The organism is Kribbella pratensis, from assembly GCF_004366075.1.
Classification (GTDB): domain Bacteria; phylum Actinomycetota; class Actinomycetes; order Propionibacteriales; family Kribbellaceae; genus Kribbella; species Kribbella pratensis.
In genome coordinates, this window is record NZ_SODU01000003.1 from 1,521,890 (window position 1) to 1,579,560 (window position 57,671).

General features: G+C 69.1%; 48 protein-coding genes (2 of these 48 running past the window's edge). 28 read left to right on the plus strand and 20 right to left on the minus strand.

Annotation, left to right across the window (positions count from 1 at the left end; genetic code table 11):
* The 4 genes from EV137_RS31585 to EV137_RS31600 all read right to left on the minus strand — a co-directional run.
* A protein-coding gene (locus tag EV137_RS31585; RefSeq protein WP_134131783.1) for an ABC transporter permease crosses the window boundary here: on the minus strand, window positions 1-166 show its beginning. It extends 1,670 nt beyond the left edge of the window; only the first 166 of its 1,836 coding nucleotides appear in the window; its start codon is at window positions 164-166; the stop codon falls past the left edge of the window.
* 69 nt (window positions 167-235) lie between these two features.
* Window positions 236-631 carry a hypothetical protein gene (locus EV137_RS31590; RefSeq protein ID WP_134131784.1) on the minus strand — a complete coding sequence of 132 codons (396 nt, stop codon included), beginning with the start codon at window positions 629-631 and terminating at the stop codon, window positions 236-238.
* Complete coding sequence (locus tag EV137_RS31595; protein ID WP_134131785.1) at window positions 631-2,937, minus strand: CehA/McbA family metallohydrolase; 2,307 nt, start codon at window positions 2,935-2,937, stop codon at window positions 631-633. The genes EV137_RS31590 and EV137_RS31595 overlap by 1 nt, the downstream gene beginning before the upstream one ends.
* A gap of 49 nt (window positions 2,938-2,986) precedes the next feature.
* Entirely contained in the window at window positions 2,987-3,541 is a 555-nt protein-coding gene (locus EV137_RS31600) for a TetR/AcrR family transcriptional regulator (RefSeq protein WP_238175669.1), read from the minus strand.
* 115 nt (window positions 3,542-3,656) lie between these two features.
* On the opposite strand from EV137_RS31600, the gene EV137_RS31605 reads away from it, so the two are divergent.
* Window positions 3,657-6,176, plus strand: a complete 2,520-nt coding sequence (locus EV137_RS31605; protein ID WP_134132006.1) for a bifunctional FO biosynthesis protein CofGH — start codon at window positions 3,657-3,659, stop codon at window positions 6,174-6,176.
* A 31-nt stretch (window positions 6,177-6,207) separates the two neighbouring features.
* On the opposite strand, the gene EV137_RS31610 is transcribed toward EV137_RS31605, so the two are convergent.
* The gene (locus EV137_RS31610; RefSeq protein ID WP_134131787.1) at window positions 6,208-6,513 is read right to left on the minus strand and encodes a hypothetical protein; all 306 of its coding nucleotides are present in this window, start codon (window positions 6,511-6,513) and stop codon (window positions 6,208-6,210) included.
* A gap of 148 nt (window positions 6,514-6,661) precedes the next feature.
* On the opposite strand from EV137_RS31610, the gene EV137_RS31615 reads away from it, so the two are divergent.
* Together EV137_RS31615 and EV137_RS31620 are read left to right on the plus strand one after the other, a co-directional pair.
* Window positions 6,662-8,563 carry a sensor histidine kinase gene (locus tag EV137_RS31615; protein WP_134131788.1) on the plus strand — a complete coding sequence of 634 codons (1,902 nt, stop codon included), beginning with the start codon at window positions 6,662-6,664 and terminating at the stop codon, window positions 8,561-8,563.
* On the plus strand, window positions 8,551-9,189 hold the full coding sequence (locus EV137_RS31620; protein WP_134131789.1) for a response regulator transcription factor: 639 nt from the start codon (window positions 8,551-8,553) through the stop codon (window positions 9,187-9,189). The genes EV137_RS31615 and EV137_RS31620 overlap by 13 nt, the downstream gene beginning before the upstream one ends.
* A gap of 458 nt (window positions 9,190-9,647) precedes the next feature.
* On the opposite strand, the gene EV137_RS31625 is transcribed toward EV137_RS31620, so the two are convergent.
* Complete coding sequence (locus tag EV137_RS31625; RefSeq protein ID WP_134007717.1) at window positions 9,648-10,271, minus strand: hypothetical protein; 624 nt, start codon at window positions 10,269-10,271, stop codon at window positions 9,648-9,650.
* A complete protein-coding gene (locus EV137_RS31630) occupies window positions 10,264-12,186 on the minus strand; it encodes an acyl-CoA dehydrogenase family protein (protein ID WP_134007715.1) in 1,923 nt (640 codons plus the stop codon). Before EV137_RS31630 ends, EV137_RS31625 begins: the two co-directional genes overlap by 8 nt.
* A 91-nt stretch (window positions 12,187-12,277) precedes the next feature.
* On the opposite strand from EV137_RS31630, the gene EV137_RS31635 reads away from it, so the two are divergent.
* From EV137_RS31635 to EV137_RS31675, 9 genes are all read left to right on the plus strand, one after another.
* A complete protein-coding gene (locus EV137_RS31635; RefSeq protein WP_445991799.1) occupies window positions 12,278-12,682 on the plus strand; it encodes a TOBE domain-containing protein in 405 nt (134 codons plus the stop codon).
* Window positions 12,682-13,458, plus strand: coding sequence for a molybdate ABC transporter substrate-binding protein (modA, locus tag EV137_RS31640; RefSeq protein ID WP_134131790.1), 777 nt, complete (start codon window positions 12,682-12,684; stop codon window positions 13,456-13,458). Before EV137_RS31635 ends, modA begins: the two co-directional genes overlap by 1 nt.
* Complete coding sequence (gene modB / locus EV137_RS31645; RefSeq protein ID WP_134131791.1) at window positions 13,455-14,261, plus strand: molybdate ABC transporter permease subunit; 807 nt, start codon at window positions 13,455-13,457, stop codon at window positions 14,259-14,261. The genes modA and modB overlap by 4 nt, the downstream gene beginning before the upstream one ends.
* Window positions 14,258-15,319: an ABC transporter ATP-binding protein gene (locus tag EV137_RS31650; protein ID WP_134131792.1), complete on the plus strand. Its 1,062-nt coding sequence runs from the start codon at window positions 14,258-14,260 to the stop codon at window positions 15,317-15,319. The genes modB and EV137_RS31650 overlap by 4 nt, the downstream gene beginning before the upstream one ends.
* Window positions 15,320-15,560: 241 nt before the next feature.
* On the plus strand, window positions 15,561-18,134 hold the full coding sequence (gene lanKC / locus EV137_RS31655; RefSeq protein WP_134131793.1) for a class III lanthionine synthetase LanKC: 2,574 nt from the start codon (window positions 15,561-15,563) through the stop codon (window positions 18,132-18,134).
* A 4-nt stretch (window positions 18,135-18,138) separates the two neighbouring features.
* Window positions 18,139-18,276 (plus strand): SapB/AmfS family lanthipeptide, encoded by a 138-nt coding sequence (locus EV137_RS31660; protein WP_130387812.1) that lies wholly within the window; start codon window positions 18,139-18,141, stop codon window positions 18,274-18,276.
* A gap of 120 nt (window positions 18,277-18,396) precedes the next feature.
* Window positions 18,397-20,253 (plus strand): prolyl oligopeptidase family serine peptidase, encoded by a 1,857-nt coding sequence (locus EV137_RS31665; RefSeq protein WP_202871210.1) that lies wholly within the window; start codon window positions 18,397-18,399, stop codon window positions 20,251-20,253.
* 14 nt (window positions 20,254-20,267) lie between these two features.
* Window positions 20,268-21,902: an ABC transporter ATP-binding protein gene (locus EV137_RS31670; RefSeq protein WP_238175670.1), complete on the plus strand. Its 1,635-nt coding sequence runs from the start codon at window positions 20,268-20,270 to the stop codon at window positions 21,900-21,902.
* Entirely contained in the window at window positions 21,899-23,596 is a 1,698-nt protein-coding gene (locus EV137_RS31675; protein ID WP_134131795.1) for an ABC transporter ATP-binding protein, read from the plus strand. The genes EV137_RS31670 and EV137_RS31675 overlap by 4 nt, the downstream gene beginning before the upstream one ends.
* Here EV137_RS31675 and EV137_RS31680 read toward each other — a convergent pair.
* Window positions 23,575-24,210 carry a response regulator transcription factor gene (locus EV137_RS31680; protein ID WP_238175671.1) on the minus strand — a complete coding sequence of 212 codons (636 nt, stop codon included), beginning with the start codon at window positions 24,208-24,210 and terminating at the stop codon, window positions 23,575-23,577. The genes EV137_RS31675 and EV137_RS31680 overlap by 22 nt on opposite strands.
* 396 nt (window positions 24,211-24,606) lie before the next feature.
* Here EV137_RS31680 and EV137_RS31685 point away from each other — a divergent pair, with 396 nt between their 5' ends.
* Complete coding sequence (locus tag EV137_RS31685; RefSeq protein ID WP_134007698.1) at window positions 24,607-25,233, plus strand: transglycosylase family protein; 627 nt, start codon at window positions 24,607-24,609, stop codon at window positions 25,231-25,233.
* A gap of 76 nt (window positions 25,234-25,309) precedes the next feature.
* Here the strand turns inward: EV137_RS31685 and EV137_RS31690 are convergent, their stop codons facing one another.
* The 3 genes from EV137_RS31690 to EV137_RS31700 are packed head-to-tail and all read right to left on the minus strand — an operon-like array spanning window position 25,310 to window position 27,186.
* Window positions 25,310-25,960, minus strand: coding sequence for a class I SAM-dependent methyltransferase (locus EV137_RS31690; protein WP_134007696.1), 651 nt, complete (start codon window positions 25,958-25,960; stop codon window positions 25,310-25,312).
* Window positions 25,961-25,964: 4 nt separating this feature from the next.
* Window positions 25,965-26,606: a Pr6Pr family membrane protein gene (locus EV137_RS31695; protein ID WP_134131796.1), complete on the minus strand. Its 642-nt coding sequence runs from the start codon at window positions 26,604-26,606 to the stop codon at window positions 25,965-25,967.
* Between the two features lie 40 nt (window positions 26,607-26,646).
* On the minus strand, window positions 26,647-27,186 hold the full coding sequence (locus EV137_RS31700) for a 2TM domain-containing protein (protein ID WP_134131797.1): 540 nt from the start codon (window positions 27,184-27,186) through the stop codon (window positions 26,647-26,649).
* 78 nt (window positions 27,187-27,264) lie between these two features.
* Here EV137_RS31700 and EV137_RS31705 point away from each other — a divergent pair, with 78 nt between their 5' ends.
* The 3 genes from EV137_RS31705 to EV137_RS31715 all read left to right on the plus strand — a co-directional run bounded on the left by EV137_RS31705 (window position 27,265) and on the right by EV137_RS31715 (window position 30,631).
* Window positions 27,265-27,864: a TetR/AcrR family transcriptional regulator gene (locus EV137_RS31705; RefSeq protein ID WP_134131798.1), complete on the plus strand. Its 600-nt coding sequence runs from the start codon at window positions 27,265-27,267 to the stop codon at window positions 27,862-27,864.
* A gap of 82 nt (window positions 27,865-27,946) precedes the next feature.
* The gene (locus EV137_RS31710) at window positions 27,947-28,462 is read left to right on the plus strand and encodes an AAA family ATPase (protein WP_133785829.1); all 516 of its coding nucleotides are present in this window, start codon (window positions 27,947-27,949) and stop codon (window positions 28,460-28,462) included.
* 66 nt (window positions 28,463-28,528) lie between these two features.
* Window positions 28,529-30,631, plus strand: coding sequence for a molybdopterin-dependent oxidoreductase (locus EV137_RS31715; RefSeq protein WP_134131799.1), 2,103 nt, complete (start codon window positions 28,529-28,531; stop codon window positions 30,629-30,631).
* Here the strand turns inward: EV137_RS31715 and EV137_RS31720 are convergent.
* Complete coding sequence (locus EV137_RS31720) at window positions 30,603-31,610, minus strand: LacI family DNA-binding transcriptional regulator (protein WP_134131800.1); 1,008 nt, start codon at window positions 31,608-31,610, stop codon at window positions 30,603-30,605. The two genes, EV137_RS31715 and EV137_RS31720, sit on opposite strands and share 29 nt — an antisense overlap.
* 382 nt (window positions 31,611-31,992) lie before the next feature.
* Between EV137_RS31720 and EV137_RS31725 the strand changes: the two genes are divergently transcribed.
* From EV137_RS31725 to EV137_RS31745, 5 genes are all read left to right on the plus strand, one after another.
* Window positions 31,993-32,742, plus strand: coding sequence for a sugar phosphate isomerase/epimerase family protein (locus EV137_RS31725; protein ID WP_134131801.1), 750 nt, complete (start codon window positions 31,993-31,995; stop codon window positions 32,740-32,742).
* A gap of 76 nt (window positions 32,743-32,818) precedes the next feature.
* Window positions 32,819-33,916 carry a Gfo/Idh/MocA family protein gene (locus EV137_RS31730; RefSeq protein ID WP_134131802.1) on the plus strand — a complete coding sequence of 366 codons (1,098 nt, stop codon included), beginning with the start codon at window positions 32,819-32,821 and terminating at the stop codon, window positions 33,914-33,916.
* Window positions 33,913-34,533: an SGNH/GDSL hydrolase family protein gene (locus EV137_RS31735; protein ID WP_134131803.1), complete on the plus strand. Its 621-nt coding sequence runs from the start codon at window positions 33,913-33,915 to the stop codon at window positions 34,531-34,533. The genes EV137_RS31730 and EV137_RS31735 overlap by 4 nt, the downstream gene beginning before the upstream one ends.
* A gap of 72 nt (window positions 34,534-34,605) precedes the next feature.
* Window positions 34,606-37,041 (plus strand): glycoside hydrolase family 2 protein, encoded by a 2,436-nt coding sequence (locus tag EV137_RS31740; RefSeq protein ID WP_134131804.1) that lies wholly within the window; start codon window positions 34,606-34,608, stop codon window positions 37,039-37,041.
* 162 nt (window positions 37,042-37,203) lie between these two features.
* Window positions 37,204-37,914 (plus strand): polysaccharide deacetylase family protein, encoded by a 711-nt coding sequence (locus tag EV137_RS31745; protein ID WP_238175672.1) that lies wholly within the window; start codon window positions 37,204-37,206, stop codon window positions 37,912-37,914.
* Here the strand turns inward: EV137_RS31745 and EV137_RS31750 are convergent.
* Both EV137_RS31750 and EV137_RS31755 read right to left on the minus strand, forming a co-directional pair.
* The gene (locus tag EV137_RS31750) at window positions 37,901-39,361 is read right to left on the minus strand and encodes an NAD-dependent succinate-semialdehyde dehydrogenase (RefSeq protein WP_134131805.1); all 1,461 of its coding nucleotides are present in this window, start codon (window positions 39,359-39,361) and stop codon (window positions 37,901-37,903) included. The two genes, EV137_RS31745 and EV137_RS31750, sit on opposite strands and share 14 nt — an antisense overlap.
* 34 nt (window positions 39,362-39,395) lie before the next feature.
* Window positions 39,396-40,424: an MsnO8 family LLM class oxidoreductase gene (locus EV137_RS31755; RefSeq protein ID WP_238175674.1), complete on the minus strand. Its 1,029-nt coding sequence runs from the start codon at window positions 40,422-40,424 to the stop codon at window positions 39,396-39,398.
* Window positions 40,425-40,729: 305 nt separating this feature from the next.
* On the opposite strand from EV137_RS31755, the gene EV137_RS31760 reads away from it, so the two are divergent.
* From EV137_RS31760 to EV137_RS31775, 4 genes are all read left to right on the plus strand, one after another.
* Window positions 40,730-43,699: a type 2 lanthipeptide synthetase LanM family protein gene (locus tag EV137_RS31760; protein ID WP_134012448.1), complete on the plus strand. Its 2,970-nt coding sequence runs from the start codon at window positions 40,730-40,732 to the stop codon at window positions 43,697-43,699.
* A gap of 13 nt (window positions 43,700-43,712) precedes the next feature.
* Complete coding sequence (locus EV137_RS31765; protein WP_134012446.1) at window positions 43,713-43,922, plus strand: hypothetical protein; 210 nt, start codon at window positions 43,713-43,715, stop codon at window positions 43,920-43,922.
* A gap of 126 nt (window positions 43,923-44,048) precedes the next feature.
* Window positions 44,049-46,973: an ATP-binding protein gene (locus EV137_RS31770; protein WP_134131807.1), complete on the plus strand. Its 2,925-nt coding sequence runs from the start codon at window positions 44,049-44,051 to the stop codon at window positions 46,971-46,973.
* A gap of 104 nt (window positions 46,974-47,077) precedes the next feature.
* The gene (locus EV137_RS31775) at window positions 47,078-48,307 is read left to right on the plus strand and encodes an ROK family transcriptional regulator (protein WP_238175675.1); all 1,230 of its coding nucleotides are present in this window, start codon (window positions 47,078-47,080) and stop codon (window positions 48,305-48,307) included.
* Here the strand turns inward: EV137_RS31775 and EV137_RS40830 are convergent.
* From EV137_RS40830 to EV137_RS31785, 3 genes are all read right to left on the minus strand, one after another.
* Window positions 48,300-48,476, minus strand: coding sequence for a hypothetical protein (locus tag EV137_RS40830; protein ID WP_166680062.1), 177 nt, complete (start codon window positions 48,474-48,476; stop codon window positions 48,300-48,302). The genes EV137_RS31775 and EV137_RS40830 overlap by 8 nt on opposite strands.
* A gap of 104 nt (window positions 48,477-48,580) precedes the next feature.
* Window positions 48,581-49,330 (minus strand): alpha/beta fold hydrolase, encoded by a 750-nt coding sequence (locus EV137_RS31780; RefSeq protein WP_134131808.1) that lies wholly within the window; start codon window positions 49,328-49,330, stop codon window positions 48,581-48,583.
* The gene (locus tag EV137_RS31785; RefSeq protein WP_134012439.1) at window positions 49,327-50,001 is read right to left on the minus strand and encodes a DUF998 domain-containing protein; all 675 of its coding nucleotides are present in this window, start codon (window positions 49,999-50,001) and stop codon (window positions 49,327-49,329) included. Before EV137_RS31785 ends, EV137_RS31780 begins: the two co-directional genes overlap by 4 nt.
* A 109-nt stretch (window positions 50,002-50,110) precedes the next feature.
* On the opposite strand from EV137_RS31785, the gene lysX reads away from it, so the two are divergent.
* Both lysX and EV137_RS31795 read left to right on the plus strand, forming a co-directional pair.
* Window positions 50,111-53,467, plus strand: a complete 3,357-nt coding sequence (gene lysX / locus EV137_RS31790) for a bifunctional lysylphosphatidylglycerol synthetase/lysine--tRNA ligase LysX (RefSeq protein ID WP_134131809.1) — start codon at window positions 50,111-50,113, stop codon at window positions 53,465-53,467.
* A 52-nt stretch (window positions 53,468-53,519) separates the two neighbouring features.
* The gene (locus EV137_RS31795) at window positions 53,520-54,431 is read left to right on the plus strand and encodes a hypothetical protein (RefSeq protein WP_134131810.1); all 912 of its coding nucleotides are present in this window, start codon (window positions 53,520-53,522) and stop codon (window positions 54,429-54,431) included.
* Here the strand turns inward: EV137_RS31795 and EV137_RS31800 are convergent.
* Window positions 54,428-55,060: a hypothetical protein gene (locus EV137_RS31800; RefSeq protein ID WP_134131811.1), complete on the minus strand. Its 633-nt coding sequence runs from the start codon at window positions 55,058-55,060 to the stop codon at window positions 54,428-54,430. The genes EV137_RS31795 and EV137_RS31800 overlap by 4 nt on opposite strands.
* 188 nt (window positions 55,061-55,248) lie before the next feature.
* Here EV137_RS31800 and EV137_RS31805 point away from each other — a divergent pair, with 188 nt between their 5' ends.
* A complete protein-coding gene (locus tag EV137_RS31805; protein ID WP_134131812.1) occupies window positions 55,249-55,929 on the plus strand; it encodes an alpha/beta fold hydrolase in 681 nt (226 codons plus the stop codon).
* On the opposite strand, the gene EV137_RS31810 is transcribed toward EV137_RS31805, so the two are convergent.
* Window positions 55,922-56,752, minus strand: coding sequence for a helix-turn-helix transcriptional regulator (locus tag EV137_RS31810; RefSeq protein WP_134012429.1), 831 nt, complete (start codon window positions 56,750-56,752; stop codon window positions 55,922-55,924). The two genes, EV137_RS31805 and EV137_RS31810, sit on opposite strands and share 8 nt — an antisense overlap.
* A gap of 49 nt (window positions 56,753-56,801) precedes the next feature.
* Window positions 56,802-57,671: the 3' portion of an L-serine ammonia-lyase gene (locus EV137_RS31815; protein WP_134131813.1), read on the minus strand. It continues 504 nt past the right edge of the window; 870 of the gene's 1,374 nt are visible here — the last part of the coding sequence; its start codon lies off the right edge, out of view — the gene reads right to left on this strand; it ends in the stop codon at window positions 56,802-56,804.

Below are 57,671 nucleotides of genomic sequence, written 5' to 3' on the forward strand. Positions count from 1 at the left end.
TGGCCCGCTCGTACGCCGACAGTCCCGCGGGCAACACCGGCCTGTCGGTCGCGGCCAGCATCTGCAACCCGGACTGCACCAAACCGACCCCGAGCGCAACAGCCACCACCGCACCGGCGAACAGCTGCCACCTGGTCCTCAGCGCCCCGACAGACAACCTCAGCATGCACCCAGCCAACAGCCCGCGACAGGAACAGGCGCTGGCCTCAGCGCCCGACCTCAGGTAGCTCAGGCGCTACCGGGCAGACAGCAACAGGTTGACGGTGCTGTGATTGGCCAGACCTCCGAGCGCGCCGAGCGCCCGGAAGGTCAACGTCACGTCGACCACGGTGGGTGCGTCGAGCCGGACCCGGAAGGCGGCCTCCTGACGATGCTCACCGGTCAGTTCGTGCACCGGCAGATCCAGTTGGAGTCCGCTGACCGGTTCGGCCTCGACGGCCAACGGCCCGGTGACGAAGGCGTCGTTGACGACCGTCACGGCGAGCGTGTGCCACTCGCCGGGCTTCAAGGTCCCGATCGGCGCACCGCTGCGGGTCACGTTCACCCGCGCCTCCGGGTTGATCGTCACCGCGAGCGGCGCATCGGTGTCGACCGGCCCGCAACAGCCGATGGCAGGTGCCTGGTGAGTCATCAGTCGGTCTCGCATTCTGCTCGCCGCGACCGGTAGATCGCCTGCGCCTCGTCGTACGCCTGCCGCGCGGCAGCCTGCTCGTCCTCCCGGATGAACCCCGACTTCACCTTCCACAGTTGATCGACAGAGTCGTGCAGCCACTGGGCGCTGCGGCGGGAGGCCCGGATGGGCCGGCCGCCGACCTCGAGGAAGATCGGCTGGGTGTGCACACTGCGCAGGATCCGCAGCGCAAGCCAGGACGATTCTTCCACCGGTACGTCGAACGCGACCTCCTGCTCGGTGCCATCGGCAACCACCTCCTGCGAGGCCACTACGACGCCGTTCAGCACTGCCTCCACCAGCACGGACCGGGACGTACCGATCCGCGCCCGTTCGAGGTGCCAGCCGACCGGCGCGCTGTACACGGGACGCCCCGCCGGCGGTGGCGGCGGGACCTCGGGCAGCCACGCGGCAACGGTCGCGCTGACCCGCACCGGGCCGGGAGTGTCCAGCGGGTGCTCACGAGAGACGTCGCCGTCTACCGCGAGATCGAAGACATGGCTGCGGCCGTCACCGAAGTACGACGCGCTCTCCCGTAGACCGGTGATCCACGCCTCGATCGCCTGCGGGCCCGACGGTGGCTCGGTCAGTCGCACGTACGTACGCCCGACGCCCGGTCCCTCGTCGTACATGCAGGGATAGTCGGTCTCGCCGAGCATCAGGGTGCGGAAGCCGACGCTGAGCAGGTGGTACCAGATGTTCAGCTCGGCCGCCGGTGCGAACTGGCCTCCGCACTGGAAGTCGGCGGCACCGAGGGGTACGTCGACCACGATCTCGTTGGAGCCGATGCCTTGGAAGGACGGCACGATGTAGTTGGGCAACTCCTCGGTGCCGACCCCGAGACCGACTCCGCAGTGCGCGTACCCGACCAGTGCGTTCTGTTCCTTGGCCCAGCGCAGGACGGGCAGGTTCCACGACGGCCAGTCCTCGATCAGGCTCGTCCCTGGATAGTCCTGGTCGGTGAGCCCGAGCAGGATCAGGTGGCCCGAGTGACTGGACGGGAACCCGGACACTTCGACGTCGTACCGCAACGCGCTCTCGGCATCGCGGTCCGTCGGCTGCGGAGTCCAGGTCATGCCCTGGGCGGCCTGCATCAACGGGTCCTCCAGGTCGGCCGGCGGGCTGATCGACTCACCGCTGAAGAACTGTTTCTGGTGGTAGTAGCACGGCGCCCAGGTGAGCACACTCCCCAGCCAGAGACCTTCCCCGCGGACATGCCGGATCATGGTTTCGGGCGTGACGCCTTCGCTCGGGACGTTGTAGTGCGAGCAGCCGCCGGCGTGGATGTGCGGGTCGCCCGAGTAGTAGCCGCGGCCCGCCGGATCGACCCAGCGGTCGAGGGTGATCGGAATCGCCTCGGTCCCCGCGTCGACCTCGGTCTCCAGGAGCACCGGTCGATACTCCGGTCCGCGGATCGCGCTGACCCGGTACCGGCCTTCGGGCAGAAGGATCATCTCGCCGGTCGCCCGATACACGTGCTCGTGGAAGAACATGTCCGGAGCCAGTCGCATCGCCTTGGACGGGTACGAGCGTCCCTGCCCGTCCTGCACCGTGATCGCGGCCATGCAACTGCGGCCGTCGGGCTCCCGGATGTCGAGCCGGATCTCGCGGGCCGGTGCACAGTCGAAGTCGAACGAAGCGGCGTACTCACGCAACTCGAAGTTCGTCCGGAAGCCCGCGACGGCGAGCGGTGACCGGCTCAGGCTGTGATGGTTGTGCTCGTCCGCGGCGAAGACCGACAGTCCGCCCTGCTGGATGCCGTCATCGCGGGTGTAGAGGCTGATGACCTTGTACTCGACCTCGAAGCCGGAAAGCTCACTGGGTACGGCGATCTTCGCGTCCAGCCACGCGTCCTTGATCCGCGGTACGACAGTCAGCGTGTCGTGCAACGCGATCCGCGCGGAGTGGCTCTGATAGTCGATCACGCCGTACACACCGCTGTTCCCCGCGGACAGGTTGGCTTCGATCCGGTGCGGATTCGCCACCCGTACGAGGAAGCTGCGCCAGCCGTGTTGCACCAGTCGCGGCGGCGCGGCGCCCGGAGTACACGACGCGATCCCCTGCTCGTCGATCGACACGTCCAGCAGGACGAACGGCCGCAGCAGGGTCTCGAGCTGGGTACGGCGCTCCGCGTCGCTCAGGGAGCTGCTCTCCAGCTTGGACAGCTGAGTGACCGCCTCGGCGGGCAGCGGATCGCCGAGGTCCTGCAGTTTCCGGACGGCGCGGGCTGCGGATGCGAACAGTGGCTGTACTGGGGGCTCTGACACCGAGGACCTCCCTGTTGGCGAGTTCCTTCGCGACAGTACTCGGCGCGGGCTACCTCAGCACCTCCAATAACGCGGCGACGTCGGACTGGTCGAGGTCACGGGCGCCGATCAGCGCCTGCATCAGGAGGCCATCCAGCGCGGCTACCAACAGCCTCGCCTTCTGGGGATCCGCGGTGAACGCCCTGGCGATCTCGGTCAGCGGCTCCAACCACGCACCGGCCGTCTCCCGCAGCTCCGGCCGCCGAGCCGCGTACAGGTACAACTCGTAGAGCGCCAGCGTCCGGCCACGGCGCCGTACGACGCTGTGCTCGATCAGCCGCGCCAACTCGTCCGCCGGTCGCGCGCCCAACTCGCTCCCGCGACCGTGCAGCTCGACGGCGAGATCCTCCGCGGCCGACTGGAGGGCCGCGACCAGGAGGTCGTCCAGCGTCGGAAAGTGGTAGGTGATCGAGGCGACCGAGACATCGGCCACCGCGGCCACCGCGCGATGGCTCACACCTGCGACTCCGTCGCGTTCGATCACGGTCAGGGTCGCCGCGAGCAACTCGCTCCGGCGCTGCTCACCGCGCACCCGGCGCCCGTCGACACCCCGCCTGACCTGCACGAACAGCAAACTATCAGGACGTCTGTACGGATTGATTTTGCTGTCCGGAATCGCGGGATCCAGCGTTTTCCGCGATTTAGGCTCGGATTTCGTGGCCCCTGATCTGACGACAGCGATGCGGCGCGCCCTGAAGCGCGCGGACGACGGCAAGACCCTCGACCCGGCGGAGGTGGAGGTGCTGCTCGGCGCGAGCGGCGACGCGCTGACCGCGCTGATGGCCACTGCGGCGAGGGTTCGCGACCAAGGGCTGGCCGACGCCGGCCGGTCGGGGATCATCACGTACTCGAAGAAGGTCTTCATCCCGCTGACGCGGTTGTGCCGGGACCGCTGCCATTACTGCACCTTCGCGACCACCCCGGGTCGGGTGCATTCGCCGTACCTGTCGCCCGACGAGGTGCTGGAGATCGCGCGGCAAGGAGCGGCGCTGGGCTGCAAGGAGGCGCTGTTCACGCTGGGCGATGCGCCCGAGGAGCGGTGGGACGCGGCGCGGCAGTGGCTCGACGAGGCCGGGTACGACAGCACCCTGGACTACGTCCGGGCGATGGCGATCCGGGTGCTCGAGGAGACCGGTCTGCTGCCGCACCTGAACCCCGGCGTGATGTCGTGGCAAGACCTGCAGCGGCTGAAGCCGGTCGCGCCGAGCATGGGGATGATGCTCGAGACCACGTCGCGGCGGCTGTTCGAGGAGAAGGGCCAGCCGCACTTCGGGTCACCGGACAAGGACCCGGCGGTCCGGCTCCGGGTGCTCGAGGACGCCGGGCGGTCGAACGTGCCGTTCACGACCGGGCTGCTGATCGGCATCGGGGAGACGCTGCCGGAACGTTCCGACTCGATCTTCGCGTTGCGGAAAATCGCCCGGCAGTACAACGGCATCCAGGAAGTCATCATCCAGGGTTTCCGGGTGAAGCCGGACACCGCGATGCGCAACGACGCCGACGTACCGCTGGACGAGTGGCTGGCCGCGATCGCCGTGACGCGGATCGTGCTCGGGCCGCGGGTCCGGGTCCAGGCGCCGCCGAACCTGGTCGACCTCGCCGAGTGCCGTGCGCTGCTCGACGCGGGCGTGGACGACTTCGGCGGGGTCTCGCCACTCACGCCGGACCACGTGAACCCCGAGCGCCCCTGGCCGCAGATCGACGACCTCGCGAAGGTGACCGCCGACGCCGGGTTCGAGTTGCGCGAGCGGCTCACCGCGCACCCGGAGTACCTGCGGGAGCCGTGGCTCGATCCGCGCCTCATCTCGCACGTCGAGGCGCTCGTCGATCCTGCCACTGGTCTGGCCAACGAGGCCGCGAAGCCGGTCGGCCTCCCCTGGCAGGAGCCCGACGGCGGCTGGGACAGCGTCGGCCGCACCGACCTGCACACCGCGATCGACACCGAAGGCCGTCGTACCGAGACCCGCTCCGACTTCGACGCGGCGTACGGCGACTGGGACGTACTGCGCGAAGACGTCGCGGCACGGCGTGCGGCCGAAGCCGCCGCGGGCTCCGCGTCGGGCGGTGCGCCCGAGCGCATCGACGCCGAGGTGAAGGCGGCTCTCGCCGCCGCCGAGCGCGATCCCGCCGGGCTTTCCGATGCTCAGGCGTTGACGTTGATGACGGCCACGGGTCCCGCGCTCGACCAGCTCGCGCACCTTGCCGATGAGTTGCGGAAGGCAACGGTCGGCGACGACGTGACGTACGTCGTGAACCGGAACATCAACTTCACCAACGTCTGCTACACCGGCTGCCGGTTCTGCGCGTTCGCCCAGCGCCGCACCGACGCCGACGCCTACTCCTTGTCGATGGACGAGGTCGGCCAGCGCGCCGAGGAGGCGTGGGTGATCGGCGCGACCGAGGTCTGCATGCAGGGCGGCATCCACCCCGACCTGCCCGGTACGGCGTACGCCGACCTGGTCCGCGCGGTGAAGGACCGGGTCCCGGAGATGCACGTCCACGCGTACTCGCCGATGGAGATCGTGAACGGCTCGGTGCGCACCGGCCTGTCGATCGAGGAGTTCCTGATCTCGGTGAAGGAGGCCGGACTGGACAGCATCCCCGGCACCGCGGCCGAGATCCTCGACGACGACGTCCGCTGGATCCTCACCAAGGGAAAGTTGCCGACGGCTTCGTGGATCGAGGTCATCTCCACGGCCCACAAGGTCGGGCTCCCGTCGTCGTCGACGATGATGTACGGACATGTCGACGCGCCGCACCACTGGGTGCAGCACCTGCGCACGATCGCCGCTGTACAGGACCGGACCGGTGGTTTCACCGAGTTCGTGCTGCTGCCGTTCATCCACCAGAACTCGCCGATCTACCTCGCCGGTGTCGCTCGGCCGGGCCCGACGTACGACGAGAACCGGGCGGTGCACGCGATGGCGCGGATCATGCTGCACGGCCGGATCGACAACATCCAGTGCTCGTGGGTGAAGCTCGGCGTGGACGGCTGCGTCGCGGTCCTGAACGGCGGCGTCAACGACATCGGCGGCACGCTGATGGAGGAGACCATCAGCCGGATGGCCGGCTCCAAGCACGGCAGCCGCAAGTCGATCGCCGAACTCACCGCGATGGCCACCGCCGCCGGCCGCCCGGCCCGGCAGCGGACCACGACGTACGGCGATGTCCCCGTCCGGCCGTCGCTGGAACTCGCCTGACGTTCCTCCCTCCGGGAGCGCCAGGCGACTGTCACGTGACCGGGTCGAGGTCGACGGCCCGGTTACGGCGCTTGCTGCCGACCCGGTGCCCGAGCGCGACCAGCAGATTGCCGACGACGTAGATGCCCGCGGTCACGAAGAGGTACCCGAACGGCCAGGCGTTCGGGTCCGCCGGGAACGCCTGCGAGCGGTCGCCGACCCAGCTGCGCATCAGGTACACCAACTGGAACGTGAAGCAGTAGCCGAAGATCGCGACGTACGCGACGTAGGCGGACAGGCGGTTCCGCAGGAAGAAGCCGAGCGGAAAGGCGAACAGGACGGTGGCGATGGCGATCACGGGAATCCCCTCCTCGAGTAGCTGATCCCCTCACGATCGCTTCGCCGCACCGCCCTCGGCATCAGTGCTGTCGCCGGACTTCGGTCGTGGCCGGCCACTAAGTGCTGGCACGGGTGCGCGAGCGGCGGTCCGCGGTCATCATGTGGTTGTGCTCCGGCCTCGGCGTCTGGTCGTCGCCGCGACGGTCGTGTTCGTCGCGGCCGCCGCCGTACGCGCGGTGCTCGCCTACGGTCCGCCCTCGGTCGGGTCACCGGCAGACTGGCCCGTCACCACCGTCCTGCTGCTGCCGGCGTTCCTCCTCAGCTGGCTGGTTGTCGTTCGCGTTCCGGCCAGTCCGATCGCGCCGGCGCTCGCGCTGACCGCCACGATGCCCGCGCTGGTCTTCACCGTCGAGGACTGGGGCGCGTCGGCGCGAACCTCTCGGCCGTGGCCCTGGGCATCCGCTCTGGACGCGATCGCGGACGGCACCTGGCCGTGGATCTTCCTCGGGTTCGTCACCTTGGTCCTGCTGTTCCCGGACGGCCTGCTGCCAGGTCGGCTCTGGCGGTGGGTCTGGGCGGCGACGCCGGTCGCGGCGGCGCTGGTGACTCTCGTCGTGTCCCGGGAAGGGGCCGCGCGGACCAGCCCGACGCCGTTGCGCGTGGTGCTGATCGTCGTTGTCTTCGGAGCGTTTCTGGCCACGTTGCTCGCGGCCGCCTCCAGCCTGGTGGTGCGGTACCGGCGGGGCGATGAGCTGACTCGGCAACGGCTGCGCTGGCTGATGGCCGCGGCCGTCGCGGTGCCGATCCTGCTCGCCGCGAGCTGGCTGGCCACCGCACTCGGCGTCCCCGGGACGTTGGCCTACACCTGGTTCCTGGTCGCCATGCTGTTCCTCGTCCCGGGCGCGATCACCGTCGCAATCCTGCGGCACGACCTGTTCGACATCGACCGGCTGCTCGGTGCGACCGTCAGCTGGCTCGTCACCACGCTGATCTCGGCGAGTGTGTTCGCGGTCGTGGTCCTCGTGGTCGGCGGATACTTCCCCGACCGGGTCGGCATCACGACCGCTGCCTTCGTCACCGCGCTCGTCCTGCTTCCGCTGTACCACTGGATCCACCGCGCGATCGGCAGGCTGGTCGACCCGGACCGGACCGTCGCGCTGGCCCGGATCCGCGCCTTCGTCCGGCGGGTCCGTGACGGCGAGGCCGAGCCGGAGGAGATCGAGTCCGTCCTGCGCTCCGCGCTCGACGACCCCGGGCTGCGGGTGCTCCTGCGTCGCCCCGGAGCGGAACTCGCCGTACCCGACGACGCGATCCCGTTGCAGACCGGCGACTCAGTGGTCGGCGCGTTGATCCTCGGTACGACGTCTGCACGCCGGGTCCGGCGGGCACGCGAAGCGGCCGTGGAGGCTCGGCTGCCGATCGAGGTCAGCCGGTTGCGGCTGGAGCTCCGCGAAGCCCTGGCCGAGGTGCGGTCGAGTCGGGCCCGGCTGATGGACGAGGTCAACGCGGAACGACAGCGGCTGGAGCGGGACCTGCACGACGGCGCACAGCAGCGGCTGATCGCGATCGGGATGCGGGTGCGATCGGTGCAGTACCAGTTGTCTCCCGGCGTACCGGCGTACCGGGAGCTCGACGAGGTGGTGGAGACGCTCGAGCACACCGTCGCGGAGCTCCGGCGGATCGCGCACGGGGTGCGGCCGAGTCGGCTCGACGACGGTCTTGCCGTCGCGCTGCGGGACCTGGTCGCGGACAGCACTCTGCCGGTCGATCTCGTCGTACCCGAACTGGAGGTCGGTGAGAGTGCGGCGACGACGGTCTACTTCACGGTCGGCGAGGCGATCGCGAACGCGCTCAAGCACGCGCGGGCGACCCGGATCTCGATCTCGGTCGGCGTGACCGACCAGGTACTGCGGGCCGTCGTGCGCGACGACGGTGTCGGCGGAGCCCGGGAGGGGTTCGGGCTGACGTCACTGCGGGACCGGGTCGCGTCGGTGGGCGGGGAGTTCACGGTCGACAGCCCACCCGGAGCCGGGACCTCGATCACCGTGGAGATCCCGTGCGCATCGTGATCGGCGAGGATTCCGCCTTGTTCCGTGAGGGTCTGAGCCGGCTGCTGACCGAGAACGGTCACGACGTCACCGGTACGGCGGAGACCGCGGACGCACTCGTCGACGTGGTGCGCGCGCTGGATCCCGACCTGACGATCATCGACGTACGGATGCCGCCGACGATGACGGACGACGGTGCACGGGCCGCCGCGACACTGCGCGCGGAGCGGCCGGACCGCCCGATCCTGATGCTGTCGCAGCACATCGAGACCCGGAACGTGGTCGGGCTCGTGGGCACCGGCGGGTTCGGGTACCTGCTCAAGGACCGGGTGCTGCGCGTCGGCGACTTCCTGGACGCGATGCGCCGGGTCGTGGACGGCGGATCGGCGCTCGATCCGGCGATCGTCGCCGCCCTCGTGACGCCGACGCGGGCGGGCGATCCGCTGGCCGCGTTGTCCGCGCGGGAACGCGAGGTGCTGGCACTGGTGGCGGAGGGGCGCTCGAACGGCGCGATTGCCGCGCAACTGGTGCTCGCCGAGCGGACGGTCGAGAGTCACATGCGGAGCATCTTCCAGAAACTGCGCATCGCCGACGCTCCGGACACCCACCGCCGCGTACTCGCCGTTCTCACCCAGCTTCGCCAATGACCACAGGAAAACTTGACGAGTGGTTAGTTGTTGCAGAAGGCAACATCTGCACGGAAAGTGAGGGAATTTTCACTGAGCGTTGCTTACTTCAAAGGCAATGCAAATGTTTGAACCGGAGGATTCCCGGTAAGGCGGGCCGCGTGACAACGTTCTCTTGTCGGCGGCGGACGGGTCGCCGGCACTAGGTCCAGGTGGATTCCGCAGTACTCCCGTCCGCGACCGGACTGTACCTCCCCTGCCGGTCACGGAATGAGACGCGGGACCGCCCTCCTTCGGGCCACTGCCCTCTCGGGGCAACAGCAGGACGCCGGCCGTGTCGGTGGGGTGTTGGTCGCCAGTGAGGTGGCGACCAACACCCGGCACGGTCGGCGTTTCTTACTGAAAACCGCCTCGCTGTACTGGTGCTGCTGGGGACCAGTACAGCGAGGCGGTTCTGTTTCCGGGCTGGTTTTTCCGGCCTAGTACGGATAGGTGTCGTCGCGCCGGGTCGGGTCCAGGTCCCACAGGGAGAACTGGACGATCTTGTGGGATTCCTCGCCGCCGCCGGGGACGAGTCCGAACGACTCGTACTCCTTCGAGCCCAGCCCGTCGAGGTAGCAGAGCAGCTCGAACGCCGACTGCGCGTCCTCGATGTCGTCGACCACCTCGTCGTTCTGCGCCTCGTCCGCGCGGCTCCGCACGTACCGCACGAAGGCGTCCGGGTCCGTCACCACGTAGTCGTACCGCGCCTGGTAGCTGAGCCGGACCCCGTTCTCCGGCAGCAGTGGCTCCAGCTCCTCGAGGTCGTCCAGGGACCCGCCCTCGACGATCTCCCGGTAGTCCGCGGGGTCGTCGAAGTCGTCCGGTCCCAGCGGCAGGTCGTCCAGCTCGTCGGGGTCGTACGAGTCGATCCCGAGGAAGATGTCACCCCAGCCTCGTTCGTGCACGGCGTCCGCGAGCGCCCGGGCCTGGACCCGGACGTTCTCGATCGCGCCGGTGGCCCGCAGGTCGTGCAGGTCCAGCGCGTCAGCCTGCTCCAGCAGCACCCGGGCGAGTTCACGGGCGGCCTCGGCAGCCGACGCGGGTTCGGTCGACTCACTCATGCTGTGACGGTACAACCATGGGCACCTCCGTTGCCGAGCCCGGTACTCCGAAAGCGTCGACGAGCTCCACCGCGGCCGGACGGACGACCGCGCACAACTCGTTGACGAGCGCGGTGATCGCCTTCGACCGCCCCGGTGACAACCGCCCGTGCTCGAGGTACCACGCGCGTTCCGCCTCGATGGTCGCCAGCGCGTGCAGGTCGTACACATCCTGCAACCGCGGCCGGATCTCCTCCGGCGCGTTCCGCACCGCGGTCTGGAACGCCTCGAGAACGATCCGGTCCACATGCGCCCGTCCGGCCGCGATCACGTGGTCCTGGCACCGGTTGAAAACGTCGAACGGATCGTCCCCGGCGTCGATCCCGCCCTTCAGCCGCCGCGCCACCCCGGACAGCATGTGCTGCTCCCGGAAACGCAGCAGTCCCGAGTGGTACGCGTCGTCCCGCAGCCCGCCGTCCGGGTCCGCCGCATCGCTCCGATTCGGCACTACGTCTCGCAGCCGTTCGATGAGCGGACGCAGCGCGGCCTTCTCGACCGCGATCTCCACCGCCTGCGCCGCGACGAACCTCGCCGTACCCAACGGGTCGAGCTTGCCGAACGACTCGCGGTAGTCCGTCAGCAGACCCTTGGCCACCAGCTGCAGCAGGACCGTGTTGTCGCCCTCGAAGGTGGTGAACACATCGGTGTCCGCCTTCAGCGCCGCCAGCCGGTTCTCCGCCAGGTACCCCGCGCCGCCGCAGGCTTCGCGGCACATCTGGATCGTCTCGGTCGCGTGCCACGTCCCGAGCGCCTTCGTCCCGGCCGCCTGCGCCTCCAGCGCCCGCCGGTCGTGCTCGCCCTCGTCGTCGTCGAACACCCGGGCGAACTCTTCCACCAACTCGGCCTGCGCGAAGTGCAGTGCGTAGGTCCGCGCGAGCAACGGCAGCAGCCTGCGCTGGTGCATCCGGTAGTCGAGCAGGATCGCCTCCTCGCTACTTCCCGGAGCACCGAACTGGCGCCGCTGAGCGCCGTACCTGATCGCGATCGTCAGCGCCACCTTGCTCGCGTTGATCGCCGCGCCGCCGACCGACACCCGGCCCTGCACCAGCGTGCCGAGCATGGTGAAGAACCGGCGGTCCGGGTTCTCGATCGCGCTGCTGTAGTTGCCGTCCGCATCGACCTGCGCGTAGCGGTCGAGCAACGCGTCCCGCGGCACCCGGACCTGGTCGAAGACGATCCGCCCGTTGTCGACCCCGTTCAGCCCGAGCTTCGGCCCGCAGTCCGACAACGTCACGCCCGGTAGCGCCGCACCGTCCGCACCCCGGATCGGCACCAGCAGGCAGTGCACACCATGACTCTCGCCGCCGACGATCAGCTGCGCGAACACCGCGGCCATCCGCCCGTGCCGTGCCGCGTTGCCGATGTAGTCCTTGCGCGCCGCGGCCGACGGCGTGTGGACGACGAACTCTCCCGTCGCCTCGTCGTACGTCGCCGTCGTGCCGAGGGCCTGCACGTTCGACCCGTGACCGGTCTCGGTCATCGCGAAGCAGCCGAGCAGCCGCCCGCTGATCGCATCCGCCAGATACCGCTCGTGATGCTTCTCGGTCCCCAGGTGCTGGATCGCGCCGGCGAACAGGCCGAACTGCACACCGGCCTTCACCATCAGCGACAGGTCGCCGAAGGCCAGCGTCTCGAACGCCGCGATGAACCCGCCCAGGTCCGCCTCGCCGCCGTACTCCTTCGGATAGCCCCGCGCGGGCAGCCCGTCCTTGGCGGACTGCAGCAGCAGGTCGAGGATCCGGTCCCGGTACTCGTCCCGGGGCAGCCGGACCGCCAGGTCACCCAAGTCAGCGTGCGCGCCCAGCCCTGCCCGCACGACGTCCCGCGCCGCCTTGTGCGGCCCGTCCAAGTAGTCCCGCATCGCCGATGTGCTCATGTCCTCTAACTTACGAGGAATCGCCACTACTTTCCGTCACCGCTTCGCGACTGTGGAAAACCTGGCATCAATCCGCATCTGCGGCGGTAGGCTGTCTTCCGTGCCGAACTTGCGGATCAGTGAGGCGGCCGCCCTCCTCGGGGTCAGCGACGACACCGTGCGTCGCTGGATCGATCAGGGCCGGCTGCGGTCGAAGCAGGAGAACGGCCGGATGGCCGTCGACGGGCAAGTGCTCGCCGCGTTCGCGCAGGAGCTGGCGGACTCGCCTGAGCCGGGTCACACCGCCGCGGCGTCGGCGCGCAACCGGATGCGGGGGATCGTCACCCGGGTGCTCAAGGACGGTGTGATGGCCCAGGTCGAGATGCAGGCCGGGCCGTTCCGCGTCGTGTCGCTGATGAGCCGTGAGGCCGCCGACGAGCTCGGCCTGGAGCCAGGGGTGGTGGCCGTCGCTTCCATCAAGTCCACCCATGTCGTCGTCGAGATCCCGGAGGCTTGATGTTCCGCCGTACCGCGTTCGCCGCCCTTGCCACGGTCGCCGCGCTCGCCGTGGCCGGGTGTGGCGGCGACACCCCGGCGGCATCGTCTCCGTCGACCAGCTCGTCGGCGTTGTCGGGCACGGTGAACGTCTTCGCCGCCGCCTCGCTGACCGGCACGTTCACCCAGCTGGGCAAGGACTTCGAGGCCGTCCACCCCGGCGTGAAGGTGACCTTCAACTTCGGCGGCAGCTCCGCACTCGCGCAGCAGATCAACTCCGGAGCGCCGGCGGACGTCTTCGCGTCGGCGGCGCCGAAGAACATGGACGATGTGAAGGACAAGGGCACGCCGACGAACTTCGTGAAGAACACGCTGGAGATCGCCGTACCGAAGGGGAATCCGGGCAAGATCACCGGGATCAAGGACTTCGCGGACAAGAACAAGAAGCTCGCGATCTGCGCGGCCCAGGTGCCGTGCGGCGCGGCGGCCGCGAAGGTGTTCGCGGCGGTCGGCATCACCGCGCAGCCGGACAGCCTCGAGCAGGACGTGAAGGCGGCGCTCACCAAGGTCAGCCTCGGTGAGGTCGACGCGGCCCTCGTGTACAAGACCGACGTACTGTCCGCCAAGGACAAGGTCGAGGGCATCGAGTTCCCGGAGTCGAGCAAGGCCGTCAACGAGTACCCGATCGCCACGCTGACCAAGGCCCCGAACCCGGACGGCGCCCAGGCCTTCGTCGACTACGTCTTGTCCGACAAGGGCAAGATGGTCCTGACCGCCGCGGGCTTCGACGCGCCGTGAGCCGTCGTGGCAGGAGCACCAGCGGGCGGCTGCCTCTAGTACTCCTGCTGCCTGCTCTGCTCGGTCTGGCGTTCCTGCTCGTCCCCTTGGTTGGTCTGCTGATCAAGGCGCCTTGGTCGACGCTGCCGGACCGCCTGTTCAGCGCCGACGTGTGGCAGGCACTGCGGCTGTCACTGGTGTGCGCGACTCTTGCCACTGCCTTGTGCTTGCTACTAGGTGTTCCTCTGGCCTGGCTGCTCGCCCGTGGCGGGTTGCCGGGGCGGAGTCTGATCCGGGCGTTCGTGACGGTTCCTCTAGTGCTGCCGCCGGTGGTTGGTGGCGTTGCGTTGTTGCTGGTGCTCGGACGGCGCGGTCTGGTCGGTCAGCACCTCGACACGTGGTTTGGCGTGTCGCTGCCGTTCACCACTGCCGGTGTGGTTGTTGCAGAAGCCTTTGTGGCTATGCCGTTCCTGGTGATCTCCGTGGAGGGCGCGCTGCGTGCTGCTGACCCGCGGTACGAGGAGGCGGCCGCAACACTCGGTGCCGGACGGTGGCTGACGTTCCGGCGCGTGACCCTGCCTTCGATCGCACCTGGCGTTGTTGCGGGGACAGTACTCTGCTGGGCGCGGGCACTGGGTGAGTTCGGCGCCACCATCACGTTCGCGGGCAACTTCCCGGGCCGTACGACGACCATGCCGCTGGCCGTGTACTTGGCGTTGGAGACTGATCCCGAGGTGGCCGTCGTACTGAGCCTGGTGCTTCTGCTGGTGTCTGTCGTCGTACTGGCGGCTCTCCGCGAACGCTGGATCGGTGGGCTTCGTTGACTCTGTACGCCGATGTGCAGGTGAGCCGTGGCTCCTTCGAGCTCGCACTGGACCTGACTGTCGAGCCTGGTGAGGTTGTCGCGCTTCTCGGCCCCAACGGAGCCGGCAAGACCACAGCGCTCCGTGCCATCGCCGGACTGCTCGCGTTGGACCGCGGACGCATAGCCCTGGACGACACGGTGTGGGACGAGCCGCCGCGCACGTTTCGTACGCCGGACCGTCGGCCGATCGGCGTGGTGTTCCAGGACTACCTGCTGTTCAACCACCTGAACTGCTTGGAGAACGTGGCGTTCGGTCTTCGCGCCCGCGGTGTAGAGAAGCAGACCGCCCGGCTGGAGGCCTCGCGCTGGCTCGAAACAGTCGGCTTGTCGGAGTACGCCCGTACTCGCCCCCGCGCTCTGTCCGGCGGGCAAGCCCAACGCGTGGCCCTGGCCCGCGCGCTGGCCACCGACCCCGAGCTCCTGCTGCTCGACGAACCACTGGCCGCACTGGACGCCGGTACGACGCTTCATGTCCGAGCCGAACTGGGCCAGCACCTCAACCGCTTCGAAGGCCGCACCCTGCTGGTCACCCACGACCCGCTGGACGCCATGGTCCTGGCCGACCGCCTGGTCATCATCGAGCACGGCCAGGTAGTCCAGGAAGGCAGACCCACCGAGGTGGCCCACCGCCCCCGCACCGACTACGTAGCTCAACTAGTAGGCCTGAACCTCTACCGCGGCGACGCTTCAGGCACCGCAGTCAGACTGCCCGAGGGCGGCACGATCACACTCGCCGAGCCAGCCACCGGCCCAGTCCACGTAGCCTTCCCGCCCACCGCCGTCAGCCTCTACGTAGAGCCCCCGTCCGGCAGCCCGCGCAACACCTGGCCCGCGGTGGTCACCGGCATAGAACAGCACGCCCACACAGTCCGAGTCCGCCTGGACGCCTCCCCCAGCGGCCCCGCCGACCTCCTCGCCGACATCACCCCCGCCGCAGTAGCCGACCTCCACCTCACCCCCGGCCAACCCCTCCACACCACCCTCAAAGCCACCGAGGTCCACACCTACCCGGTCTGATCGCGCCGGCTGTACGACGAAGACCGACGGAAGTTACGGGCCGTGATGTTCTTGCGGTGGATTGACATGTTGTCGCGGGGTGATTTGCGCTCAGGATACTCGATTCGGTAACGAAGAGTGTCTACTTACTCACTCGTAGTGTGTGCGTTCTTCACGTAAGAGTGATGACATCGTGCACTACGCCGACCCCTCCCGGGGCGCCCAAGATGTGGCGGGACCACGAAAGGGGGGTCGGACAGTCATGCACGAGAGTTACGAGTTCTACTGCCTTGCGGATCGGCGGTTCTACGAGACGCCGGCCAACCGTGGTGCGCAGCATCCGGATTTCGCGATCACACAGCGGCCGGTGCCGAGCGGCTGGCAGCACGTGCCGGGCGAGCAGTGGATGCACTACGCGCCCGACGGTCTCCGGCTTCCCCAGCAGGGCTGGAAGATTCACGTCTCGGCGCGGCTCCAGGACGTCGGGCGGACGCTCGAGGCCGTGTGGGAGTACTGCGTCCCGCGCGGCATCGCGTTCAAGTTCCTGCGCAACGAGGCCGTCCTGGTGATGACGAACTCGAAGGCCGCTCCCCGCGGGTCGAGCGGCAAGCTGGTGACGATCTACCCGACCGACGACACGCAGCTCGAGCTCGTGCTCAAGGAGCTCGACGAGGTCCTCCACGGCGTCGAAGGCCCCTATATCCTGAGCGATCTGCGCTACGCCGAGGGTCCGCTGTTCGTGCGGTACGGCGCCTTCGTCAGCAGATACTGCCTCTCCCTGACCGGGGAACGCGTCCTGGCGATCGAAGACGCGCAGGGCAATCTCGTCCCCGACCACCGCGGCCCGACCTTCGTCCTGCCGCCCTGGGTCGAGCTCCCGGACTTCCTGCGGCCGCACCTCGAAGCGCGCAATGCCGTCACCACCGACGACCTCGCGTACACGATCGACGGCGTCATCCAGTTCTCCAACGGCGGCGGCGTGTACCTCGGCCACCACAACGAGACCGGCGACCGCGTCGTACTCAAGGAGGGCCGCCCGCACGCGGGTCTCGACATGGCCGGGCGGGACGCGGTCGCGCGGATCGCCCACGAGCGCGACATCCTCGAGCAGCTCGACGGCCTCGACGCTGTACCGAAGACGCACGACTACCTGCAGCTGGGTGACCATCACTTCCTCGTGCAGGAGCACATCGACTCGGTGTCACTGCAACGCGAGCTGGTACGGCGTTATCCGCTGACGCATCCGGACGCGACCGAGGCCGACAAGGCGGCGTACGCCGAATGGGCGACCGCGATGATCGCCAAGGTCGGCGAGGCCGTCGGCCAGTTGCACGAGCGCGGCGTGGTGTTCTGCGACCTGCATCCGGACAACCTGCTGCTCGACGTGAACGGCAAGCTGACGCTGATCGACTTCGAGGTCGCGACCAAGGCTGAGGACCACGCGCGCTCGACGCTCGCCCATCCCGGGTACGCCGCTCCGCAGGACCGGCAAGGTGTCGACGTCGACCGGTATGCGCTCGCCTGTATCGCGCTCGGCGTTTACGCGCCGCAGGCAACGATCTTGCTGAATCTCCACCCCGGCAAGGCGTTCCAGCTCGCCGACATGATCGCGGACACGTTCCCGGTGCCGCGCGCGACGCTCGACGAGGCCGTCCGGACGATCGTCGGCGCCAACACCACCAACGAGCTCGAAGACCTGGCCCTGCCCGGCAAGGCGGAGTGGACCGACGTACGCGCGGCACTCACCAAGGCGATCGTCGCGGCAGCGACCCCGGAACGCACCGACCGCCTGTTCCCCGGCGACATCGCGCAGTTCCGCGACGGCGGCGGCATCGACCTGGCCACCGGTGCGGCCGGTGTCCTCTACGCGCTCGCCAGGACAGGCGCCGGACGCTTCCCGGAGTACGACGACTGGCTGCGCAAGCAAGCCCTGAACACCGCGGCCGGCCCCGGCCTGTACGACGGTCTGCACGGCGTCGCGCACGTCCTCGACGAGCTCGGTCACCGGCAGGACGCGCTCGACCTGGTCGAACGCACTCTCGCCGACGACTGGAGCTCCCGCGAGCTCGGACTGCACTCCGGCCTGTCCGGCATCGGCCTGAACCTTCTGCACTTCGACACCGAGCCGGCGTTGCGGGCCAAGGCCGTCCGAGTCCTCGACCTGGTCGCAGACCGGCTCGACCAAGACGTACCCGAGATCAGTGGCGGTCAGCATGCCCGTGCCGGCCTCATGTACGGCGCTTCCGGTCCGGCGCTGCTGTTCCTCAACGCGTTCGAGCAACTCGGCGACACCGGTCTGCTCGACCTTGCGGAGATCGCGATCCGGCAGGACCTCAAACGCACCGTGCTCACCGAGGACGGGATGCGCCAGGTCAACCAGGGCTGGCGGACGTTGCCGTACCTCGAAGAGGGCTCGGCCGGTATCGCTCTTGTGCTCGAACGCTACCTGCGCCACCGCCCGTCCGAAGAGTTCGCCGCCACGCTCCAGGAGCTCAAGCGGGTCACTCACTGTTCTTACTACGTCCAGCCCGGCCTGTTCATGGGTCGCGCCGGCCTGCTCCTCACCGCCGCTGCGCTCGGCGAGGACCAGGCGACGGTCGACGACCTCGTGCACGGCCTCGGCTGGCACGCGATGCCGTTCGAGGGCGGTCTCGCGTACCCGGGCAACCAGTTGCTCCGTCTCTCGATGGACCTGGCCACCGGATCGGCCGGCGTCCTGCTGGCTCTGGGTACGGCGCTGCACCATGCGGATCCTGCGCCGGTGTCCCTCCCGTTCCTCGGACCTCCCCAGTGGTCCGAGTCCTCATCCCGACGACTTGCACCGAAGGAGGTGTAAACACATGGCACTTCTCGACCTTCAGGGTCTGGAGACCCCGGGTTACGGCCACGGCGGCCACCACCACGGCGGCTCCACGCTGACCGTGCTGGGCTGCGCTTCGCAGACCCCGAGCAACCTGAGCCTGCTGCTCTGCCACTGATAACGGCACCTGTATGTCAGGTAGTGAGGCCCTGGGCGGGCAGTACCCGCCCAGGGCCGACCTGTCTCTGGGTAGCTCCGAGCCCGCGGGCTCGTTGTGTTGGTGGACAAGGAGAGTGAGGTGATTGTCTCCGTGCAGGCTTATCCATGCGCCGAGCGTCTGACGCTCGTGGAGCAGGTGCACGGTTGTACCGTCGCGGACCCGTACCGCTGGCTCGAGGATGCTTCAGCCTCCGAGCACTGGCTCCGGGACCAGGACGACCTGTGGCTGACGTACGCCGCGTCCCTGACCAGCCGGTTCCGCTGGAAGAACCGCGTCCGGCAGCTGTCCGACGTCCGCAGCGTGTCCACGCCCGTCTGGCGCGGTGGCCGCTGCTTCACACTGCGCCGCGAGACCGGGCAGCAGTACGCCGTGCTGTACGTCGACGAGACGCCGCTCATCGACCCGAAGCAACTCGATCCGAGCGGCCTGACCACGCTCGACGCCTGGCAGCCCTCTCCGGACGGCACCAAGCTGGCATACCAACTCTCCCGCGGCGGCGACGAACGCTCCTCGCTCCACGTCCTCGACGTACTGACGGGCGAGCTGATCGACGGCCCGATCGACGGCTGCCGCTACTCCCCCGTGGCCTGGATCCCGGACAACGAGACCTTCTACTACGTGCGCTTCCGTCAGGTACGCCGCCACCGCGTGGGCGACCCCGACGACGCCACGATCCTTGCCGACGAGGCGTCGTACGGGCTGGAGATCAGCGCGGACGGCCGCTGGCTGACGATCTGTACGACAACCGAGGTGTGGCTCGCTGACCTGACAACGGACGCGCCGCCGCGGCACCTCCCGCAGGACGCGACCACGATCATGTCGGTCGGTCCGGACGGCCGTTTGTACGTCGTCACCACGCAGGACGCGCCCACCGGCAGAATCTGCGTCGGCGACCCGACCGAGCCAACGGTCTGGCACGACTACATCCAGCCCAACGCGCCGCTGACCGGTCTCGCCGTCCTCGACGACGTCGTCCTGGTCAGCACGGCAACCAAGATCACCGTCCACGACCGTTTGACGGGTGAAGGGCAAGGCAGGGTCGAGCTGCCCGGTGCAGGATCGGTTGGTTCTTTGACGGCGCACGGGAATCGGGCTTGGTTCAGTTACACAGACAGCGTCACGCCGCCGAGGGCCTACTGCTACGACGCGAGCACCCACAACACAACGGACTGGGGTAGCGCGGAAGGCGGTGGGCACGAGGCCGAGACGCATCGGCTGACGGCTGGTTCCGGTGTCGAGCTGCGAGTGATCGGCAAACCAGGACCGCGTCCCACGATTCTCTACGGGTACGGCGGGTTCGGGCAGGCGCTCACCCCGACGTACTCCGCCTTCGCGCTGGCCTGGGTCGAAGCAGGCGGCTCCTTCGTCACCGCGACACTCCGTGGCGACGGTGCATCGAGCACCCGCCACCACAAGCAGGACACCATTGACGACTTCATCGCCGCCGCCGAGCACCTGATCGCCGAAGGCTGGACCACCGCCGACCAACTCGCCATCTGCGGTGAGTCGAACGGTGGCCTCCTCACCGCGGCTGCACTCACCCAACGCCCGGAGCTGTTCGCCGCCGCGGTCTGCTCGGCACCGCTGACCGACATGATCCGCTACGAGCTGTCGGGTCTCGGCGAGCGCTGGACCGCGGAGTACGGCTCGGTCAAAGACCCCGACGCCTTCAAGACCCTCGCGAGCTACTCGCCGTACCACCGTGTCACCGACGGCGTGAAGTACCCGGCCGTGCTGCTGACGGCCTTCGGGAACGACACCCGCGTCGATCCGCTGCACGCGAGGAAGCTGTGCGCGGCGCTGCAGCACGCGACGGCGAGCAGCCGGCCGGTGCTGCTGAGGTTCGAGCCGAACGCCGGACATACGACCGGCGGCATCAACCTCGCCGCCGACATGCTCGCCTTCATCGCCACCGAGACGGGCCTGAGCCAATGATCACCTTCAACCAAGTGGCCAAGCACGGGCGAGGCTGGTTGCCGCTGATCGGGGTCAACGCGCTCATCGGCAGCGCCGTCACGCTCGCACTCCCGACCATCCTCGGTCGTTCGGTCGACTCGATCGTGGCCGGCACCGGGTATACGCGCTGGCTGATTGTCGCGGCAGGGCTGATCGGGCTCGGGATCGCGGCGAGCATCGTCGACGCGTTCGCCGGCGCAGCCTGTGTCGCCGAGACCACGGCCTGGCTCCGCCATCGGCTCGTCCGGCACGTCGTCCGCGGCGGCCCCGGCGGTACGCGCGACTTCGAGACCGGCGACCTCGTCACCCGTGTCTCGGCCAACGCCACCGACGCCGCTCAGGCCGGACCGGCCGCGGTGACCGCGATCGCCGCGATCGCGCCCCCGCTCGGCAGCCTCGTCCTGCTGGCAGTGATCGACCCCTGGCTGGCCGCCGCGTTCTTCGGCGGCGTCCTGCTCGTGGTCCTTGTCCTCTGGACCTTCGCCAAGCGGACCGCCGACGTCAGCCTCGCCTACCAGGAAACCCAGGGCCGCATCGCCGCCCTGCTGTCCGAGTCGCTCACCGGCATCCGCACCATCACGGCCGCCGGTACGACGGAACGCGAGGAGCGCCGCATCCTCGGTCTGCTCCCCGAACTGCACCGCAACGGCGTCGTCACCTGGCGGATCCTGGCTCGCTCCGGCGCGCAGGCCGCGGTCGTCGGCCCGCTCGTCCTCGTCGCCGTCCTGGCCGTCGGCGGACTGCAGCTCGTGGCCGGCAACATCACCGCTGGCGAGCTGTTCGCTGCCTCGCAGTACGCCGTGCTCGGCGCCGGCCTCGGCAACTTGACCGGTGTGCTCGGCGAGCTCGCCCGGGCGAAGGCCGGCGTCCAGCGGACCGGTGAGGTGATCGCCATCGAGCCAGTCGCCCACGGCACCTTGACGCTGCCGGCCGGTCCCGGACAACTGACGTTCGACGGCGTCAGCGTGGTCGCCCATGGGAACGTCCTGCTGGACAACGTGAATCTCGATCTCCCGGGTGGGATCACGATCGCTGTCGTCGGCCCGAGCGGTGCAGGCAAGTCGACGTTCGCAGCGGTCGCGGCGCGGCTACGGGACCCGTCGACCGGACAGGTCTCGCTGGACGGCGTACCGCTGCAGGCCGTCAGCCGGCGCGCGCTGCGCAGCGCGGTCGGATGCGCCTTCGAGCGTCCGCAGTTGGTCGGCCGGACCGTCGGTGAGGCGATCGATCCGCACGCGGTCAGCCCGGTCCGTACGCTCGCTGCCGCCCGCGCCACCCACGCCCACGACTTCGTCAGCCGCCTGCCCGACGGGTACTTCACTTCGTTGCGCAAGGCACCGATGTCCGGCGGCGAACGGCAACGCCTCGGCCTGGCGCGTGCCTGGTCGGCCCGTCGCCTGCTGGTCCTCGACGACGCGACATCGAGCCTGGACACCGCGACCGAACGCCAGATCAGCCGCACCCTCACCGAGGACCGGCACCATCGCACCCGCCTGATCGTCACCCACCGCCCGGCCACCGCCGCGCGCGCAGACCTGGTCATCTGGCTCGACCACGGCCAGGTCCAAGCCATCGCCCCGCACGCCGACCTCTGGCACAACACGTCCTACAGAGCTGTCTTCGGATGAGACGAGAGCTGTCGTACGGCGCTGCCGCGCTGCGGAAGCGGGCCACGGTCAGGTTGATCGGGTGGTCGGTTCCGGAGATCCTGCCGACGGCGGTGTACGGGATCGCAGTGGCGCGGGCGACGGACAGCTTTCTCGACGGGCATGCGTGGCAAGGAATCGCCTGGCTGGGCGGGCTGGTCGCGACAGCTTGTTTGGGCGCGGCCGGAGCGCGGCAGGTGTACGGCCGGCTCGGTGAGCTGGTCGAGCCGTTGCGAGACGATCTGGTACGCCGGGTTGTCGGCGGCGCGCTCCGCTCCGGGGACGACGGGGCGGTTGCGCGACTGAACCGGCAGGTGGAGATCGTTCGTGACACGTTCGCGGGACTGGTCCTCGTGCTGCGCAGTTTTGCGGTCACGCTGTTCGGCGTACTGACCGGATTGTTGTCACTCGCTCCGCTCGTCGCCGCATTCGTCGTACCGCCGTTCTTGCTGGGATTCATGCTGTCGCTCGCGGTGCTCGGGATGGCAGCGGACCGGGTGCGCGCCTCGCTGACAGCGGACGAGGAACTCGCCGCGTCGGCGGGGATGGTGTTCGGCGGAGTACGCGACATCTCCGCAGCCGGGACCGAGGAGTACGCCGAGTGGTTGGCCGGCCAGCCGATCGAGGCCCACGCGGCGGCGGAGCGCGCCCTGGCGAAAGTGTCGGCGCTACGGACGTTGTGCTTCGCGGTCGGCGGTTGGCTTCCGTTGCTGATCCTGCTCGCGGCGGGGCCGTGGCTGGTGGGGCGTGGAGTCAGCACGGGCACGCTGCTCGGCGGGCTCACCTACGTCCTGATCGGCTTGCAACCGGCGCTGAACACGGTGATGAACGCTCTGGGCGACAGCGGCCTGCGGTACGTGATCACGCTCGGCCGGATCCTCGACGCCTCGACACCGGCCGAGGATCCGCGACCGGTCGACGAGCTGAACGGCTACCAGGTCCGCCTGCGTGCGCTGACGTTCGCATACGGTCCCAAAGCCGAGCCGGTGCTCGACCAACTCGAGCTGACGATCCCCGAGGGTGAACACCTCGCCGTCGTCGGCCCCAGCGGCATCGGCAAGTCGACGCTGGCCGGCCTGATCTGCGGCATGCTCACGCCGACGAGCGGTCGCGTGCTGGTCGGTGGCGCCCCTCCTGCCGAGGTGACTCCGGAAAGGCTCGCCAAGACCCGCGTACTGATCCCGCAGGAGGCCTACGTCTTCAGCGGCACCGTCCGCGACAACCTGGCCTACTTGTTGCCTGATGCAACAGATCACCAACTCGAGCTCGCCGCGAAGGCTATCGGCGCCGAGCAACTCGTCGAACGCATCGGCGGCCTGCACGCCACCGTCCGGCCGAACGAGCTCTCCGCCGGTGAGAAGCAACTGCTCGCGCTGGTGCGCGCCTATCTGTCACCCGCACCGCTCGTAGTGCTCGACGAAGCGACCTGTTTCCTCGACCCCGAGGCCGAACGGCAGGCCGAGGAGGCGTTCGCGAAGCGTCACGGAACGCTCATCGTGATCGCGCACCGCATCAGTTCCGCCCTGCGCGCGCGTCGCATCCTCGTCCTGGACGGCAACCAGGCCGCGCTCGGGACCCACGTCACCCTGATGCGCACGTCCCGCATGTACCGCGACCTGCACGGCAGCTGGACACCCGCACCCCGGACAGCTGCTCAGATCCAGCCGGCGTCCTGAGCCTTCCGGATCGCCTCGATCCGGCTGCGGGATCCGGTCTTGGCGAGGATCCGGGACAGATAGTTCCGCACAGTGCCCGCGCTGAGGCTGAGCGTACGGGCGACCTCCTGCGCGGTCGCGCCGGTGGTGACGTGCCGCAGTACCTCGCACTCGCGATCGGTCAGCGGGTTGTCACCGGCCTTCAACGCCGCCACAGCCAGCCGTACGTCGACCACGGGCAGCCCCTTCGCGACGTCGCGCACTGCCTGCACGAGGAGGTCCGTGGTCGCATCGGTCGCGATCAACCCGATCCGCGGCGCCTGCTTCACCAGCGCCAGGCTGGTCGCCGCGATCGCCTCGTGGTCGATCAGCACCAGCACCCCGCGCCCGGCGAGTTTGCGGCACAGCTCCTCGATCCGGATCCGGCCGGGCAGCTGCGGGTCGAGCAGGAACACGTCCGGACGTCGCCCGGCCACCTGGAGCACGTCCTCCGAACGGTCCAGCTCGGCCACCACGTCCAGGTCGTTCTCTCTTGCCAGCACCGCGGCCAGTGCACCACGCACCAACGTGCCGTGATGGCCGAGAGCCACTCGGATCACCGCTTCCGCCCCCATCACATCCGTCGCCTCATCCACCGGCTGCCACGCCGCGATCGCCGGACCGCGGCACCCGTGTCTCGATAACGAGCGAACCGCCCGGACGACACGGGACAACGCCGCCGAGACAGCCCCGGACAGCCGATTCCAAGCGGTGGTAAACCGATCGGTTCCGCCCATCGTCGCCCTGCGCGCCGAGCCCGGAAACCGTTCTGTTGTTGGGGTTTCGGAATGTCAGGCCCTGGAAAAAGTTCGGGGCAGATCGGAATCTGGGGTTGCGTTTCCGCCGAACGTCCCACAGGATGACTCAGGTCACGCCGTTACCGGGGCGTGACCGTTCGGACGCCGTCCTGTGACCTGTCCGAGTGCCCCTCTCCCCTGCACGGGGGCCTGGTGCGTCCCACCATGCCCAACCTCACAAGGAGCGCTTTTCAGATGTCCAAGGCCCGACATGCGCGCACCCGGCGAAGTACCCGCCGGGTGGCTCGAACCCTGTCCATCGCCGGTCTGGGAGCCGGCATCACCGCAGCCGGCGCCGGTGCGGCGTTCGCGACCGACTACCAGGTCAAGTCCGGCGACACCCTCTCCGAGATCGCCCAGGCCAACGGCACCGACTGGCACGAACTGGCCCGGATCAACAACCTGAAGGACCCCAACCTCATTCTGATCGGTCAGACTCTGACGCTGGACGGCGTGAAGAAGGCCGCCGCCGCGCCGAAGAAGGTCACCACGAAGGCCGAGAAGACCTCGAAGTCCGAGAAGACCGAGCGCAAGGCCCGGCCCAACCGTTCCGAGGACCGCCCGGCGACGAGGAGCGGCAAGGCCGACCTGAGCGGCGCCTGGGCCAAGGTCGCGAACTGCGAGTCCAGCGGCAACCCGCGCGCTGTGAACCCGGCCGGCTACTACGGGCTGTTCCAGTTCGACCTGCGGACCTGGCGCAGCGTCGGCGGTTCCGGCAACCCGGCGAACGCCTCCGCGGCCGAGCAGTTGATGCGCGCGAAGAAGCTCTACGCGCAGCGCGGCGCCTCCCCCTGGCCCGTCTGCGGCAAGTACCTCCGCTGACCCGGCAGCCGGGCGGGCCGGTGGCAGACCGTCCTCCCACCACCTGCCCGGCACCCCGGACGGCTTTCCCAGTGGATCAGGTGCGGGTGATGACCAGCATCTGGTCGGCGCCTACCTGGAACTCGTAGGGCACCTTGCGGATCTCGTAGGTCACCCCTTCGAGCGAATCCAGCAGGTCCGGCAGCCACGGGATCGGCTCGCCGGCCCCTTGCAGCACCAGCGGGAAGATCCGTACCTCGGCGTTACTGACCCGGATCAGCTCGCGCAGCGCGGCCGCGTGCCAGTCCCGGTCGTACTTGTCGGCCCACGTGAACAGCAGGTGCGAGCACAGCACCAACTCGAACCGCCGATCGCCGAACGGCAGATCCGGCAGGCCCGCGGCGACGTACCGCTCCGGCGCGGCGGCGACGTCCTGCAGGAACCGGTCGGCCGCCTCGATCCGGAGCTGGTCCTTCCGCTCCGGCGATCCGTACCAGTGCCAGACGAAACTCCCCTCGTGCTCGCCGACGATCCCCGACGTCGCCGGCAGGCTGCGCCGGACGCTGTCGACGAGTTCGGGATGGTCCAGCTCGTACGCCGGATCGGCGGCGATCGCGTCCACGCCACGGGCCGCGGCCTCGGCGGTGAAGCCGGCGCCACCCGCGCAGCAGTCGAGCACGGAGTCGGGGAGTTCCTTCAGGTCGAACATCGCTTCGTACTCGGCGTACGAGCGCGAGGTCACCAGCACGGGTCTACCTTTCGACGGTGGTCTTCCGGCGCAACCTGCCGTCGAGGGTGGTCGCCCCCGCCGCCAGAGCCAGGAACAGTACCGCCACCAGCAGACAGTTCAGTAGCACCTTTCCGTACCCGTGCTCGTCGACGTTCACGAACGGATATGGATAGAAACCGACGAACGCGCCGCGGACCAGCGTGAACACCAGCCACAGCACCGGGTACACGATCGACCAGCCGACGATCTCCCAGTCGGTCCGGCCACGCGGCCCGAACACCAGCCAGCCCAGTACGCCGACGACCGGCGCCGCGGTGTGCAGCAGCAAGTTCGCGACCGACCCCCATCCGTGCAGGTCGTCCGTCCCGGCCAGTACGGCGTGGTAGACGATCCCGGTCACCGCAATGCACAGCACGCCGTTCAGCCGCAGAGTGTCGAACAGCCGGCTCCGCGGGCGGTCCGGAAGTGCGGCCAGCATCAGCGCGGTCCCACCGAGCAGCAGGTTCGACTGGATCGTGAAGAACGCGAACACGTTGAACACCCGCTCCGGGTTGTCCGGGAAGAACCCCTCGTGTCCGGTCGCCGTCACCACCAACTGGATGACGATCCCGCATACCACGATCAGCCCGGTGATCGCCGCCCAGATCCGCCCGACCATTGTCATGCCGAGAATGTACGACGAGTTGCCGGGTGATCCCGGGAGGTCAGGCGGACTGCTTCTCCCGGGACGCCCCGTCGAACGAGTAGCTGAACGAAACGACCGCGTCGATCGCCAGCACGAGCGTCCAGGTGCCGGCCGGGGCGAGGACCGCGTCGTACCCGCGACCGGAGAGCAGGCCGAGGCCGATCATGATGCCAACGCCGACGACGTACGCGAGCAAGTGCCGGAACCAGCCGGCGCGTTCGCGGCGCGCGCGCTCCGGGCCCTTCTTCGGCGGCTTCACCGGACGCGGCGCGCCGCCCAGGAAGTGCGCCGCCCACTGGTCCGCCCACTTCAGCGTCTGGTGCCCGAACCCGACGCTGACGCCGATGAAGATCGCGGCCAGCGAGTGCTTGAACGCGGGCTCCGCTCCCCGGTGGATGTCCAGGACGCTCGCGACCAGCATCACGACGTCGACCAGCGGTACGCCGGCCAGTAGGACGAGACCCGCCTTCGGCCGCCGCAACAGGTAGCGCGTCACCAGGCCGCCGGCGAGCAGGACCCAGAATCCGATCTCGCACGCGGCGATCACAGCGATCAGCACGGCGTTCCCCTTCCGAGAAAGTTTTCAGTACGACTGTGTTGTAAACGAGACTAACACAGCTGTGCTAAAAAGGACGCCATGCCGAAGATCGTCGATCACGCCGTCCGTCGCGAGGAGATCGCCGAGGCGCTGTGGCGGGTGGTCCGCCGGGACGGGATCCGCGCGGCGTCGGTCCGCACCGTCGCCGCCGAGGCGGGCTGGTCCGCGGGCGCGGTGCGCTACTACTTCCCGGACCAGGACGGGCTGCTCAGCTTCGCGATGGACCTGGTGTCACGCCGGGTGACGGAGCGGGTCAGCGGGATCGAGCCGAAGGGCAGCGCGATCGCGATCGCGCTGCGGTACCTCGAGGAGGCCCTCCCGCTGGACGCCGAACGGCGCGCGGAGTTCGACGTCTGGATGGCGTTCATGGCCCAGGCCCAGGCCGAGACCGGCGCGGGCAGCCTGCACGAACACGTCGACACCGTGCACGACGGACTACGCCGGTTGTGCGAGTCGCTGCTGAACTCGCTCGCCGACGACGGAGCTCTCAAGAACGGTCTCGATCTACGCCGCGAGGCCGAACGCCTGCATGCCCTGATCGACGGCCTCGCCCTGCATGCCGCAATCCAACCCGAACGCAGCACGGCGACCCGGATCCGGCAGATCCTGCGGCATCATCTCGAGACGCTCATAGCCTGAGTAACCCCTTACAAACCTGGGTTTTCGGAGAAGAATCGCCGAGACCGGACTAAAACGTCGCGGCACGTGGCACGATCACCGCATGGAGTCAGAGGGGGTGATCGTCGTCAGTGGAATCATGGCGGCGGGGAAGTCGTCGGTGTCCCAAATGCTCGCCGAGAGATTCCAGTACGGCGTGCATCTTCGGGGGGACGTTTTCCGGCGGATGATCGTCAGCGGTCAGGCCTCGATGGCCGACGATGTGCTCGAGGCACAACGCCAACTGCAGCTGCGCTACCGGCTGGCCTGCAAGTCCGCCGACGAGTACGCGAACGCCGGCTTCACGGTGGTCCTGCAGGACGTGGTGATCGGCGAACTGCTACGCGAATTCCTGGACGGCATCCAGACCCGGCCGCGGTACCTCGTCGTACTGACGCCGCGACCGGAGATCATCTCGACCCGGCTCGGCGGCGGCGCGCATCATCTGGTCGACGAGCTCGACTACGAACTGCACGCGTTCAGTCCGCGGCGCGGCCTGTGGCTGGACAACTCCGACCTGTCGGTCGGCGAGACCGTCGACGCGATCCTCGGGCGTCTCGACGAGGCACGCTTCGACTGACGCCGTCACCAACTTGCCGCGCGGCGACAAGGTGACCCGTCTGCTACCCGGGGGTAGTTTGAGTGGATGACCGTACGACGGACGTCCTGCAATCTCTGTGAAGCGATCTGCGGTGTCCTGGTGACCGTCGAGGACGGCAAGGTCACCGACATCCGCGGCGACGAGTCCGACCCGCTGTCGCGCGGTCACATCTGCCCGAAGGCGGTCGCACTGCGCGATCTCCAGGAGGACCCCGATCGACTGACCACGCCGGTACGACGTACTCCCGACGGCTGGCAGGAAATCGGATGGGAGGCGGCGTACGAGCTCGTCGTCGACAAGCTCACCGGGATCCAGCGCGAGCACGGCCGGAACGCGGTCGGGGTGTACCTGGGGAACCCGAACGTGCACAGTCTCGGCGCGCTCACGCACCTGCCGACGATGGTCCGGCAGTTGCGGACCCGGAACCGGTTCAGCGCGACCTCGATCGACCAGTTGCCGCACATGCTGGCGTCGTACCTGCTGTACGGGCACCAGCTGATGGTCGCGGTGCCGGACATCGACCGGACGTCGTACCTGCTGATGCTCGGGGCGAATCCGTTGGCGTCGAACGGCAGCATGATGACCGCGCCCGGGTTCGGAAAACGTTTGAAGGAGTTGCGGAATCGCGGCGGAAAGCTGGTGGTCATCGATCCCCGCCGGACCGAGACTGCAGCGGTTTCCGACGAGCACCATTTCGTCCGTCCGGGGACGGACGCGGCGTTTCTGCTCGCGCTGATCCACGAGGTGATCACGCAGGGCTCCGCGCGGCCGGCGGAGTACGTCGACGGATTCGAGGCCGTGGAGGCGGCGGTCGAGGCGTGGACCCCGGAGCGGGCAGCCGGGATCACCGGGATTCCGGCGGACGTGATCCGGCGGATCGCGCGGGAGTTCGCGGCGGCCGACCGGGCGGCCTGTTACGGGCGGGTCGGGGTGTCGACGCAGCAGTTCGGCGCGATCTGCCAGTGGGCGATCCAGGTGCTGAACATCATCACCGGAAACCTCGACCGGGCCGGCGGGACGATGTTCCCGCGGCCGGCGGTGAACACGTTGCTCGGGCTCGGGCGCGGGCATATCGGCGTCTGGAAGAGCCGGGTGCGCGGGTTGCCGGAGTTCGGTGGTGAGCTGCCGGTGTCGACGATGGCGGAGGAGATCCTCACGCCGGGCGAGGGCCAGATCCGCGCGATGGTGACCGTCGCCGGGAACCCGGTGCTGTCGACACCGGACGGGCGGCGGCTGGACGAGGCGCTCGGCTCGCTGGACTTCATGGTCGCGGTGGATCCGTACATCAACGAGACGACGCGGCACGCCGACGTGATCCTGCCACCGGCGCCGCCGCTGGAGCGGGACCACTACGACATCATTTTCCACCAACTCGCCGTACGGAACACCGCGCGGTGGAACGACGCCGTACTCCCGAAGCCCGCCGAGGCACGGCACGACTGGGAGATCTTCCGTGATCTCGGGCTCGCCTTGGTACGGCGTACTCCCTGGAACCGGCGCCGGGTCGAGACGACCGCACGACTGCGACTGTCGCCGCGGTGGATCGTGGACGCGGGGTTGCGGATCGGGCCATATCGCTTGTCCGTCGGGAAGTTGCGGCGCTCGCCGGGCGGTGTCGACCTGGGACCGTTGCAGCCGGCGTTGCCCGAGGCTCTGCACAAGAAGTCGAAGCGGATCGACCTCGCGCAGCGGATGATCCTGGACGACCTGCCGCGGCTGGACGCGTTGACCAGCGTGGCGGCCGACGAGCTGCTGCTGATCGGCCGCCGGCACCTGCGCAACAACAACTCCTGGATGCACAACTCCGCACGGCTGGTGAAGGGGAAGCCGCGCCACCAGCTCCTGATGCATCCGCACGACCTGGCCGACCGCGACCTCGCCGACGGCCAGGTGGTGACAGTGACCTCCGCGGCCGGGTCCATCTCGGTTGAGGTTGCCTCTAGCAACGACATCATGCCGGGCGTGGTCAGCCTGCCGCACGGGTTCGGCCACAACCGTCCCGGCACCCGTCTGACGGTCGCCAATCAGCTCGCGGGGCCGAGCGCCAACGACATCACCGATCGCAGCCGCATCGACCACACGTCAGGCACCGCGGCCGTCAACGGAGTCCCCGTGACCGTCACCGCGGGGCAGAACTCTCCCGAATGAGCAGCAGCGGCGTCGAGTACAGGTGGGACTGGGGTTGCGCCCCCGCCAGGACATCCAGCAGGCGGTGCGTCACCTCGGCGCCGTAGCCGACCACGTTGTGACTCAGGGCCGTGAGGGTCGGATGCGTGATCCGGCACAGGGCCGAGTCGTCCCAGGCGACCAGCGTGATGTCGTCCGGGATGCGGAGGCCGAGCGCCTGGATGACGGCCAGACCGGCCACCGCCATCAGGTCGTTGTCGTAGATGATCGCCGTGGGCCGTGGGGTGGCGGCCAGTACGTCGCGTGTCGCATCGGCGCCCTGCGCCGCCGAGTAGTCGGTGTGATGGACCGAGGTCGTCAAACCGAGCCGGCGGGCGGCCACGTCGTACGCCTGGTCACGGATCCAGACGTCGCCGAACTCGGGCGGACCGGCGACCCGCGCGATCACCCGGTGCCCGAGCGACTCCACATGATCGAGCGCCGCGGTCATCGCCGCGGTGCCGTCGGTCCAGACGCACGGCATCCCGTCCGCGAGCGCGGGATCGCCGACCAGAACGGCCGGCAGACCGAGCTTGCGCAGTACCGGGATGCGGGGATCGGCGACCCGGAGGTCGACGACGATCACGCCGTCGACGCGGCGCTCGGCGGCCCACTTCCGGTACGTCGCGACCTCCTCGTCCAGGTCGGCTACGACCTGCAGGGCCAACGCGTACGACTTCTCCGACAGGACCGACTCGACGCCGCCGACGAAACCCATGAAGTACGGCTCCTCGATCAGCGTCTGCGCGGACCTGGCGAGCACCAGCCCGAACGTCTCGCTGCGCGCGGCGGACAGTTGCCGCGCGGCCCGGTTCGGCACCCACTCCAGTTCGGCGGCGACCTTCAGCACGCGCGCCCGGGTCGCCTCCGACACCCCGGGCTGGTTGTTGAGCGCGTACGACACCGCTCCTTGGGAGACCCCACAACGCCGGGCGATCTCCTTGATGGTCACACGAGACACGACGACACCCTCCTCACCGGGCGGCCGGATCGCTGACGGTCGATCCAGCACCCTTCAGTGTGACGCCGTTTCAACCCTCTGTCATCACCTAGGCACACAAAGTGACCGTTTGATCAAACCGCCCCGCTCCCCACCAGCGGGGATATCCCCGCCCGTTCTGGGTTCTCCCCTCGTACACCACCGGATAACCCACACCACGAGGGGATATCCCCGGCTGTGTGGTCGGTGGGGGAGCATCAGGTGACCGCCCAGTCGTTGGGCGGAGGGTGGTGTGGACGGGTCGGGGTGGGATACGGTTTCCTTCGTTACTTAACCGGTTCGGCTTATCAATCGGCGTCGACCCCAGGGCAGCGGGTAGAGGCGCCGCCGACAAGGAGAAACCATGGTCGCAAAGGACCACCTGTCCCTCCAGCTCTACACGATCCGGGGCAAGCTCGAAGAGGACTTCGACGGCACCCTGGCCCGGATCGCGGAGATCGGCTACACCAAGGTCGAGCCCTTCGGTGTGACCGCCTACGCGGATCGTCTGGCCGAGGCGCTGCCCAAGCACGGACTCTCGGCCCCGACAACGCACGCCGGCCTGCTCCGCGAGGACAGCGCCCCGATCTACGCGGCCGCGAAGCGGCTCGGCATCACCACGGTCATCGACCCGCACACCGACCCGGCGCGCTGGCAGTCGGCCGACGAGATCAAGGTCATCGCGGACGGGCTGAACAAGGCCGCCGTCGAGGCCGCCGACCACGGCATCACGGTCGGCTACCACAACCACCAGTTCGAGCTCGAGTCGAAGATCGGGGGCGCGCACGGGCTGGAGATCCTGGTGGACAACCTGTCCGACGACGTGATCCTCGAGGTGGACACGTACTGGGCCGCGGTCGGCGGCGCCGACGTACCGGCGCTGCTGAAGAAGTTCGGCGACCGGGTCACCGCGATCCACGTCAAGGACGGCGACGGCACCCTGGACAACAAGGCGCAGGTCGCGGTCGGCGACGGAGTCATCGCGGTCCGGGACATCCTGGCCGCCGCTCCGCAGGCGCTCCGCGTGGTCGAGCTGGACGACTTCTCCGGCGAGATCCTCGACGCGGTCGCGGGCAGCTACGCGTTCCTCACCGGAGAGGGTGCACCTGCATGAACGAGCGAAGCGAGTTCATCATTCAACACAGCGGGCCTCGTGCCTCATCGGCGCCCGGAGCGAAGCGAGGACGTCGATGAGTTCGGTCGGTGTTGGTGTTGTCGGCGCCGGGGTGATCTCGGACGCTTACATCAAGAGTATGCAGAGCTTTCCGGATCTGAAGGTCGTCGCGATCGGTGATCTGCGGCCGGAGGCTGCCAAGGAGAAGGCCGAGCAGTACGGTATCGAGACCCACGGGGGTCCCGAGGCGGTGCTGGGCAACCCGGACGTCGAGATCGTGGTCAACCTGACCATCCCGGTCGCGCACGTCGAGGTGGCGCTTGCTGCGGTGGCCGCCGGTAAGCACGTGTGGAGCGAGAAGCCGTTCTCGCTCGACCAGGACAGCGGCCTGAAACTGCTGGCGACGGCACAGGACGCGGGCGTGCGGCTGGGTTGTGCTCCGGACACGATCCTGGGTCCGGGTCTGCAGGAGTCGCGGCGGATCATCGAGCGCGGTGACATCGGTACGCCGTTGACCGCGCTCACCCTGATGCAGTCGCCCGGCCCGGAGTCGTGGCATCCGAACCCGGCGTTCCTGTTCCAGGAGGGCGCGGGTCCGTTGTGGGACATCGGCCCGTACTACCTGACCACGCTGGTCCAGCTGTTCGGTCCGGTGGCCGCGGTCGCGGGGCTGGGCTCGAAGTCGCGGGACAAGCGCACCATCGGTTCCGGTCCGCTGGCGGGGACCGACTTCGACGTGACCGTGCCGACGCATGTCAGCGCGATCGCGAGGTTCGAGTCGGGTCAGTCGTCGCAGAGCATCTTCAGCTTCGACTCGCCGCTGCCGCGGGCCGGGTTCGTCGAGATCACCGGGTCGGAGGCGACGCTGGCCGTGCCGGATCCGAACGGGTTCGACGGTGAGATCAAGATCCGTCGTCGCGGTGCCGACGACTGGGAGACCATCGCGGAGACCAAGGCGGTCGCGCAGCGCGGTACCGGCGTCCTCGAGATGGCGCGCGCCATCCGGGCCGACCGGCCGCACCGGGCGACCGGGGCGCTGGCGTTCCACATCGTCGACGTGATGGCCTCCATCACCGACTCGATCGACACCGGCACGTTCGTGGACGTGAACAGCACCGTCGAGGTCGCGCCGATCCTGCCCGACGACTGGGACGTCACCGCAGCAACGCTATGACCAACATCCTCCTCGATCCCCGGCGGACCGTTGTGTTCGCCGGGGACTCGGTGACCGACTGCGGCCGCCGTACCGACCCCGACGGGCTCGGCGACGGCTATGTCCGCAACCTGTACGACGACCTGTCCGGCGAACTCCGCGATCGCCGGCCCGCGATCGTCAACGCCGGCATCAGTGGCAACCGGGCGGTCGATCTGGCCGCCCGGTGGGCCGACGATGTACTGGCGCACAACCCGTCGCTGGTGTCGATCCTGATCGGGATCAACGACACCTGGCGGCGGTACGACGAGGACGACCCGACGACACCTGAGGACTTCGAGGCGTCGTACCGGTCACTGCTCGACCCGCTGTCGTGTCCCGTGGTGCTGATGGAGCCGTTCCTGCTGCCGGTGAAGGACGGGCAGGAGGAGTGGCGCGAGGACCTGGACCCGAAGCTCGACGTGGTCCGGAAACTGGCCGTCGAGTACGGCGCGATCCTGGTGCCGACCGATGTCGAGCTGACCAAGCAAGCAGTATCCGTCGGGCCGGCGGCGCTGGCCGGCGACGGCGTACACCCGTCCGCCGCCGGACATCGTGCCCTCGCCGATCTGTGGCGACGGTACGTCCTGGACGCCTGACGTTCACCGCTCCCCGGATGTCGCGGGGAGCGGTGCTGTTCTACTAAACCGGTTCATCCCTGGAGTCCGACTGTGACATCACTCAAGACCTTCGACCTGACCACCGACGGCGGTGCTGCCTGGACCGTGCAAGCGGTCGAAGGTCCGGCCCCTGACGGCCTGATCGGCCGCGCCGTGGCCGCGACCGTGCCGGGCGAGGTGCACACCGACCTGCTCGCCGCCGGCGAGATCCCCGACCCGTTCGACGGCGACAACGAGTCGGCGCTGCACTGGATCGGCCGCACCCGCTGGAGTTTCCGGACCACGTTCAGCTGGGCTGCCGACGGCAACGATCGGCAGGAGTTGGTGGCCGAGGGCCTGGACACGGTCGCGACAGTCACCCTGAACGGCCAGGAGCTCGGCCGGACCGCGAACCAGCACCGCTCGTACCGGTTCGACGTCACCGGCGTGCTGGTTGCCGGGGACAACGAGCTGGTGATCGAGTTCGAGGGTCCGGTGGCGGCGGCCGAGGCGGAGCGGGCGAAGGTCGGCAGCTGGCCGCACACCAACCTGCACCCGTACAACGAGCTGCGGAAGATGGCCTCGAACTTCGGCTGGGACTGGGGACCGGACGTCGCGACCGCAGGGATCTGGCGGCCGATCCGGATCGAGTCCTGGTCCGGCGTACGCATCGACTCGGTCCGCCCGCTGGCGGGCGCCGATGGCGTTCTGAACACCTTTGTCTCGCTGGTCTGGACCGACACCGCCGCCGAGTACGCCACCGTCACCGTGGAGGTCGGCGGTACGACGCAGTCCACGAGCGTCAAGCCCGGCACCGACACCGCCGTCGTCACCAACAGGGTCCCCGCGGTGGATCTCTGGTGGCCGCGCGGGTACGGCGAACAACCGTTGTACGACGTGACGGTGACGCTGGCCGACGACACGTGGACCGGCCGGGTCGGCTTCCGGGACATCACCCTGAACGTTGCCCCGGACAACGACGGTACGCCGTTCGTGCTGTCCGTGAACGGCAAGCCGATCTACATCCGCGGCGCGAACTGGATCCCCGACGACGCATTCGTCACCCGCCTGAACGCGGACACGTACCGGACGAGCATCGAGGACGCGGTCGACGCCGGCATGAACCTGCTGCGGGTCTGGGGCGGCGGGATCTACGAGAGCGAGGACTTCTACGACGTCTGCGACGAGCTGGGAATCCTGGTCTGGCAGGACTTCCTGTTCGCGTGTGCGGCGTACTCCGAGGAGGAGCCGCTCCGGAGCGAGGTCGAGGCCGAGGCCCGCGAGGCCGTCACCCGGCTGAGCCGGCACGCCAGCCTCGCGGTGTGGAACGGCAACAACGAGAACATCTGGGGGTACGTCGAGTGGGGCTGGCGGGTCCCGCTCGCCGGGCGGCCGTGGGGCGCGGGGTACTACCTCGACCTGCTGCCGAAGATCGTCGCGGAGCTCGACCCGCGGACGCCGTACTCGGCCGGTAGCCCGTACTCGTTCGACCAGTTCATCCACCCGAACGACGACCGGCACGGGACGATGCACATCTGGGACGTCTGGAACCAGGTGGACTACACGACGTACCGCAAGTACAAGCCGCGGTTCGTGTCGGAGTTCGGGTTCCAGGGGCCGCCGGCGTGGTCGACGCTGACGTCGGTCGTGCACGACTCGCCCCTGGATCCGTACGGTTCGCAGATGCTGGTGCACCAGAAGGCCTTCGAGGGCAACCTCAAGCTGGAGCGAGGGCTCGGCGATCACCTGCCGATCTGGAAGGACATCGACGACTGGCACTGGACGACGCAGCTGAACCAGGCCCGGGCGATTGCCTACGGCATCGAGCACTTCCGCAGCCTGTTCCCGTTGAACACCGGCGCGGTCGTCTGGCAGCTGAACGACAACTGGCCGGTGGTCTCGTGGGCGGCCGTCGACGGGCACGGTATCCGGAAGCCGTTGTGGTACGCGTTGAAGCGCGTGTACGCCGATCGGCTGCTGACCGTGCAGCCACGGGAGGACCAGTTGGTCGTTGCCGCACACAACGACACCGACGCGACCTGGTCGACCGAGGTGACCGTCACACGGCGTTCGACGACAGGCGATGAGGTGCTGGCCCGGGAGACGTTCGCGATCGAGATCGCGGCGCGCTCGGCGATCGTCAGCGAGCTTCCGGAGTCGGTTGCGGTTGCGTCGAACCCGCGCGCCGAATACCTGGAGGTGCGGGGCGCCGACGGCGTCACGGCGTACTGGTACTTCGTCGAGGACACCGAACTGCAACTCGCGGGCGACGCCTACACCTCCACGGTCACGCCGACGGAGGGCGGGTACGACGTGACCGTCACCGCGACCGCACTGGCGAAGGACCTCGCGCTGTTCCCGGACCGGCTGGACGCAGCGGCACGCGTGGACTCGTGCCTCATCACCCTGTCCGCGGGCGAGAGCCACACCTTCCACGTCACCGGAGCATCCGCTCCCGAGCAGGTCGCCGTACCCGTCCTGCGGTCGGTCAACGACCTGCTGGCCTAGGGTGAGTGGGTGACCTGGGGGAAGCGTGTTGCGGTCGGGCTGTTCCTGCTGACCGTTGTCGGGTGCAGTGATACGAAGCCGACGGCCGGAGTGGTGACTGAGACACCTCAGACTCGCGCTCCGGCCGCGCCGGTGCGTACAGTTCGGCCGACCCTTGCGCCCGTGCAGGTCAGACCAGGTGCCTCCAGCAACACGAAGCTGATGCCAGTGCTGGATCACGGGCCGCGGAACAAGAAGCAGATCGCGTTGACATTCGACGCTGACCTCACTGCGCTGATGCGGAAGCGGCTGCTCTCCGGGAAGGTCAAGTCGTACTACAACAAGGCCCTGGTCGACGAGCTTCGAGCGATGCATGTGCCGGCGACCATGTTCCTGACGGGCATGTGGATGGAGCAGTACCCGCAGGTGGTTCGGGAGCTCGCCAACGACCCGCTGTTCGAGCTGGGGACGCACACCTACGACCACCGCGGTTTCGCCAAGCACTGTTACACCCTCGGGACAGTGCCGCCCGGCGAGATGCTCGCCGATGTACGGCGGGCCGTCGTGCAACTGGACCAGCTGGATCCGCACGCCACCAGGTGGTTCCGCTTCCCCGGCGGGTGCTACGACGCCACCGCACTGCACGAGCTGGCACCGGCCGGTGTCACCGCAGTCGGGCTAGATGTGCCAGGTGCGGATGGGTTCGCCAAGTCAGCGCAGCCGATCGTCAAGCAAGTCCTCGACCACGTGCAGAACGGGTCGATCGTCGTACTCCACATGCACGGCGGCGACAATGCGCCGTACACAGCACAGGCGGTCGGCCCGATCGTGCGCGAGCTACGCGCCCGCGGCTACGAGCTGGTCACCGTGACTCGGTTGGTCAGTCGACGTTGACGGCGACGTACTTGACTTCCAGGTATTCCTCGATGCCGACGCTGCCGCCCTCGCGGCCGAGGCCGGACTGTTTCACGCCGCCGAACGGTGCGGCGGGGTTGGAGACGATGCCCTGGTTGAGGCCGATCATCCCGGCCTCGAGCCGTTCGGACACCCGGAGCGCGCGGCTCAGGTCCTTGGTGAACAGGTAGGACACCAGGCCGAACTCGGTGTCGTTGGCCATCCGCACGGCCTCGTCCTCGGTGTCGAACGCCGTCAGCGGGGCGACCGGTCCGAAGATCTCCTCCTTCTGCAGCCGGGCACTCTGCGGCACGTCGGCCAGCACCGTCGGCTGGAAGAAGTAGCCGTTGCCCTCGGCAACCGCCCCGCCGGTCAGCGCGCGGGCGCCCTGCGCGATCGCGTCAGCGACAAGATCGGCGACCTTGTCCCGCTGCTTCCCATCGATCAGCGGGCCGACGTCGACACCGTCCTCGGTGCCGCGGCCGACCTTCAGCCCGGCCATCCGCTCGGTCAGCCGGGTCGCGAACTCGGCCATCACCGACGACTGCACGTAGATCCGGTTGGCCGCCGTACAGGCCTCGCCGCCGTTGCGCATCTTGGCCAGCATCGTGCCTTCGACGGCCTTGTCCAGGTCCGCGTCCTCGAACACCAGCAGCGGCGCGTTCCCGCCGAGCTCCATGCTGGTCCGCAGTACCTGCTCCGACGCCTGCTCGAGCAGCTTGCGGCCGACCGGGGTCGAGCCGGTGAAGGAGAGCTTGCGGGCGCGGCCGTCACGGATCAGCGGCTCCATCACGCCGCCCGAGTCGTGTGTGGTGACCACGTTGAGCACGCCGGCCGGGAGTCCGGCCTCGGTCATCAGCTCGGCCAGCTTGAGCATCGACAGCGGCGTCTGCGAGGCCGGCTTGATCACCATCGTGCAGCCGGCCGCGACCGCCGGGCCGATCTTGCGGGCGCCCATCGCCGCGGGGAAGTTCCACGGTGTGATCAGCAGGCACGGGCCGACCGGCTGGCGCATCACCAGGAAGCGGCTCGCACCGTTCGGCGCGATCTGGTAGCCGCCGTCGATCCGGACCGCTTCCTCGGCGAACCAGCGGAAGAACTCGGCCGCATAGGCGATCTCGCCCTTCGACTCGGCGACCGGCTTGCCCATCTCGAGCGTCATCAGCAGCGCGAGGTCGTCGGCCCGCTCGGTCATCAGCTCATAGGTACGGCGGAGGATCTCGCCACGCTCTCGCGGTGCCGTCGCGGCCCACTCGGCCTGTGCGGCGACCGCGGCGTCCAGCGCAGCCATACCGTCCGCCGGGCTTGCGTCGGCCACGTCGCAGAGCGTCGTACCGGTGGCCGGGTCCTCGACGGCGAGGGTCTTGCCGCTGCCGGCCGCCACCCACTTGCCGCCGATGAACAACTCGGTCGGACACGCCTCGACGACTTCGCGCTCTCGTGACATGAGTCTGCCTCTCGACTAGGGGGCAGTACCCAGATTAAGCCGTGGCTATGAGCGGGGGTGCGGACCTCGGGACCGTGCGGACGATCCGGGTCAGCGCGGCCGCGACGTTGCGCAGGATGGACGAGCGGATCAGCCCGTCGAAGGCCAGCGGGACGATCATGATCTCGTCGGCGGTGGTCTCGGCGACCAGCCGGCCCAGCGCGGCCGCCACCGTCGTACGGGAGCCGACGATGTGTCCGGGATAGTCCAGCAGACGTTCGGCTCGCCCGCGCTCGCGTCCGGTCAGCGGGGGTTCCAGCAATGCCATCAGCTCGCCCGACGTCACGCGCGGTCCTGCAGCGGCCAGGCGTGTCTGCACCCGGACGTATTCGGCGAACCGGACCAGCGCCTCCTCGTCCGAGTCCGCTGCCACCACTCCGACCGTGGCTGCGATGTACGGGCGCGTCTGCGGCCCGGTCGGCTCGAAGTGCTCGCGGTACGCCGCCATCGCAGCAGGTGTCGTTGCCGCCGCGCAGTGATGCGTGAGGAAGACCGGCAGCCCACGTGCGGCGGCCGTCATCGCAGCAGCCGGGCGATCGGCCAGCACGAACACAGGTGGCGGCTGTCCGGCCAGCGACAGCCGTACGTCGCCGACCGGCGCCCGTCCCGGCGTTCCGTCGCGTAGGAAGCCGCACAGCTCGTCCAGGCGCTGCGGAAACGTGTCTCGCGCACCGCCTGCAAGTGCAGCCGCAGTACTGGACGCAACGCTGCTTTGTTCGGCCACACCGAGGTCGATCCGACCCGGGTACGCCGCAGCGAGCGCTGCGAACTGCTCAGCGACCACCAGCGGCTGATGGTTGGTCAGAAGGAGCCCGCCGGCTCCCAGCCGGATGCGGTCGGTTCGTGCAGCCAGGACGGCTGCCAGCACCGCCGGCGCTGCACCGCCGACGCCTCGGACACCATGCTGCTCGCCTATCCAGAACCGGCGGTACCCGAGGTCATCAGCGGCCAGTGCCACCTCCGCCGTCTCCCGGAGCGCGGCCGCAGCCGACTGACCGGGCAGCTGCGGTACGACGTCCAGCACAGAGTGAGCCGAGACAGTCAAACCGGGAACGGGTGGAGTGAGCACCAGCCCACGGTCCCAGCGCCGGGCCCGATCCACATGGGGGTTCGGCCCCCAACTTCCGCGCCGCCTGCCCCCATCCGCACGGCGGGTTTCCGCAGGGTGAATTTGGGTGTTCGGGGCTCTTGTTCCGGCAGGTACCGCGCAGGCATCGTTCCGGTCTACCCGCCTGCTGCCACCACAGGCCGTCGAGGTGCTGATTACAGCGAAAATATGGGGGCCGACTACCCATGCCCGGGCCCAGGGGGCGGTGGCAGCCTGAGCGCGTGCTCAACTCCGCGATCCGCACCGGCCAGCCAGACATCTGGTGGTCCGCGGGCCTGCGGCCGCACGAGCTGACCCACGCGCGCACCCGGTCCGCACCGGCCTGGGCCGCGTACGTGGAACGCAGTACTTCCCTCCCACCGAGCGCGCCTGCCGCCGGTCGAGACCCTGCAGGGACCGGTGTTCCCGGCGGCCACACTTCAGGTGGGGCGGCCGCGACAGCGGATGGGTCCGGCACGGACTGGCGGCAGGCGCTCATGCATTGTCTGGCACCCCTGCTGGACTCGGCCCGCCAGGACCTGGCCGCGGCCGGCCACACCGGAGCCGTCGCCGAGGAGTTCTTGCATCGGCTCGGCCTCCGGCTGGTGAAGCTGGCCGCGCGGACGCTGGTCCTGGAGCTCGCCCGGGCCCGGGACCGCGGCGAGCTGGCCGGTGACACCCCGGCCGAACGCTTCCTGGACTTCACCCGCCGGCTCGTCGGAGGGAGCGAGCTGGCGGAGTTCCTGGCCGCCTACCCGGTACTGGCCCGGGTCCTGAGCGAGTCGTGCCGACAGGGCGTCGAGGGACACCTCGAGCTGGTGGCACGACTCGCTGAGGACCGCGAATCACTGGTCACCGGGCTGCTGGGCGGCCGGGACCCCGGTGCCGTGACCGCGATCGAGCCCAGCGGCGATCCGCACCGCGGCGGACGCTGCACCGCGATCCTCACCTTCGCGGACGGTCAGCGGGTGGTCTACAAGCCGCGGTCGCTCGAGCTGCACGGGCACTTCAACACCTTCGTGGACTGGTTGAACACGCGCTCCACGCTGGGCATCCGCACGGTCCGGCTGCTTCCCCGCGACGGCTACGGCTGGCAGGAGTACGTCGTCCACGAGCCGTGTACCGACCCGGCCGGCGTACGGCGGTTCTACCAGCGGCAGGGCGCCTTGCTGGCGTTGCTCTACGTGCTCGACGGCACGGACATGCACTTCGAGAACCTGATCGCCGCGGGCGACCAGCCCGTACTGGTGGACATCGAAACGCTGTTCCACCCCAGTCCGGTGCCGGTGTCCGCGCTGACCCTCGATCCGGCGCACCGTTCGCTCGTCGGATCGGTGTTCCGCACGGCGCTGCTGCCGCTGCTCGTGCCGGGTGAGCACGGCGTCTCGGACCTGTCCGGGCTCGGCGGGCACGCGGGCTCGGTGACACCCGCCAGTGTGGTCGACTGGGCCGACGCCGGTCTGGACTCGATGCACCTGGTACGGCGACCTGGGCAGCGGCGGAGCGCCGCCAACCGTCCGACGCTCGACGGACAGCTGATGGATCCGCGGGATCACGAAACCGCCCTGATCACCGGGTTCCAGGCCGCGTATGAGGCGATCGCCTGGCACCGTGACGAATTCTTGGGGCCGGACGGCTTGCTGGCGGCCTGTGCTGCTGACCAGATGCGATTCGTGCCCCGCAGCACCAGCCTGTACACGAGCCTGCTGGACGAGTCGACCCATCCGGACGCGCTGCGGGACGCGGCCGGCCGGAGTCAGCTGCTCGATCTGCTGTGGGACGCGGACGAGTCGCTGCAGGCGATCGTCCCCTTCGAGCTGGCCGACCTGTGGGCGGGCGACGTACCGCTGTTCACGGCTCGCCCGGACAGCCGGGACGTGTGGGCCTCCGACGGCACGCGGGTTGCCGATGTTCTCGCCACCGATGGCCTGACCGCGGTCCAGGCGAAGGTCGCGAGCCTCGGCGACATCGACGAGCACCGCCAGACGTGGCTGATCTCCGCATCGCTCGCCACCCGCCCGGAGCCGATCACGCACGCCACCACGGGCATCCGGGCACACGTGGGAGCGACCGTACCGGACCCCGACCAGCTACTGGCCGCGGCCGTGGACATCGCCGACGAGGTCATGGCGCAGGTGGTCAGCGACCCGGGCGGTGCGGCCAACTGGCTCGGCCTCGAACTGATCGACGACCATCACTGGGCTGTCCGTCAGATGGGCGCCGGCCTGTCCAACGGCTACACGGGTACGGCGCTCTTCCTCGCGCAGGTCGGCGTACTGACCGGAGCGGACAAGTACTGCGAGTTGGCCCGGGACGCGATCCGTCCGCTCCCCCAGCTGCTCGAGGCCCTGGCCTGCGACCCGGAGTCCGCAGCTCTGGTCGGCCCGGGCTTCCACGGCCTCGGGGGCATCAGCTACGGGCTCAACCGGCTGTCCGCGCTCCTCGGCGACCCCGACCTCGCCAACTGGCTGGCCGCGGCGCTGGAGCTCAGCGAACGGCTCGAAACCGATCCCACCGAATTCCCGTCGTACGCCGAAGGCGCGGCGGGTGGGCTGGCCGCGATGCAAGCAGTGCAAGGCTTTCCGGCCGCCGGCCGACTGGCCGAGCGCTACGCGAATCACCTGGTGACAACCGTCGAGAGCGGACTCCGTGGCCGAGTAGCAGCGGACCACGGCTTCGCTCGCGGCTTCCAGGGAATCGCGTGGTCGCTCGGCCAGTACGGCGTACCCGGCGACCGGTACCTGGACGCAGCTCGCACAGCGGCCGACCTGGATCGCCACAGCGGTCCGGGTGGACCTGGCTGGTGCTCTGGTGACGCGGGAACCGCTCTGGCGCGGGCCGCGACCGGAGTACCCGCGGACCTCGACGCCTACCTGAGGGCCGCAACACAACGACCGGTGCTCGCCGACCTGAGTCTGTGCCACGGCGAGCTCGGCGCGGTGGAGTCACTCGTGTGGCTCGCCGCACGTGAGTACCCAACTGCAGAGGCGGCACGGCGACGTCGTGCCGGGTTGGTGCTCGCGGCAGTACAGCAGTACGGACCGCAATGCGGGACACCCCGTGCCATACCGTCTCCAGGCCTGCTGACCGGTCTGGCAGGAATCGGTTACGGACTGCTCCGACTTGCGTTCCCCGAGAGGGTTCCGTCCGTGCTGCTGCTCGAACCAACCGCCGGGCCGCGGTGTGGCACAGCACCAGAGCCCACAGTGTGACAAGGGGAACAGCATGACCGCCCAGCACCACGATGTTCAGCACCACCATCCGGCCGACGAGCCGTCCGCGGCGCCGGACCGCACCGACCCGCTCGGCCCGATCACGTTGCCGACGCGGCACAAGGTCGGCGCCCGGGCGATGGCCCTGGTCGGAATCGTCGGCCTGAGCGCCGCGGCGGCCGCCGTCGTGGTCCCCGACGGCCTCCCGTTCGGGACGACCTAGGCCGGACGACCTGCTGGACGACACCAGCAAGCGTTCGACGCAGTGGCCGGCCGCCCCGTCCGGGAGTGGCCGGCCACCGGTCGAACTGCCTGCGGTGACAACCATCAGTCGTTACAGTTGGCAATCATGCAGACCCGTTCGCCTACGGTGGTCGGCAGAGACCGGGAGATCGATACCCTTCGCCGCCTGCTGGCCGGAGCCCGCGACGGTCACGGCGGAGCGATCTTCCTGGTCGGTGAGCCCGGCATCGGTAAGAGCCGCCTGGCCGCGACCGCCACCACGCAGGCCCTCGACGCCGGTATGACGATGCTGCGCGGACGCGTCGGCGCGATCGGGACGATGGTCGCGTTCCGCCCGTTCACCGAGGCGCTGCTTTCGTTGATCCGGCGCGGCGAGATGCCCACGACGGAGAGCCTCGGCCCGTACCGGCAGGTTCTTGGCCGGCTGGTGCCGGACTGGGACGACGGCACCGCGCACGACACCGCCGCGTCACCGGTCGTGCTCGGAGAGGCAGTGCTGCGGCTGCTCACCCTGGTGGGCCGGGACCGAGGTTGTCTGCTGGTGCTCGAGGACCTGCATGGCTCCGACCCGGAGACGCTGGCCGTGATCGAGTATCTGCTCGACAACCTGGACGAGCAACCGATCGCGCTGGTCGCGACGATGCGGTCCGAGACCTGCGCGGCGTACGAACTGGCACAGTTGTCGGCACAGCGCGGTGCGGCCGAACTGATCGAACTCCACCCACTGGACCGCGGCGAAGTGGCGGAGCTCGCCGCGGGCTGTCTGGAGGTTTCGGTCAGCGGCGTGCCCGAACAACTGGCGGATCAGTTGTGGAGCGACAGCGCCGGAATCCCTTTCATCGTTGAGGAACTGCTGCAGGAGGCGAACCGCAGCGGGCAGCTGGTGTCCGGGCCGGACGGCAGCGTGCAGGTGGTCGACAACCTGCAGACGAGCGTCCCGCCCGCGGTGGTGCGCAGCATCAGCAGCCGTACGGCGCAGCTCGGGCCGCAGTCACGGGACATCCTCGTGCTGGCGGCGGTGATCGGGCACCGGTTCCCGCTGAGCGTCGTACGCGAGGCGACGGGGACGGACGAACGTTTGCTGCTGGCAACGCTGCGGGCCGGCCTCGCCGCTCAGCTGGTCGGTCCGGACGAGCCGGCCCCGGACTGGTACGCGTTCCGGCATCCGCTGACCGCCGAATCGCTGCTGGCCGGCCTGACGCCGACCGAACGATCGGCCTTGGCCAGTCGCTGCGCGGACGCCGTCGAGGAACTGCATCCCGGTCTGCCGGGCGAGTGGTGCCCGATGGTCGCCGAGCTCGCCGAAACCGGTGGCGACAGCATTCGCGCCGGGCGGCTGTTCGCACTGGCCGGGCGCCGGTCGTTCGACGACGGCTCGACCGGGTCGGCCGCCAATCTGCTCGAGCGCGCGAACACCCTGCTCAGCGCCGATCCCGACATCGGACACCGGGCCGACGTCCTCGGTTCGCTGTTGCTCGCACTGAGCGCGACCGGCCGCTTCGAGCACATCGCCGCGCATGCCGCGACCGTCGACGAGCTGGCGGACCGCAACCTCGACAGCCGCAAGGTGGCGGCGCTGCACGTCCAGCTCGCGAACGCCGAGATGATGGCCGGCCGCTGGTCGGCCGCGCTGGCCCATGTCGCGACCGCCCGGTCCCTGCTCGGCAGCGATGCCAGTGACGCCGACCTCGCCCCGGTCGACGCGATCGCGGCGAACCTCGAGCTGGCCCGCACGAGTCCCGGCCGGCTCAAGGCCGCGACCGAGCTGGCCACCCGCGCGGCCGCCGCGGCCGAACGCGCGGACCTGCCCGAGGTGGCCTGCGAAGCCCTGCAACTGCTGGGGATCCTGGCCCGCGAGCACGACCTCGACCTGTCGATCGACTACTTCCATCGGGCCCGGCAGCTCGCCGAGGACCACGGGATGACGTACCAGCGGGTCGGCTCACACTTCTTCCAGGCAGGCACCATCGTGCTCGCGAACGGCAGCATCGTCGAACTCGAGCGGGCCCGGCAGCAGGCGCTGCGGATCGGCGCCATCCCGTTGATGTACGAGGTGGACGGCATCCTCGGCCAGCAGGCGATCCTGCGGTCCGAGTACGAGCGGGCAGCCGAGATCATCGCCGAGTGTCTCGAGGTCACCCGGCGGCTGCGGATGGGCCGGGCTGCGACCTATTTCCTGGTGATCAAGGCGATCCTGGAGGCGCACCAGGGCCGCCGGGCCGCGATGGAGGCGACCCTGACCGAGGTCGCGAACTGGGGCGGCGAGCGGGCGTCGTACGAGCTGCCGTACTCCTACGGGCTGGCCAGGACGTTCTGCGCGCTCCTGGAGGAGAACCGCGAGCTGGCCGACTCCGAGCTCGCGCAGGCGCTCGCGTACGACGCTCAGAACCCGACCACCCTCCACCTGACGGGGAAGAACGGTCTGGGGCTGCTGCTCGGCGTACTGTCCGGACGGAACGGGTGGGCGCACTTCGAGGTGGTCACCGCGACGGCCGCGAGTGGCATGCGCTGGAACAACCAGTTCGTCCAGCTCGCGCACGCCGTACTGCTCGGACGGGACGGTCAGGTGGAAGCGGCCAACGCCAAGGTGGTGGAGGCGATGGATACCGCGTCGCTGTACCCGCTGGCGCGTAACCTCGGGCTACGGCTCGTCGCTGAACCCGCTCACGCGGACGGGTGGGGTGAACCGGTCGCCTGGCTGCGGCAGGCCGAGGACTACTTCCACAATGCCGACATTCCAGCAGTCGCGAGTGCGTGTCGCAGCCTGATGCGGCAACTCGGTGCGACAGTGTCACAGCGGCGGATCGGCTCCGAGCAGGTTCCGGCGTACCTGAGGCAGCTGGGCATCACCACCCGCGAGTACGAGGTGTGCCAGCTGCTGGTGGACCGGATCGGGAACAAGTCGATCGCCTCCCGGCTGCACATCTCGCCGCGCACCGTCGAGAAGCACGTCGCCAGCCTGATGTCCAAGACGCAACAACCGGATCGGGAGGCACTGAGCAGTTTCGCCCGGACCGTGCTTCAGGACTAGGTTGTCGACTCACGCACCGATATCCGCCAGTTCGGTCGGTCAATGGACAGTATTTACGAACGCTCGCTATCTATACTGTGCGAGTGGCAGGCAAGGGGTCGGACATGAGCAAGGGAACGGTCGGCGGCGGCGGTACGACGATGCTGCGTCGGATCAACGTAGCCGCGGTCCTGGACGCGGTACGCCGCTCCGCGCCCGCACCGTTGCGCGTCGCCGAACTGGTCGAGCGCACCGGCCTGGCCAGGCCGACCGTCGCCCAGGCCGTCGACGAGCTGCTCGACGCCGGCTGGCTGCAGCAACACGGCCCCGACTCCGCGGACCGCTCGCTCGGTCGCCCGGCCATCCGCGTCTCACTGCGCGGCCGCGCCGCACCTGTGCTCGGCCTCGACGTCGGCCCGCACCGGGTCACCGTCGGCGTCTCGGACCTGGCCGGCCGCAAGCTGTCGCTGGTACGGCGCTCCGGACCCGGATGGACCGCGCAGGAGCTGCTCGGCGTCATCGGTGAGGTCATCAACGAGGCTCTTTCCGAGGCCGAGGTACCTGCCGAGGACATCGCGGCCGTCGTCGCCGCGAGCCCGGGCATCGTCGACGAGCACACCGGCCGGGTCCAGCTGGTCCCGAGTGTGCCGGGCTGGTCGGCGATCGACCTGATCAAGCACGTCCGCGGTCTGCTCGACTGCCCGGTCATGCTGGACAACGACGCCAACCTGGCCGCGCTGGCGATCGCCGCCGCGCGCGGCGGGACCGGCACGTTGCTGGCGGTGCAGTGGGGTGAGCGGCTCGGTGCGGGCATCGTCATCGACGGCCGGTTGCACCGTGGCACCGGCGCGGCCGGTGAGATCGGATTCATCGCCACCGACACGGACGACGTCATCAACCCGGAGGACAGCCGCGGCCCCCTGGAGCGTGCGGTCGGCTCGGAGGCGATCGCGGCGCTGGGTCGTCAGGCCGCACTGGACAACCCGCAGTCGCGGCTGGCCGAGCTGGGTGGAGAGCAACTGGACACCGCGGACGTGTTCGCCGCTGCGGCAGAGCGTGACCCAGTCGCGCAGGCCGTCGTACAGCAGGTCGCCCGGACGTTCGCACGCGCGTTGGCGCCGTCTGTGCTCGTGCTGGACCCCACTGCGGTGGTGATCGGAGGCGGTGTCGCCCGCGCCGGCGCCGTACTGCTGGACGCCATCTCGGACCAGCTGCGCCTCCTGACGCTCAACCACCCGAAGCTGGAGCTCTCCGCCTTGGCCGAGGACGCCGTGGTCACCGGTGCGATGCGCATGGCCCTCGACGAGGTCTGGCAACGCAAGCTGCCGACCCCGGCGATGACGAGCACTACCTAGCCACCACAGGTCCCTTCACGACCTTCGCACCGGGCGCACCACACCAGCACGTGTAGGTGAGCTCGTAGAGCACCTGTCCCGCCAGATCGACGCGGCGGTCCAGGCCCGTCACCATGCTCATCGGCAGCAGCATGCGCCGGTCGCACACCGAGCAGGTGATGACGATCATCTGCGACCTCCTGACTCATTGTGCACATTCCACTACAGAAAATTACTGCCACGACTGTTTCAGTAGAATGAGCGTAAAGCACTCCGGCCGGTGAGTGGAAGGGGTTATCGGCGGACTGCCGCGGCGATGGCGTCGGGGCGGTCGAGATGGACCAGGTGAGCGGAGTCGGACAGGACCTCGACCGTTCCGCCCAAGGTGTCGGCCAGGCGTTGCTGGCCGGCCAGCCAGCCGCTGGCGGTGAAGCGCGACGTACCGCCGGTCGCGACCAGGAGAAACGTCGGAGCGATTGCACCGACCGGACCGGCGACCAGCTTGGCCACCTCTGCGGCCAGCGCCCAGCTGCCCGCTAGCTCGTCCCAGAACAGCAGCCACGACCTGTCCCCGCCGTACCGCGCCTTGGCCGTTGCTTTCGACAACAGGTCGTGGTTCGACGTGCTGCCGAGTCGCACGATCAACCGTCGTACTGCAGGCCCCAACAGCTGCGGTACGCCGACCCGCCCGAGGAACCGCGCCACCGCGCGAACCACTCGGTCGCCGCGCTTCCCGGGATAGAACGCACGCAGCCCCGTCTCGGACGTGAGGCTGGTGTCGACCAGCACCAACCGGGTCACCTCGTGCGGCCGCGTCAGCGCCCAGCGCAGTGCAGCCAGTCCACCGATCGAGTGCCCGATCAGTCCGATCTCCGCATCGGGCCGTACGCCGACCGCCGCCCGCAACGCGTCCACGTCCGACGTGATCGGCGTACGCCACGGATCGATGACGCGAACATCCTCGTCCGGGAGCAACTCGACAAGCCGGCCGAACTCCTCCGGAGTCTCAGCCAGCCCAGGCACCAGGATCCACGTCACAGTCATCGAGATACAGCGTGCCTCAGACCTGGTAACACTGTCCCCAGCATTAAGCAGACAAGTGCGACCGAGACGCGCTGCAGGATGCCTGGAGCATCCAGTTCGTTGCCGGTGAGGACGTCGCTCCCGGTCTGGAGACCGAGCCACGTCTGCGTTACTGCGACCGCTCCGGCGAGTACGGCGACTGCCTTGCCCCACGGACCACCCCAGCCGCTCTTGCGCAGTACGAGAACCGCGAAGACGCCCATGGCGATGCTGCCGAGACCTGCGAGGGTCGAGGTCACCTCATGGAGCACCAGCGCCACCCCGACCTGGCCGTTCGCCTCTGCCGCTCGGCAGGTCGCACTGGCCGACGGTGCGCAGTCCATCGGCAAAAACGAGTCGAACAACGTGCCGAGGCCGAACACCGCCGTACTGATCAGCAGACCGGTCAGCTCCCGCTGCCTCCGCGCGGCGGGTCTGGCCAGGAGTACGGCGACCAGCAGCAACACGCCCGTGGCCAGGTCCATCCCGCGCGCGTAGAGACTCGTGGACTGGTCCCGCGCCCCCAGCTCACTCAGGAACGAACTGTGGACGTCCAGTGGAAAGCCGGCCGCTGCCTCGAGCAGCAGGCTGCAGTAGAGCACCCCTGCGGCGAGCATCAGGTTGCGGATGAGGCGGTAAGGGACGGCGGCCATACACAACACCGTGGCATGTCAACCAAAGTCTTGACTGTGGCGTCAGCTGTACTGTCGAGGTAGTGCTAGGTCGACCGAAGTCGCAGCGAACTAGTGGGATGATCGGCTGGTGCCGTCGGAACAAGCAGCAATGATCCCGGCGTGGCAGCACCGGGCCGCGGTCTGGGTGGGCCGCGTCGTCGTGCTCGCGTCGGTGTGGTCGTTCATCGCCATCCCGTTGCACGTCGGCGCGCCGAAGCTGGTCAAGCACGTCGACTTCGCGTTCGACTTCGTCGGCATCCCGGCCGGGCACACGATCTTCTCCGCCGTCTACCTCGCTGTCGTCGGCAGCGCGTTGCTGCGCGGTAAGCGAGCGGCGCTGCTCTGGGTGCTGTGGGTCTTCGAGGCGCTCTGGCTTCTCGCGCAGGTCGCCGGGATCGCGTTCACCAGCGTCCGGCTGGCGAACCCGACGGACGCGGACCTGCTCCGCGACTTCGGCCCGGCCAGCGTGCAGGACCTCGAGTGGGGCATCGTCCAGGCCGTCGTGGTCGCCGCGATCGTCGCGCTGTTGTGGACGATCCGCGGCGCCTTCCCGGCCCGGCTCGCACCCGGTAGCCGACGGCTCGCGATCGGCACGCTGGTGTTCGGCATGCTGATCTCGATCGCGGTCAGCATCACGCTGACCCAGATCTTCCCGCGCACGCTGAGCGGCCAGCGGCAGAAGATCGGCTGGGCCGTGATCGCCGCGCTCGGCCAGTCGCGCAGCAAGATGGGCGGTCACGAGGGCCACGGCTGGGTCGGCCTGACCGTCGGCGCGATCTCGGCGGCCTCGCTGGTGCTGGCGTTCTGGATCTTCCTCCGCTCGGTGCAGCGCGTCCGGTACCTCACCCAGCCCGAGGAGCTCGAGGTACGGCGGCTGCTTCTGCTGCACGGCGAGCGGGACTCGCTGGGGTACTTCGCCACCCGCCGGGACAAGGCGGTCGTGTTCGCACCGGGCAACGACGCCGCGATCGCGTACCGGGTGGTGAACGGCGTCAGCCTGGCCAGTGGCGACCCGCTCGGCGACCCGGTCGCCTGGCCCGCCGCGATCCAGCGCTGGCTCGCCGAAGCCCGCCGGTACGGCTGGTCGCCGGCGGTCCTGTCGGCGAGCGAGGAGGCGGCGCGGGCGTACGTCGACGCCGGTCTGCGCGCCCTGTCGATGGGCGACGAGGCGATCATCGACGTCGCGGACTTCACCCTCGAAGGCCGCACGATGCGACCGGTGCGCCAGGCCGTGACGCGGGTCCAGCGGGCCGGGTACCACGCCGAGGTCGTGCGGCACGGAGACCTTTCGCCGGAGACGTTGGCGCAGTACGTCCACCTTGCCGAGAAGTGGCGTGGGGCGCGGACCGAGCGCGGGTTCTCGATGGCGCTCGGACGGCTCGGCGATCCGGCCGACGCGCGCTGCGTGATGGTGATCGCGCGGGACGCCGACGGCGTCGTCCGCGGGCTGCTGTCGTTCGCCCCGTGGGGTGTCCGGGGGGTGTCGCTGGACCTGATGCGGCGCGATCCCGAGTCCGTGAACGGGTTGATGGAGTTCATGGTGACCTCGCTGATCGACGCCTCCCGCGATCTCGGCGTACACCGGATCTCGCTGAACTTCGCGATGTTCCGGGAGATCTTCAGCGACGCCGAGCGGGTCGGCGCGGGACCGGTACTGCGGCTCACGAACGCGTTGCTGACCGCGGGATCACGGTTCTGGCAGCTGGAGAGTCTGTACCAGTCGAACGAGAAGTACTTGCCGCGCTGGTCGCCGCGGTTGATGTGCTACTCGCGGGGCGCGTCGCTCGCGCAGGTGGTGCTGGCAGCCGGTACCGCGGAAGGCTTCCTGCCGGCGCCCCGGCCGTGGACCCGCGTCGACAGTGTCGAGGCGGCGGAGCGGCACGCGATCAGAGCCGCGGACGGTCGCGCGTTCGCAACCGCCGTACACGAGCAGGAAGTGGAGTTGCTGCGGCCGGCGTTGCCGACGCGCAAGCTCACCGAGCAGGAGCAGATCCGGCGTACCAAACTCGCCGAACTTGTTGCTGCAGGCATCGACCCGTATCCGGTCGAGGTGCCGCGGACGGAGACGCTGGAACGGGTCCGGGAGCAGTACCCGAACCTTCCGCCGGACCACCACACCGGGCATACGGCGTCCGTGACCGGCCGGGTGCTGCGGATGCGAAGCCACGGCGGACTCGCGTTCGCTCAGTTGCAGGACGGGCTCACGCAGCTGCAGGTGATGCTGACGGCCGAGTCCTGCGGCGACGTACCGCTGGACCAGTGGCAGCGGCTTGTCGACATCGGCGACCATGTCAGCGTCACCGGCGAGGTCGTCACGAGCCGCCGGGGTGAGCTGTCGATCGCCGCGACGTCGTGGGTGATGGCGGCGAAGTGCCTGCACCCGCTGCCCGACAAGCGGAAGGGTTTCACCGACCCCGAGGCGCGCGTCCGGCAGCGCCACCTCGACCTCGTGATGAACCCGGACTCGCTGCGGATGATGCAGCAGCGCAGTGCCGCAGTGCGGGCCCTGCGCAACGGTTTCGAGACCCGTGGGTTCATCGAGGTCGAGACGCCGATGCTGCAGGCGGTGCACGGCGGCGCGAACGCGCGGCCGTTCGTCACGCACATCAACGCCTACGACACCGAGCTGTTCCTGCGGATCGCACCGGAGCTGTTCCTGAAGCGGCTGAGCGTCGGCGGGATGGGCAAGGTCTTCGAGCTGAACCGGAACTTCCGCAACGAGGGCGCCGACGCGACCCACAACCCGGAGTTCACCTCGGTCGAGGCCTACCAGCCGTACGCCGACTACCACGTGATGCGCGAACTCACCCGGGAGCTGCTGATCGAGGCCGCGACCGCGGTCTACGGCAAGCCCGTCGTACGCCGGGACGGCGAGGAGCTCGACATCTCGGGCGACTGGCCGGTCGTCACCGTCCACGACGCGGTCGGCCAGGCGGCCGGTACGGCGATCGACTCGGAGACGCCCGCGGACCAGCTCCGGGCGTTGTGCGCGGAGCACGGCGTCCACACGACGTTCGAGATGTCGGCCGGCGAACTCGTCCTCGAGCTGTACGACGAGCTCGTCGAGCCGAAGACCATGCTGCCGACGTTCTACACCGACTTCCCGCTCGAGACGTCCCCGCTGACCCGCAACCACCGCACGAATCCACGGCTCGCCGAGCGCTGGGACCTGGTCGCGTTCGGGGCCGAGATCGGCACGGCGTACTCCGAGCTCGTCGACCCGATCGAGCAGCGCCGCCGGCTGACCGAACAGTCCCTGAAGGCCGCCGCCGGCGACCCCGAGGCGATGTCGCTGGACGAGGACTTCCTGTCGGCGCTCGAGTACGCGATGCCTCCGACCGGCGGCCTCGGCATCGGCGTCGACCGGGTCATGATGATGCTCACCGGCCAGAACATCCGCAGCACGCTGGCGTTCCCGTTCGTCCGTCCCGCACCACGGGATTGATGCTCTACCCTTACAGCTCACAGGTTGGGGAACCTGAGGCGTGGGGGTGGGGATGAGGCGCTGGGTTGCGCTCTGCGCTGCGGTCGGTCTGGTGGCGGGTTGCGGTGGGGAGGCTGCGCCGAGTCCTGTCGCGACTTCTTCGAGTACTGCGGCGCCGGCTCCCACGGCATCGGCGCCGGCTGCGGGACCGTTGAGTACGGCGAGCTATCAGTCCGAGCTGACCCGGATCGACCAGGTGCTGGCCGGGCCGGGGCGGGCGCTGACCCGGGTCCGGACGGCCGAGGGGCTGAGCGAGGCGGTGAGCACGCTCGCGGAGTCGCTCAACACGATCGCGATCCGGCTGTCCGCGCTGACGGTGACGTCCCGGCTGACCGGCGTACATGCACTGCTGCAGGAGCGCATCGGGGTGGCGGCGACGCGGCTGACGAGCTCGGCGGAGAAGACCGAGGAGGACGCGCGCTGCGGTGGTACGGCGTACACCTCGCAGAAGGTCCAGCGGCAGTTGCGTGCCGACCTCAGCACGGCGCTCGTGCAGCTGCAGCGGATCAAGCTGACGTTCGGCCGGACGCTGCCCGATCCCGGGTCTGCGCCGGAGCAGGTGCGACCCGACAACGGCGAGGTCCTGGTACGGCGTGATCTCGAGGGGATGGGACGGCTCAAGATCACCAACGGTACGACGAAGGACGTCGCGATCTCGATCGTCAGCGACGGCAAGCCACCGGGTACTCCACAGGTGATGCTGTATCTCCGGGCGACCCAGTCCGCGACCGTCAACCGGATCGGCGGCGCCTACCGCCTCTACTTCAAGAGCGGCACGGACTGGGACGCCGACCACCGCAAGTTCCGGTCGGACTGCTCGTTCAAGAAGTTCGACCAGACCTTCGGCAAGAACCAGGCCTGGCAGATCGACCTGCAACCCCGCCCAGGCGGCAACGCCGCCACCACCGAAGTCGAGGCCTACTAGAGGCCCAGCTTGTCCAGGAGGTGGCCGAGGATGCCGCCGAGTCCTCGAGGCTGGTCCGGGTCGTTGGGGGTTGTCGGCGGGGTGCTCGGGGTGGTGCTGGTGGGGGGCGCGGTTGGGGTGGTTGTGGTGGTGGGGCGGCTTGTTGGCGCGGTGGTCGGGTTTGTGGGCGGCACGGTCGGGGGTCGCTTGGTTGCGGGCGGGACCGTGGGTTCGGTGGTCTCGACGATCTGCGGCGTCGGCGTCCCGGGAACGAGCGTCGGGTACGGCGTACTGGTGCTATCAACCGGGAACTGAGGCTCATCAGGCTTGGTTGCTGTCGGCAACGGCGTTGCGAACGGGCTGGTTGTGGCGCCGGGGGTCGCCGCCGGCGGCGTCGGGGTGATGGTGCTGGGCGGGAGTACGGCGACGTTCTGTGTCGGCTCGCCGGGCTGCGGGCCGGCGACCGGGGCGGCCGGTTTCGGCCCGCCACCGGGCAGTGGCAGGAACCCGGCGCCGATCCGCGGGCCGCCGAACAGGGCGATCAAGACCAGCACGAGGTAGCCGAACAACAGGATGCCGGCGCCGGCGGCAGCCTGGCGGCGACGCCGCGGGTTCTGCCAGGGCGGGCGGCGGGAAGCCGTGGCAGACATCGGATTCACAAGTCCCGCAGAGTATCGGTTGCTGAGTCGTTTCAAACACCCCTTGGAACAAATTCCACGCCAAACAGAAATGTTCCGGGAATTCTGTACCACTTACGCGACCGTAGGAATGCAGTGCGTTAGCTGACAACGCGCCGACCTGTCCAGCAGCGTCCGCGGTCCTCTGCCAACCTGCTCTCATGGCGAATCTGGTGCTGCTGCACGGTCTCGGAGCCAACGGCCGCGTCTGGGACACCTGGCCGCACCCGAAGTACGCGCCGGACCTCCAGGGCCACGGCTCGGCCGCCCCGCTCTCGACGTACACCTTCGCTGCCATGGCCGAGGCAGTCGCGGCCGACCTTCCGGTACGTCGCGACCTCGTCGTGCTCGGTCACTCGCTGGGCGGCGTGATCGCGCTCGAACTGGCGAGCGGGCGGTACGACGTCACCGTGAGCCGGGCCGTCGCGCTCGGAGTGAAGGTGAGCTGGACCGCGGACGACCTGGGGCGAGCGAACGCGCTCGCCCAGAAACCGGTCGCCTGGTTCGGCACCCGTGACGAGGCAGCCGCGAGATTCCTCAAGGTTTCCGGCCTCCAGGGACTTGTGGATCCTGCCGCCGCCGTCGTGGACCACGGCGTGCTCGAGCAGGACGGGCGCTGGCGTCTGGCCATGGATCCCGGGACCTTCGGCGTCGGCGCACCGGACATGCCCGCGCTGATCGCGGCGAGTCAGGCCGATGTGGTGCTCGCGCGCGGCGAGCGGGATCCGATGAATGCCGACGCCGAGTTGCATGCCCTGCACCACCAAGTCGTGGCGCTGCCCGGACTCGGGCACAACGCTCAGGTCGAGGATCCTGCGGCGGTTGCCGAACTGCTCAGGTGAGTGCCTGCAGGCCGATCACCGACAGCAGGCGGAGTTTCTCGGCGGCTTCGGTGTTCGGGGCGGCGGTGTAGACGACCATGCGCAGGTCGCTGCCCGGGACCGCGAGGATGTCGCAGTCGATGTCGAAGGTGCCGACCTCCGGGTGCCGGATCGTCTTCCGCTCGGACTGGTGGAAGCCGACGACCGGCTGGTCCCACCGTTGCGCGAAGTCGTCGTACCCGGCGCGAAGCTCCTCGATCAGCGCCCTGAGGTCCGCGTCGCGCGGGTACCGGGCGAGGGACGCGCGCAGGTCGGTGACCATCGCGTTCCGGAAGTTCTGTTGCTGCTCCGGCGTCATGACGACGCGGTCGCCTGGCTCGACGAAATGCCGGTAGACGATGTTCCGCCACCGCCCCTGCAACGGCGAGGGGTCGCCGATCAGCGCGGCGAACATCGGGTTCCAGGCGATCATCGTCCAGGCGGCGTCGGTGACGCACAGCGGCGCGCCCTCCAACTGGTCGACGATCCGCTGCACGCCCGGCGGGATGTGCGCGGGCAGTCGCCCGGACGACGGCTCGACCTCGCCCGCGAGCACGAACAGATGGTTGCGCTCGGCATCGGACAACCGCAGCGCGCGGGCCAGTGCGGTCAGTACCTGGACCGACGGCGAGTCCGACCGCCCTTGCTCCAGCCGGACGATGTAGTCGACCGACAGCCCGGCGAGGTGCGCCAACTCCTCGCGCCGCAGCCCGGGCGCCCGCCGCTTCCCACCGGCGGGAAGCCCGACCTCCGAAGGCGTCACCCGATCACGCCACGCGTGCAACGTCCGCCCGAGCTCACCCATGCTCCCCAGTATTACGGGCGGCACGCATGTCAGCCTGGTACTGCTGTTACTAGCATTCGATGACGTTGACGGCGAGGCCGCCGCGGGACGTCTCCTTGTACTTGATCTTCATGTCGGCGCCGGTCTCCCGCATGGTCTTGATGACCTTGTCGAGGGTGACCACGTGGACGCCGTCGCCGTGCATCGCCATCCGGGTCGCGTTGATCGCCTTCACCGACGCCATCGCGTTCCGCTCGATGCACGGGATCTGCACCAGTCCGCCGACCGGGTCGCAGGTCAGGCCGAGGTTGTGCTCCATCGCGATCTCGGCGGCGTTCTCCACCTGTTCCGGCGTACCGCCGGACACCTCGCACAGCCCGGCGGCGGCCATCGAGCAGGCCGACCCGACCTCGCCCTGGCAGCCCACCTCGGCGCCGGAGATCGACGCGTTCTCCTTGTAGAGCACGCCGATCGCGCCGGCGGCCAGCAGGAACCGGACCACGCCGTCCTCGGTCGCCCCCGGCACGAAGCGCCGGTAGTAGTGCAGCACGGCGGGAATGATGCCGGCGGCACCGTTCGTCGGGGCGGTGACGATCCGGCCGCCGGACGCGTTCTGCTCGTTGACCGCGAGCGCGAACAGGTTCACCCAGTCCATCACCTTGAGCGGATCGACCGACCACGGGTCCTGGCTGAGCTTCTTGTGCAGGGCGTGGGCCCGCCGCGGCACCTTGAGGCCGCCGGGCAGGATGCCCTCGGTCTCGCAGCCCTCGCGGACGCAGTCCTGCATCACCTGCCAGATGTGCAGCAGGCCGTCGCGGACCTCGTCCTCGGTCCGCCAGGCGAGTTCGTTCGCGAGCATCACCTCGCTGATCGACAGCTGCGACTCGCGGCACCGGTCGAGCAGCTCCGCGCCGGTCGTGAACGGGTACTTCAGCGGGGT

Excerpts from the sequence above, each read along its gene's own strand:
- EV137_RS31805 (WP_134131812.1), top strand. The coding sequence starts at position 55,249 with ATGGCGAATCTGGTGCTGCTGCACGGTCTCGGAGCCAACGGCCGCGTC.
- EV137_RS31705 (WP_134131798.1), top strand. The coding sequence starts at position 27,265 with ATGCCGAAGATCGTCGATCACGCCGTCCGTCGCGAGGAGATCGCCGAG.
- EV137_RS31630 (WP_134007715.1), bottom strand. The coding sequence starts at position 12,186 with ATGAGCACATCGGCGATGCGGGACTACTTGGACGGGCCGCACAAGGCG.
- EV137_RS31685 (WP_134007698.1), top strand. The coding sequence starts at position 24,607 with ATGTCCAAGGCCCGACATGCGCGCACCCGGCGAAGTACCCGCCGGGTG.
- EV137_RS31675 (WP_134131795.1), top strand. The coding sequence starts at position 21,899 with ATGAGACGAGAGCTGTCGTACGGCGCTGCCGCGCTGCGGAAGCGGGCC.
- EV137_RS31730 (WP_134131802.1), top strand. The coding sequence starts at position 32,819 with ATGAGTTCGGTCGGTGTTGGTGTTGTCGGCGCCGGGGTGATCTCGGAC.
- EV137_RS31770 (WP_134131807.1), top strand. The coding sequence starts at position 44,049 with ATGCAGACCCGTTCGCCTACGGTGGTCGGCAGAGACCGGGAGATCGAT.
- EV137_RS31775 (WP_238175675.1), top strand. The coding sequence starts at position 47,078 with ATGAGCAAGGGAACGGTCGGCGGCGGCGGTACGACGATGCTGCGTCGG.
- EV137_RS31725 (WP_134131801.1), top strand. The coding sequence starts at position 31,993 with ATGGTCGCAAAGGACCACCTGTCCCTCCAGCTCTACACGATCCGGGGC.
- EV137_RS31750 (WP_134131805.1), bottom strand. The coding sequence starts at position 39,361 with ATGTCACGAGAGCGCGAAGTCGTCGAGGCGTGTCCGACCGAGTTGTTC.
- EV137_RS40830 (WP_166680062.1), bottom strand. The coding sequence starts at position 48,476 with ATGATCGTCATCACCTGCTCGGTGTGCGACCGGCGCATGCTGCTGCCG.
- modA (WP_134131790.1), top strand. The coding sequence starts at position 12,682 with ATGTTCCGCCGTACCGCGTTCGCCGCCCTTGCCACGGTCGCCGCGCTC.
- EV137_RS31625 (WP_134007717.1), bottom strand. The coding sequence starts at position 10,271 with ATGAGTGAGTCGACCGAACCCGCGTCGGCTGCCGAGGCCGCCCGTGAA.
- EV137_RS31695 (WP_134131796.1), bottom strand. The coding sequence starts at position 26,606 with ATGACAATGGTCGGGCGGATCTGGGCGGCGATCACCGGGCTGATCGTG.
- EV137_RS31660 (WP_130387812.1), top strand. The coding sequence starts at position 18,139 with ATGGCACTTCTCGACCTTCAGGGTCTGGAGACCCCGGGTTACGGCCAC.
- EV137_RS31715 (WP_134131799.1), top strand. The coding sequence starts at position 28,529 with ATGACCGTACGACGGACGTCCTGCAATCTCTGTGAAGCGATCTGCGGT.
- EV137_RS31795 (WP_134131810.1), top strand. The coding sequence starts at position 53,520 with ATGAGGCGCTGGGTTGCGCTCTGCGCTGCGGTCGGTCTGGTGGCGGGT.
- EV137_RS31800 (WP_134131811.1), bottom strand. The coding sequence starts at position 55,060 with ATGTCTGCCACGGCTTCCCGCCGCCCGCCCTGGCAGAACCCGCGGCGT.
- lanKC (WP_134131793.1), top strand. The coding sequence starts at position 15,561 with ATGCACGAGAGTTACGAGTTCTACTGCCTTGCGGATCGGCGGTTCTAC.
- EV137_RS31810 (WP_134012429.1), bottom strand. The coding sequence starts at position 56,752 with ATGGGTGAGCTCGGGCGGACGTTGCACGCGTGGCGTGATCGGGTGACG.
- EV137_RS31780 (WP_134131808.1), bottom strand. The coding sequence starts at position 49,330 with ATGACTGTGACGTGGATCCTGGTGCCTGGGCTGGCTGAGACTCCGGAG.
- EV137_RS31785 (WP_134012439.1), bottom strand. The coding sequence starts at position 50,001 with ATGGCCGCCGTCCCTTACCGCCTCATCCGCAACCTGATGCTCGCCGCA.
- EV137_RS31605 (WP_134132006.1), top strand. The coding sequence starts at position 3,657 with ATGCGGCGCGCCCTGAAGCGCGCGGACGACGGCAAGACCCTCGACCCG.
- EV137_RS31765 (WP_134012446.1), top strand. The coding sequence starts at position 43,713 with ATGACCGCCCAGCACCACGATGTTCAGCACCACCATCCGGCCGACGAG.
- EV137_RS31590 (WP_134131784.1), bottom strand. The coding sequence starts at position 631 with ATGACTCACCAGGCACCTGCCATCGGCTGTTGCGGGCCGGTCGACACC.
- EV137_RS31710 (WP_133785829.1), top strand. The coding sequence starts at position 27,947 with ATGGAGTCAGAGGGGGTGATCGTCGTCAGTGGAATCATGGCGGCGGGG.
- EV137_RS31735 (WP_134131803.1), top strand. The coding sequence starts at position 33,913 with ATGACCAACATCCTCCTCGATCCCCGGCGGACCGTTGTGTTCGCCGGG.